Source organism: Microbacterium sp. SCN 69-37, assembly GCF_001724435.1.
Lineage (GTDB): Bacteria > Actinomycetota > Actinomycetes > Actinomycetales > Microbacteriaceae > Microbacterium > Microbacterium laevaniformans.
In genome coordinates, this window is the sequence record NZ_MEEL01000001.1 from 57,672 (window position 1) to 100,823 (window position 43,152).

Sequence of the window (43,152 nt, forward strand, 5' to 3'; positions counted from 1 at the left end):
ACCTGTGGATGAACTCGATGGCGCCGCAGTCCGGCCCGCGTTTCCGCGTGCTCGGTTCGGTCGGCGGCTACACGACGTGGGGCCTGGACGGACAGGAGGCCGCGCTCGCCGCCGGCGTGTCGCCGCGCGACCCCGCCTACGGCGTCACCGCACCGGATCGTTGGGGGATGGTCGGCGCGGAGCCCGACCTGACGCCCGTTCCGACCGAGCGCGGCGACTACGGCGGGTTCTATCGGGGACTCGCGACCGCCATCCGGCACGGCGGGCCGGTTCCCGTCGACTCGGCCGACGCCGTCGAGGCGCTCGAGCTGATCGAGCGCGTGCACCGAGACGTACAGCCACGATGACGCTCCACCGAGCGAAGAGGGAAGACCGATGATCGAGCACCAGCCAGACCATGTCGTGATCCTCGGCGGAGGGATCTTCGGGTCTTCGTCCGCGGCACAGCTCGCCCGCCGAGGGGTGCGCGTGACCCTCGTGACGGAAGGAGCTCTCGCCGGCGGTGCGTCCGGTCGGTCCCTGGCATGGCTCAACGCCGCGTGGAAGTGGCCGCGGCCGTACTACGCCATCCGCGTGGCAGGCATCGATCGCTGGCGTACGTGGGGCGCCCGGCATCCCGGCTCCTCTCGCTATCTGCGCTTCACCGGCGGGCTCATGTGGGCCGACGAGGACGACGGCGAATCGCTGCGCGACCTCTTCGCCCTGCAACGCGAGCGCGGCTACGACGCCGAGTGGGTCGCCCGCGACCGCATCTCACGGGTCGCGCCGGGCGTCGACCCCTCAGCCGTCGCCGCCGAGGGTGCGATCTTCAATCCCGGTGAAGGCTGGGTCGACCTTCCCTCGGTGATCCGGCTCCTCGCTGAGGAGATTGTCGAGCTCGGGGGCACGATCGTCGAGGACGCCGGCCCGTCGCAGCCGATCGTCGCGGGCGGGCGTGCGACGGGCGTGCGCACCGCCGCCGGTCATGAGATCTCCGGGGATGCGGTGCTGCTCGCGACCGGACCGTCCGTCCCCCTGCAGCTCGCCGAGCTCGGGGTGCAGATCGGCACATCGAGCCCGCCGGCGTTCGTGGTCTTCACCACGCCGGTGGACCTTCCGCTCGAGGTCACACTCAACACCCCGCACGTCGCCATACGCCGCACGGTGGACGGCGGCCTCGCGATGGACTCGGGCTGGTCCGAGAGGTCGATCGCGGTGTCCGCGGACGGGTCGTTGCAGATCGCCGAGGAGGTCGTCGGGCGACTGCTGGCCGAGGCCGCGCGGGTGCTCCAAGCACACCCGGCACTGGAGGTCGCCCGGATCGGAGCGGGCTACAAGCCGGTCCCCGCGGACGGCGAACCGGTCTACGGCCGCATCGGCGAGGTCCGCGGGCTGTACGTCGCATTCAGCCACAGCGGGGCGACGCAGGGGCTGATCGCGGGCGAGCTGCTCGCCGACGAGATCGCCACCGGATATGTGTCTCCTCTGATGACCCCGTTCCGCCCCGATCGCTTCGCCCGCTGATCGATAGCCTCTCGGCCACGCAGTCGCGGTGCCGGAATCTACTTGGCGCGACTAAGCACCGCTGATCGCGCCGATCTCCTCTCCGGCGCAACCGCGCAGCTCCGCAGGGCCACTCCGGACGTCACGACGCAGGTCGGACAATTCACTGTTTATGGGTCCGAGGGATCAGTCGACAGCGAGAAGCAGTCACTTCTGCCTCGAAGTATGGCAACTGGTTGAACCGCTGTCCGACATCGTCGATATCGACAACTGACCCATCAGCACCGGTAGCGGCGCAAGCCTGCTCCCCTGACGACACATAGGCACCTACGATCGGCGCCGTGATTCAAGTCCGCCCGAAACACTCATGATCGCCGCGTCTGGTCGATGCACCCGAAGATCTCGCATTGGTGGTGGTTAGAATCGCACGAGATGCGGAATTTGTCAAGGCGGATGAGACCGGTGGGTGTTAGGCGGCGAGTTGGTGTTCGTCGGCGGGTGGCTGGTTGATCCAGGCGGCCGGGGTCCGGTCGAGGATCTTCGGTCTGGCTGTCGCGCGGCTGCCGAAGCGTTCGGGGTGGGCTCGGCGGGCGGTCTCGAGTGCGGCGTCTCGATCACGGTCGATCGCGTCTGCGTGGCCGTAGTGGACGTCGGCGGGGGTGTGCATCCCGATCCCGGTATGCCGGTGATGGTGGTTGTACGCGTGGACAAACTCGTCGAGGAACTGTCGGGCGTGGGTGAGGGAGACGAACCGATCGGGGAAGACCGGCAGGTACTTCATCGTCTTGAACAGCGCCTCCGAGTACGGGTTGTCGTTGGACACGTGTGGTCGGGACCGGGAGCGGACGACACCGAGATCGGACAGGAATGTCTTCACGGTCTTCGACGTCATCGATGGGCCGCCGTCGGAGTGCACGACCTGCGGGGTGCCGTGCAGCCCGAACGCGTCAGCCATCATCTCTTTCGCGAGGAGCCCGTCCTCGGTGGTGTGGACGATGGCGCCGACGATGTAGCGGGAGAAGATGTCGATCATCACGTACGCGTCGTAGTAGACGCCCTTAACGGGGCCGGCAAGTTTGGTGATGTCCCAGGAGAACACCTGACCGGGTGCGGTCGCGATCAACTCGGGAACCTTCCGCGGCGGGTGCGTCGCGAGGCGGCGGCGTTCACGGACCTGCGTGTTCTCGCGCAGCACCCGATACATCGTCGCGACCGACCCGACGTATTCGCCGCGTTCGAGGAGGATCGCGTACACCTGCAGAGGCGGCTTGTCGACGAACTCGTCACTGTTCAACGTCGCCAGCACGACGGATCGTTCCTCGTCCGTCAGCCGGTTCGCCGGCGCCGGACGCGGCGGTGTCGGCTCCAGGTCGGGGCTGGCCGCCCGGGCTGCAGCGCGCGCCGCGGTCGCTCGCGGCACCCCGGTCAGCACCGCGGCCTGCCGGGTCGGCACGCCCACGGCGGTCAGCTCGACGTACGTGCCCATCAGCGCTTCTTGCGCGGCTCGTCGGGATCCGCGCTCTCGGAGATCTGCTCCAAGAGCGCGTGTGCTTTTCCCATGATCTGAAGCGCCATCTCGGTCGTGACGAGCTTCTGCTCCGCCTTCGCGAGCTGCTGCCGCAGCCGGGCGATCTCGGCCTGCTCCCGCGACGGCGCACCCACCTTCTCGCCGGGCGTCTTGCCCTCGAGCAGGCCCGCGTCGCGTTGCTTGCGCCACTCCGAGATCAACGACGAGTACAAGCCGGCGCGGCGCAGGAAAGCGGCGCCCTGCCCGGTCTCGCACGCGGTCTCGTACTCCGACAGGTACTTCAATTTCTGACCCGGCGTGAAAGACCGACGCCGGGTCGGGCCATCAGGATTCGAAGGAGCGGACACCACTCCATCATCCGCGCTGCGCAACGCGACAGGGGAACTCAAACTCATGAAACAGGTAATCCTTCAACGCCCTGCGAGGCGGACTTGCTATGACCCGGTGGACTCACCCAACCCTGACACGCAGGGCTCTGCCTCTTCCAAGCGCTCCGCTCGCTCGAGGAACTTCGCGCGGTGTCAGACCGGTCCAATGCCGAGGAGGTCCTCAAGGCTTCGGCGCCTTTCCACGAGTGGGTCGCAGAGTTCACGCATAACCTCCGGTTCTGGCGGACGGGAAGGCTCGAGGAGTCCGTGATGCGAAGTCAGGCGGAGGCGATTGAGTTGAAGCTGCGGAGCAAGGGTGCGTGGCGCGATGACACGATGCCGTGGCGTGACGATTAGGAACCTCAAGAGGCACCGAGGACGGCTTGACTCGAGGGCGGGCAGCCTTGAGTGAGCTGCACCTGGAGTGGCAAAGTCGCGCTGCGAGCCGTTCAGCTCGGCGAGCTGCGTATCGCGGCGAGGTGCACTGCGGACATGCGAAAGCCACATCGCGACATGCCAACGCGTCGCTAACTCTCCGCCGGTCTGTCCCGACTACCTTTTGAAGCGACGACCATCGGCGCTGAGGGAAGGTGAAGAGGTGGGTGCACGGGGCGAGGAGCCTGCGCATGGCTGACCCCTCTTACGACTGGGCGGCTTTGTATCAGAAGCATCGCGACGCGATGTACAGGGTCGCCTATGAAGTGCTGCGCGGAAGCGGACGAGTTGATCTGGCCGATGACGCGGTTCAGGAAGCGATGGTGTCCGTCATGAAGGCGCCGCCGGCGGAGCCGCCTCGCAGCTGGGAGGCACTGTTCGTGGTGACAGCGAAGCGCCGAGCACTCGACATTGTTGGCTCGGCCGCGATGAAGAAGCGGGTCGAGTTTTCCGAGGAGTACGTCCCCGGTGCGAGACCGCCGGACGATGACGACGCGCTGGAGCGTCTCGAGAAGATGGCACGTGCGAGGCCGGTGATCGCGGGCCTCGATGCGCAGGAGCACTTTGTCCTGGCGCAGTACATCGTTCGGGATCGTCCGAGGGACGAGGTTGCCGCCGAGCTCGGCGTCACTCCGGGTCGCGTCAGCCAGATCAGTACGAGAGTCTTGTCAAAGATCAGTGCAGCCGTGGAGGAAGGAGGGTGACCATGCACTCGGATGACCGAGACCAGGAGCTGGCGGACATTCTTGACGCGCGGGCAGGTCGGTCGGCGCTTGCCGCGGGCGCGGGCGTGAATCGCCCCGAACTTCGCAAGCTGCTCGAGGCTGCTGATCTCGCTTGGGTGAGCGAACAGACCGCTCCGCCGCTTGCCGATGATCCGGTCGCTGCAATGCTCGGCCTCGTGCCCGACTCCGAGCTGGAGCTCGACGGGAAGGCACTGTCTAGTGCCCGGAAACGTTCGGGTCTGACCGTGAGCGCATTGGCGAAGCGACTTTCCGATCGAGGGTGGGAAGTGACGGGCAGAGACATCTTCGCCTGGGAGAGCGGCAAGAACCTGCCCCGTGTCCCTGCCCTGATCAACGCGCTTGCAGAGGTGGCCGGAGCGGACGCCGACCGGTTGCGACGTCCGTGTGGAACGGATCCAGAGCGCGCCAGGTTGGCAGCGGTCGTGGGATCCGAGACCTTCAAAGCGCTTGCGCAGCGTTGGGCGCGTCTTCAGGGAACGACCATCGCATTGGCGTCTTCCGCGCTCGAGTCGAGAATGCTGGTCGCCGTGCATCGCGGTGGCGCACCCGAGGCAGATGTTCTGCTTGCCTCACTTGAAGCGTTGGTGGACTCCGTCGAAGGCACCAAGGGTTCATGAAGCTTGGACCGTGGATCGAGCGCGCCGTCAAGATTATCGATCCCGAGGTTCAAGAGCTGTTCGTCCTTGACCCGCTCGACGCGCTCACCAGCCGTATGCGGCTGACTGTGCGCGCGGTGGACTCGCTTGCCACCAGTCGTGGCGATGGCGGCTTCTGCGATGGGATGTCGTTTCTCGAAGACGGCGTCATCCTGTACGCACCGACGCCGAACAGCCGGCGTCAGAACTTCACCCTCGCGCATGAGCTCGGTCACTGGGTGGTCGAGCAAGATCAGGGCCTGTTCGACTGGATCGCCGATCAGTCGGATCCGCCTGCGCTGCTCGAGACGGTGTGCGACCAGATCGCACAGCGGCTCCTGCTGCCCGACGCGCTCGTCGCCGAAGTGGTTGGCGCGGATCTGGTGCGTGCCCACCACGTCCAGGACCTCTTCGACAACAGTCAGGCCAGCTATCAGGCATGCGCGATCGCGATCGCGCGGCGCATCAGGGGACTGGGCGCAGTCGTGCTTATCGATCGCTTCGACAGTCAAGTCGCGCACGCGAGCATCCAGCCTGAGCCTGACGATGGGTGGCCCGTCGTTTACCCGTGGCGCGGGCAGATCCTTCCGAACGCCCATGCCCTCCTGCAGATCGCTCCGGGAGCGACGTTCACGCGTCGGGTCACCTGGCGTAACTCGTGGGGGAGGACCGCCGACTTCTACGCCGACGCCACCGCCGATGACCGGCGAATCATCACGGTGTTGGCCGGGCACGACATCTGGAAGGTCGAACCCGGCTACATGATCCAGCCGCGCGACTTCGACACGCGCCACCTCCTGACCATCTACTGCTGCGGACAGAGCCGCACGTTCCGCGGCTACCCTTGCCCCACCTGCGGCACGGGGTTCTGTCCCGTCTGCAAGAACTGCCAGTGCGACCGAACCGCCAAGACCGAGGAAGCCTGCACCGGCTGCTTCCTGCTCTTCCAACGCCATTTGCTCGTCGATGGGCTCTGCGAAGGCTGCCGCTAACTCGATCGCCTTCTGCTCCGACTACTTGGTGAGGGGCTGACCGTCAGCCCCGGAGATGGAGCCGGAAATGGCGAAGAACACGGGACGCGGTCACCGCGTCGGAGCGGTCAAGGGGCGCAGCGAGTTCCAGGTCGGCAAGACCTGGTTCAAGCGCGACACCTCGACGGGCCGCATCATGAATGGCAGCCCCAACCAGCACAAGGGTGTCCGCAACGAGAAGTGATCGAAGCGGAGCCGGCCCGCTGTCGGCTCCGCTCGTCACCGCCTCACCTCGCCCCTCATCAAGAGAACAAGGAATCATGGCAGATCGACGAGTAACCCACTCCCGCAAGAACCGCGACGGTGACATCACCGCCATCGGCACGCCCGGCCAGTTCTGGTCGCCGCGTGCCAAGGCAGACGCCATCAGCGACATCGAGCTCCGCATCCACACGTACTACGTGCAGTGGCCCGAGAAGCGCACGGAAATCCGCGTCGTCGACGGCGCGACCGGCAAGTACCTCCGCACCGATCGGGACAACACCACCCGCAACAACCTGGACGACCTGCCCGACCTGTGACAAGGACGCCGGACAAGTGAAGGATCGCCCCGCCTGTGCAGGTGCCGTCCTTCACTTGTCCAAGGGTCGGTCCGCAGCGTTACGCGGTCTTCGCCTTCGTTGGCTCGCGCAGGACGGCACCGGCCTTCAAGATGGCCATTCGCATCGTCTCCTGGTTCACTTCGAGCCGCTTGGCGACTTGGGAGAGCGACGGGCCCGCCTCATAAAGTTGGGCTGCTTCGCTCACCTGCTCGGGCGTGATGGGCTGACGGCGCACGACCATCGGGCCTCGCGCAGAACTCGCACGATGGTGGACTTCGCGACGCTGTACTCCTCAGCGAGTGCGGTTGAAGTCTGGCCGTTGCTGTACCGGGTGACGACTGCAGCCTGTTGCTCGACGTTCAGACGGTTCCGGCCGCGCCTATCGCGAGGTTGGGACATCCGCTCAGATCCACCCCGTCCGCGCTTGAATTGTCCCCGTGACTGAATCTGCGCCCTCACCCCGGCCCGATGGCCTCGACGTCTACGTCATCACCTACGACGAGGAGGGTCACGAGGAGCGGCTCCTCCCATCGGAAGTGACGGACGCTGTCGTGGAACGGGCGAGGGATCTCGGTATCAATACGGGGTCCTGGACGATCGACCGCATCAAGCATGGGCCGTTGATCGCCGCAGAGTCGCAGCTCCGGCTCGTGAACGTCGGTAGCCTCGGGCGAGCTGTCGCAGGCAACTACTACGGCACCGTACTCATCGTCGACCGGACGCCTCCTCCAATCGACGAAGACGTCTACGACATCGACCGTCGCTACGACGTGGACATCGTCGACGATGTAGTGGTAGCCATCGTCACGCAGCGATATCCAGCTCAACCCGCCGAGACGGAAGCGGAGATAGCGGCCAGGCTGGGACGCATCGCCGCCGCATATGGGTGCCGGGTTGCCGGAGTCAGCTTCGCCCTTCCTGGCGGCGGAACTCCGGAGGAGTTGCTGTCCCATTGGCCCGAAGGCGAAGAGTGGTCCGAACGCTTCCGCGCAGAGACAATCGAAACTCTGGCAGGCATGGCGCACGACGTTAGGGTCTCTATCGCTACCGACGACCACGTCACCATGGCGACGTTGATGGACGGCGCCGCAGCCATGGCGGACTATCTCAGCGCAACGCGGACAGGCCCTCTCGACGCCGCCGGAGTGCTCAACCTGCTGCGAGGTGGCCACTTCAACCTGCTCATCGGCGAAGCGGAGTCCGACTACCTCGAGGTCAAGACCCAGATGCACCCCATCTCGGCGCCTGGTGACACGGGCAAGAAGGCGAAGGTCGAGCTTGCGCAGGACGTTGCTCGATTCGCCAACGGAGATGTCGATGCCGTCCTCGTCATTGGATACAAGGAGGCACCTGGCGGAGCCAACACGATCGGTAGTCTCACCCCGGTCGCGGACTCCATTCTAAATGCCGCGCAGATTCACGAGCTGCTTGATGCCCGCATCGTGCCGCCGGTCGATGGGCTCCTCATCGAGAAGTTCGCGGTGACCGCGACCGATAGCGTGCTCGCGATCTATGTTCCGAAACAGCCGAGCGAGATGCAGCCCTACCTGGTTCATGGCGCGATCGCGGAGGGCAAAGTGGAGGGTGCGTTCTTCAGCATCGTGCGGCGCCGTGGCGAAGGATCGATCACGACCTCTGCCCAGCAGATCCACGCGTACATCATTGCGGGCAAACGGTACCTCCGCGGGAATGACTAATCGGCGCGTAGGCCGACGAGCTCAGGAGCCGACGCTGGCGTTCCCGAAGTCCTGTAGTGGGGGACGAACGTGGCGCGAATGGAAGTGCGGGAGGGCCCCAACCGTAGGCGGCCTGGATGCGGATCACGCTAACGCCTGACCTGTCGGAGGGCGCTGTCGTAATCGGGCTCTGTCCAGCGGTTCCTCTGTCGCTCGCTGTTCGTAACTAAGCCTCGATGCACCGATCCGCTTGAGCGTGGTGGGGCCGGCCTGATCGTGGCGGGCTGACGACTCGTGGGCAGGGGTGAGTTCCGGGCGTCTCATCCCGGTCGTCCACTTCGTTCTCGGTCGTGCCGCAGTCGCGGCGATGGTCAGCTGGCCGTTGCCGGTGGTGGTGTGTGCGTGGTCGTGAACAGGCGATCGAACGCGGTCTGCCAGGGCCAGGCCTCGGGCAGGTGAAGAGTGATGCGACGCGCGGACCGGGCGAGGCGTGCCGGCACCTGGATGAGGGTGCGGCGGATCGTCGCGGTCGTCGCCCTGGCGAGCCGACCCGCTCGGTCGGCGATCAGCCCGGCAGCGCGGGTGAGGTTGAACGCGATCACCGCGAGAACGAGCCAGGCGCTGTTCGCGGTGAACACCCCGGAGGGCAAGTGCGCGAGCGGCCCGCCCTTCAGATCGGCGTGGACCTGTTCGATGATCGCGTGCCCCCGATGGGTCTTGTCCGCCGCGACGGTGCCCATCGACTGCTTGTCGGTGGTGGTGAAGAACGCGTGGTGCCGGTAGACGTCGAACAGTGTCGGCTGCTCCACCTTGTTCGGGTTCAGGTCCGGGATCCGTCGCACCACCAGTCGCCCGTCGACCCGCTCGGCGATCTTCCGGGACCGGAACGCGGTGAAGGGCACTTCGGCGACCTCTGCCTTCGAGATCCACCGCCCGGTGGTCTCGTCGCGGATCGCGTTCGGGTACTCGATCATCTCCCACGCATCATCCGGAATGGTCGCGATCGCGGCTTTCACCGCAGGGTCCATCCGCACGGTCACCGACACGTCCGCGCCGGCCCCCAGCGCGGTGCCGATGGTGCCGTGCCCGTAGAACGCGGAGTCCGCCCGCAGCAACGGCCGAACACTGCTTCCGGGGTGCATGCGGCGGAGGGTGGCGAGAGCGTCGCCGACGATCCTGGCGGCGCCTTTCGGGGACCCGGTCTTCCCCTGCCGCAACCGCTGGCCGACGATCACCGGCGCCGAGGTGGAGGTGCTGGCGGTGGCGATGAGGGCGTTCAGACCGCGGACCCCGGAGTACCCGAACGACGCACCCTGCTTCTTGTATCCGTGGACCTCGATGATCGTGTCGTCCAGATCCACCATCACCCGCTCACCGCCCCGCGTCTGCAGTAGCGGCGCCCGGGCGGCCAGGCTCACATTCACTCGGGAGGCGACGGCGTCGAGCTGGCGGACGTGCCCGAACCGGAACTCCCGCAGGAACGAGCCGAGCGTCGACGGGGCGAACGTCCGGTCGAACAACCGGCCCATCCCGCCATGGCGCAGCACGTTCATGTCGCTGATCGAATCGGCGCCGGCCAGCATCCCCGCAACCAGCGCCATCACCTTGCTGCCGGCGTTCGAGCCCTTGTCGGTCGGGACGGTCAACCGACCCTGCGCCAGCTCGTCAAGCCCCGCATGCTGGGCGAGACGGAGCATCGGCACCAGGCCCGCGACCGACACGAGATTCGGATCATCGAACACCGCAGACACAGCGGCAGGAGCGTGCTTGAATTGCATCTACGAGATGCCTCTCGGATCGGAACAGTAGAACCCTTAGCAAGCTCTATTCTTCCTGGTCAGAGAGGCATTTCTGCGTCACGACGCCCGACCAAACCCCACCCCATCGGTGCATCGAGGCTAAGGGACTAGTTCCAGTCGCTATCCGGGGATTGGATGGACCAGACGAACGCAAACCGAGCTCAGGTGGTGGTGTTGATGATCAGGTCGGCGCGGTGGCGGGTGGATTCGATCAGGGTAGCGTTTGCGCCGTCGACTTGACGTGCCCACTGTTCGGCGGCGTCCGCGGTGCGCTCGAAGTGGGTGTGTCGGGCGATCAGCCGGGAGAGCCGTTCCGGCTCCGGCACGGAGCAGAACCAAGTCTCGTCAAAAGGCTCCCTCAACTGTGCCCAGGGCCCTTGGTCGACGACGTCACCGAGCTCGTGCTCCGCGCGGTGACCCTGTCGCTGCCGGCGCGGTGCGCCGTGCCGGGCGCATCATCGGGGAAGCGACCGCCGAGCTAGTCAGCATCCTCAATCCGCACGCGATCATCCTCTCCGGACGGCTCAGCGACTGCGGTGACGTCCTGCTGTCCGGGCTCCGCGAACGCGTCTACCAGCGCACCCACCCCGGCGTGACCGGGCAGCTGCAGATCGCCCGCTCCGAGCTCGGCGAATACGCCGGGGTGATCGGCCTCGCCCTCAGTGTCGCCGACCACGTCTTCAGCCCCGCGGGCCTGGAACACAGCGCCGCCCTGTCCTTCCCCACCCCGGAACGCGTCGAACAGGCATCCTGACGCCGCACCCAGCCGGACCGAAACACCCCTCACAGCACTCATAGCACTCAAGGAGCACACATCATGGCCAACCGTGCCGCCGTCATGACCGGGATCGAATCCCTCACCGTCGAGGACCGCCCCCTCCGCGACCCCGCCCCGTACGAAGCGGTCGTCCGCGTCGAATCCGTCGGGGTCTGCGGATCCGACACCGCCTACTACACCGTCGGTCGCATCGGCGACTACGTCGTGGACGGGCCGATCATCCTCGGCCACGAAGCCGCCGGCCAGGTCGTCTCCGTCGGCGCCGACGTGACCAATGTCTCCGTCGGCGACCGGGTTGCGATCGAGCCGGGCACCCCGTGCCGGCACTGCCACGAATGCATGGCCGGTCGCTACCACCTCTGCCCCAACCTGGTCTTCCTCGCCACCCCGCCCTACGACGGCGCGCTCGTGGAGAACATCGTGCTGGACGCCGCCACCCTGTTCCCCATCCCCGACACGATGAGCTACGACGAAGGCGCACTCCTCGAACCGCTCTCGGTCGGCATCTGGGCATGCAAACGCGCCGCCCTCGTGCCCGGCGACGACGTGCTCGTCACCGGCTCCGGCCCCGTCGGGCTGCTCGCCGCTGCCGCTGCCCGCGCCTTCGGCGCCGGTACGGTCACGCTCACCGACCTGGCCCCGTTCCGGCTCGACACCGCCCGCGCGATGGGCTTCGACGCCGAGCGCAGCGACGAACCCAGCGACCGAACCTTCGACGTGCTCATCGAGTGCTCCGGCGCGCCCGGTGTCCTCGCCGCCGGTCTCGAACGGCTCCACGAAGCCGGTCGCGCCGCGGTCGTGGGGATCGCCAAGCAGCCCGTCACCCTCCCGCTGTCCACCCTGAACCCGAAAGAGCTCACCATCGCCCTGGTCAACAGGTACGCGCACACCTGGCCGATCGCGATCGACCTCGTCGGTTCCGGACGCATCGACGTCGCCCCCTGGTCACCCACCACTTCCCCCTCGACCAGACCGAGAAAGCCCTGCTCCTGGCCCGCACCGTCCCCGACTCCATCAAGGCCGTCATCCATCCGCAGCAGTAGTAGTACAGGCCGGGATGGGCGTCCGCGCGCTCCGGGAGGGTCTTGCGTGAGGGCTGCACCTTACCGGGGTGCGCCCTCCGGATGGGTGAGATAGCCCGGGCAGCCGCACTTCATCCATCCGCGGGCGATGAAGATGTCCGTCTCGCAGGGGCCACGGTGCTCATCCGCGTCGTGCCCGCAGCGTCTACATGGGGTGTCAGCTTCAGAGCTCATAACCGGGGGTGAGGGGTTGGTTCGGCGCCGTTATCGGACGGGGCTGGTGGATTCTCGGATGACCAGTTCTGCTGCGAACGGGGCGATCTCCGGCGGTGCGGCGTCGGCGTTCTCCAGCTGGTGCAGTAGCAGCGTCCCGGCGGCGCGGCCGATCTCGTATCCGGGCTGGCGGATGGTGGTCAGCGGGACCACGGCCTGATGGGCGAGGGCGATGTCGTCGAAGCCGACGATCGAGATCTCCTCGGGCACGCGCACGCCGTGGCGCAGGAAGCAGGTCAACGCGCCGATCGCGACCACATCGTTGGCAGTGAATATCGCATCCGGGCGATCCTCCGGCGGCAGATCAAGGATCGTCCCGGCGGCACGGATCCCGTCTTCGACACTGAGGTCGAAGATCGGAACGACCACCACGCTCGCCCCCGCCCCGGCGTCCTGCACAGCGGCCACAAGACCGTTCAGCCGATCCGCGGACTGGCTCACATCCTCCGGGTTCCCCAGGAACGCGATCCGGCGCCGGCCCATCGCGATCAGGTGCTCCCCCGCCAGTCGGCCACCGCCGAAATCGTCGAACGGGACGGACGCGATCTTTGCCGACTTGTGGGACGGCCCGACGATCACCGAGCGGATGCCTTTGTCCGCGAGCCGCTCCAGCCGGGGGATGACATCGGACTGCGGGTAGATGATCATCCCCTGCACACGGTGGGACTCGAACATGTCGATGTTGTTCCGCTCCTGGGCGGCGTCGCGGTTGCTATTGCTGAAGAACAGCGCCCAGTTCCCCGCCCGGGTGACGTCCTCCACCCCGCGGGAGAGCTCGTTGAAGTACGGCTGCCAGGCATCCAGCAGAATCAGTGCCAGTGCCTTGCTGGTGCCAGCGCGCAGCTGTCGGGCGGACTCATTCGGGACGAACCCGAGATGCTCGATCGCCGCACGTACCCGCTCCCGACTGGCTGCACCCAGCAGATGAGGATGGTTCAGATAGTTCGACACCGTCGACGAAGACACCTTCGCCAGGGCGGCGACGTCCTTCACGCTTGCGGGCATCACTGCTCCCTGCGTCCGGGTCTCGGGTTATCCCAGGAGAGTAGCCGTTCGACTGGCACGTTGCAAGGACCACTTGACACGTTGCAAGTCTAGGTTCTATAGTCTCCTCAGGCCAGTTGCAACGTGCCAACTCGGATCAGCGGCGCAGACGCCGCGCACTCAGCATCGTCGCGAGGAGACGTCCATGAACATTGGTTGCCACGGTCTGGTCTGGACCGGTCACTTCGACGCCGAGGGGATCCGCCTCTCCGCAGAGAAGACGAAGGCCGCCGGGTTTGACCTGATCGAGTACCCGCTGATGGACCCGTTCACCTTCGACACCGTCGCCGCGAAGTCCGCCCTCGCCGAGCACGACCTCGCAGTCAGCGCTTCCCTCGGCCTCTCCGACACCACCGACGTCACCAGCACGGACGCGTCCGTCGTCGCCGCCGGCGAAGCGCTCCTGATCCAGGCCGTCGACGTGCTGGCCGACCTGGGTGGCACGCACCTGTGCGGTGTCATCTACAGCGCGATGAAGAAGTACATGGAGCCCGTCACCGCGGAGGGCCTGGAAAACAGCAAGCGCACCATTCGTCGAGTTGCCGACCACGCCGCCGACCGCGGTGTCAACGTCGCCCTCGAGGTCGTCAACCGGTACGAGACGAACGTGCTCAACACCGCCCGACAGGCGATCAGCTACCTCGCCGATATCGACCGCCCCAACCTCGGCATCCACCTCGACACCTATCACATGAACATCGAGGAATCCGACATGTTCGCCCCCGTCTTGGACGCTGCCCCGTCGCTGCACTACGTGCACATCGGAGAAAGCCACCGCGGCTACCTCGGCACCGGCTCGGTCGATTTCGACAACTTCTTCAAAGCCCTCGGCCGCATCGGCTACGACGGCCCAATCACGTTCGAATCGTTCTCCTCCGCCGTGGTCGCCCCCGACCTGAGCCGCATGCTCGGCATCTGGCGCAACCTCTGGACCGACAACGACGAGCTCGGCGCACACGCCAACGCGTTTATCCGAGACAAGCTCACCGCCATCGACACCATCCGCCTCCACTAACCCACCCACCAAGACCGGCGCATCTGCGCCCCTCAGCAGCAGTATCAAAGGAGATATCCGTGTTCAAGAAACCCCTCTTGGCTCTCGCGGCCCTGGTCACCGTCGGCGCGTTGGCGCTGACCGGTTGCACCAATAAGAACGCCGAACCATCCGCGAGCGGCGGGTCCTCAGATGGGCCGACCATCGCGTTCGTCCCGAAGTTGCAGGGCATCCCCTACTTCGAGGCGATGAACGCGGGTGGGGAGGCCGCCGCAGCAGACCTCGGGTTTACCTGGCTGTACCAGGGTCCGACCACCGCCGACGCGGCCGCGCAAGCCGACATCGTCCGGTCGTTCATCCAGCAGAAGGTCGACGCGCTTATCGTCGCCCCCAACGATCCCGACTCGATGGCGCCGCTGCTCAAGCAGGCGCAAGACGCCGGAATCACCGTGCTCACTTCCGACACCGACGCCCCCAACTCGGTGCGCGAGGTCTTCGTCAACCAGACCACCGAGGAAAACCACGGCAAAGCCATCGCGACCAGCCTGATGGACGCGATGGGTGGCTCCGGTGAGTACGCGATCGTCTCCTGCGTGGAGACCGCCGCGAACCTGAACGCCTACATCGACGTCATCAAGAAGGAAATCGGCGACAACTACCCAGACGCCAAGCTCGTGGACCTGGTCTACGCCGGCGAGGACCAGGCAAAGGCCGCGTCGATGGCCACCGACCTGATGAACGCACACCCGAACCTCAAGGGCATCATCGGGCTGTGCTCTGCCGCCGCCCCCGGGGTGGCGCAGGCTGTGAAGGATGCCGGCAAGATCGGGCAGGTCTTCACCGTCGGCGGAGGCACCCCGATGTCGATGGCCCCCTACTTGAAGGACGGCTCCTCCAGCGCCTCGGTGCTGTGGGACGTGCAGAACCTCGGCTACCTCACCGCCTGGACCGGCCTACAGCTGGTCGACGGAAAGACCCTCGAGCCCAGCTTCGACGTGAACGACACCATCACCGGCGTGACTTTCGATGCCGACACCAAGATCGAGCTGCTCGGACCGCCGCTGATCTTCACGAAGGACAACGTCGACCAGTTCAACTACTGACCGACCTCCGGGGTGCCCCCCACAGGGGCACCCCGGCACCCTCTCCTGCTCCCCACCACCTGATAAGGACGTCTCCTCGTGGAACAGACCCTGGCTCCCCGCATCGCGATGCGCGGCGTCTCCAAAAGCTACGGCGGTGTCCGTGCCATCCGGCACGCCGACCTCACCGTGCAGCCCGGCAGCGTGCACGCCCTGGTCGGGGAGAACGGTGCCGGAAAATCGACGCTGATCAAGATCCTCGCCGGCGCCGAACAAGCCGACACCGGCACCATCGCCTTCGACGGGACCGAAGTCACCGTCTCCTCCACCGCCGACGCCATCGCACTCGGCGTGCAGACCGTATACCAGGAACCGCAGCTGTTCCCCGAGCTGAGCATCACCGAGAACGTGTTCGTCGGACGCGAGATCAGCCGCGGCGGCCGAGTCGACTGGACCGCGCAAGCCGAACAGATCGGCGACCTGCTCACCATGATCGGCCTCTCCCCCGGCCTGGCCATGGTGCCCGTCGGTGAACTGTCCATCGCCCAGCAGCAGCAGATCTCCATCGCGAAAGCCGTCGCCGGGGACGCCAGCATCCTCATCCTGGACGAGCCATCCGCGATCCTCACCGACCAGGAAATCGAGGTGCTGTTCAGCATCGTCCGGCGCCTCACCGCCAGCGGCGTCGCCGTCATCTACATCTCCCACCGCCTCGACGAACTGTTCCAGATCGCCGACACCGTCACCGTGATGCGCGACGGACGCACCCTGGACACCTATCCGATCGGGGATCTCACCACCAAGATGATCGCCGAACTGATGGTCGGTGGAATCGTCACCGAGGAGCGCACCGCCAAGGTCCTCCCCGACGGACCCGCCGCCCTGCAGCTGCAGGATGTCGGGCTGGAAGGCTCCCTCACCGGCATCGACCTGACCGTGCGTCGCGGTGAAATCGTCGGCATCTACGGGCTCCTCGGCTCCGGCGCCGCAGAGATCGCGGACATCGTCTACGGCATGAAGCAGCCCAGCACCGGCACGATGCTCTACCAGGGGAAAAAGACCGTCAACCGCCGGCCCGCCGACGCGCGCCGCCGCGGGATCACCATGGTCCCCGCCAACCGGAAAGCAGAAGGCGTCTTCTCCTTCCAGAGCATCGGGTTCAACATCTCCATCGGAGATCTCGCCAAACTCAGCCGCGTCAAAGGCTGGATCAACAAACGCAAAGAGCGCACCATCGTCCGGGACCTGATCGCTCAGCTCGGCGTCAAAACCCCCAGCGAAAACCAGCCGGTCAGCGCGATGTCCGGCGGCAACGCTCAAAAGGTAGTCATCGCCCGGCAGCTGCTGTCCGCCCCCCGTCTGCTGGTACTGGCCGAACCGACGCAGGGCGTCGACGTCGGAGCGAAAGAAGAGATCCACCGTCTGATTAGCAAGCTCGCCGACGGCGGCACCGCCGTCCTGGTCGTGACCACCGACCTCAGCGAAGTGCTGCGCATCTCGGACCGGGTGCTGGTCGTACGTGAAGGACGCATCGGAGCCGAGTTCGGCAACGACGCCACCCAGGTCGACATCCTCGCCGCGGCCTCCGGCGCCGGAACCACGAAGGACCCAAAATGAGCCGCTGGCTAACCACCACCACCATCCCCAGCACCCAGGCAGTCAAACACCGAGTGCTGCCCCGGCTGATCACCGGCCAGGAAATCGTCCTGATCGGCATCATCGCCGTGCTGTGGATCCTGCTGGGCATCTACACCCCGTCGTTCCTCACCCCCGGCTCGATCCTTCCCCTCTTCGTCGCGGTCGCCCCGATCGCGCTGATCGGGGTCGGGATGACCTTCGTGATCATCACCGCCGGCATCGACGTCTCCGTCGGCGCGATCCTCACCGTCGCCGCCGTGATCACCACCAAGACCATGGTCGAGACCGGCATCCCGCTGCTACCCGCTGTTGGCCTCGCCATGCTGGTGGGCCTCGCACTCGGGCTGATCAACGGATTCCTGGTCGCCTACGGCCGCATCCAAGCGATCATCATCACCTTCGGCACGGCAAACCTTTTCACCTTCCTCGCCCTTCGGATCTTCGGCTCCTCCACCGTGAACGGCATCCCCTCCACCTTCGAGGTCTTCGGCCGCGGAGAAGCCGGCCGTACCCTCGGCATTCCGCACAGCTTCGCCATTACCCTGCTCATCGCCGCAGCCGCCTGGTGGTTCCTGCGTCACACCGTGATCGGCCGGCACTTCTTCGCTATCGGTGGCGACGAGAACGCCGCCCGCCTCGCCGGCATCAAAGTCCGTCCCCTGGTTCTGTCCGCCTATGCCCTCACCGGGCTCCTCGCCGGCCTTGCCGCCTGCTTCATCGTCGCCCAAGGAACATCCACCCTGGACCAGTCCGTCGGTGCCGGTCGTGAGCTCAGCGTCATCGCCGCCGTTGTGATCGGCGGGACCTCCACCCTCGGCGGTCGCGGCTCCATCCTCGGCACCATCCTCGGCGCCCTGCTGGTGCAGACCGTCCTGTCCGGTGTCACCCAGCTCGGCTGGCCCTCGCAGCTCGGCGACCTCTTCGTCGGCGCGGCGATCATCCTCGCCGTCGGCACCGACATCATCCGCGAACGAGCCCGGAAGAAGAAGACCCACTCATGACCACGCAGACTCTTCAAACGAGCCCCACCCAGCGCCCCAGCGCCGGTAACCGGGTCAGCAACCTGGCGATCACCCTGATCGCCAACCGAACCGCGCTCCTGGGCCTGCTTATCGTGATCGTCCTGGTCGTGATGACGATCCTCGACCAGACCGGGTGGCTCAGCGGCTCCTACGACGCCGACTACCTCAGCGCCGCCCTCATCACCGCCGTCCCACTCGCCATGCTCGGCCTGGCCGAGCTGCTCGTGATCCTCTCCGGACGCGGCGGCATCGACCTCTCCGTCGGTGCCATCGTCAGCCTCTGCGGCATCGTCTTCGGTTACGCCTACGGCATCTGGGAACTCAGCCTCCCCGTCGCGCTGCTGATCACCGTCCTCGCCGGCGCGATCTGTGGTGCGATCAACGGCGTCCTGATCGCCTACATCGGCTTCCCGCCGCTGATCGCCACCCTCGCCACCCTGTACGCGTTCAAATCCCTCGCCCTGGTCATCAGCGGCCAACGGCCGATCAGCGCGATCCGGATCCAGGACTTCTTCTCCGCTGCCGATTCCGTCGAGATCCCGGTGATCGGTGCCGGCATCCCGGACGTCCCACTCGGCATCTTCACCTTCCTGATCCCCACGGCCTTCATCGTCTGGCTGCTGCTGAACCGCACCACCTACGGGCGCCGCCTGTTTGCCGTCGGCACCAACGACGTCGCCGCAAAATGGGCCGGCGTAGACGTCGCATCCAACCGAATGACCGCCTACCTGTTCTCCGGAATCATCTCGGCCCTCGTCGCCGTCGTCACCGTCGCCCAATTCGCCTCCGCCCGCCCCGACGCAGGCGTCTCAGGCAGCGGCATGGCCCTGCCCGCCATCACCATTGCCGTGCTCGGCGGGGTCGCGATCACCGGCGGCATCGGCAAAGTCTCCGGCGTGATTCTCGCTACCCTCCTCATCGTCTGGCTCAACGCCGGCATCCTCCTCGCCTTCGCCGGCAACGAAGGAACCCAGTACCAGCTGCTCGCTCTCGGCGTGCTCCTCATCGGCGCCGCCCTGCTGAACAACTTCACCCGCAAGCGATTCGGTCGGGTCGCCTGACCATGGTCACCGTCATCGGCGAAGCCCTCGTGGACATCGTCCACGACCAGCCCTACGTCGGCGGCAGCCCCCTCAACGTCGCCATCGGCCTCTCCCGTCTCGGCCAACCCACCCGGTTCCTCACCCAACACGGAGACGACGTCTACGGGCACCTGATCGCCGCGCACCTCGAAGCCAACAACGTCACCACCCTCACCACGCCCGACACCGCCCCAACCAGCGTCGCCCGCGTCACCCTCGATGCCGCGGGAGTTCCGTCCTACGACTTCGACATCCACTGGAACCTCTCCAACCCGGACGCACTCAAAGAATCAGACGCATCGCCCTCCCTGGTCCACACCGGCTCGATCGCCACCATGATCCAACCTGGCGCCGACGCCGTGCTCGAGCTGATCAGTAACGCGAGAACTCACGCGCTCATCAGCTACGACCCCAACTGTCGCCCCACCCTGATCCCCGACCGGGACTACGCCATCCACCAAGTCGAAGCGTTCGTGCGCGTCAGCGACATCGTCAAAGCCTCCGACGAGGATCTCCGCTGGCTCTACCCTCACCGAAGCATCGAGCAATCCCTCCGAGCATTCATCGACCTCGGCGCATCACTGGCCATCGTCACCATGGGCGCCGACGGCGCATACGCCACCACCGCGCACATCGACGCAACGACCCCAGGCGTGCCCACCGTCGTCGCCGACACCGTCGGAGCCGGGGACTCTTTCATGGCCGCGCTCATCGACGGACTCCTCCGCCTGAACACCACCCCCAACGCGTCGGCTCTAGTCCCAGTCCTCAGCCGAGAGCAACTCGAGCGCCTCCTGAGATACGCGACCGCCGCTGCCGCGATCACCGTATCCCGCCCCGGCGCCAACCCTCCTGTTCGCGACGAACTGGCCATCCACGCCGACCCGGCCGGATAACCAAGAGCAACCCCAGCCTTCCCAGCACCAGTCCGCCACATCTGATGTCAAGAGATCACCGTCAATGAAGACCACGACCGCCGCCCACGTCGCACCGACGCACATCGATCGCCTGCATCACCCCCTCACGGACGAGCCTTCCGGCACCCCTTCCGCATATGTCTCCTTGGCCCTCGCAGCCCTCAGATCAGAAACTGCCACGATCACTCGGGAAACCCGCGCCCGTCTCATCGCCAACCACAACAGACCAGCCGTCAACCGGCCCTTCCTCGGCGAATGCGACACCTACACCTAAACCTCGATCCACCGATGAGCCCTTGGCTGGTGGCGTCGGCGTGATCAGTGTGGGGTGAGCTGCCGCGGGCAGGGGTGAGTCCCGGGCGTTTCATCCCGGTCGTCCACTTGATCCTCGGTCGTGCCGTCGTTGCGGCGGTGGTCAGCTGGCCGCGGCCGGTGGAGGCGGGTGGGTTGCCGTGAATAGGCGCTCGAACGCGGCCTGCCAAGGCCAAGCCTCGGGCAGGTGCAGCGTGATTCGCCGCGCCGACCGCGCCAGCCGTGCCGGCACCGAGATGAGAGTGCGGCGGATCGTCGCGGTCGTCGCCCTGGCAAGCCGACCCGCCCGGTCGGCGATCAGCCCGGCGGCGCGGGTGAGGTTGAACGCGATCACCGCGAGCACGAGCCAGGCGCTGTTCGCAGTGAACACCCCGGACGGCAGGTGAGCGAGCGGCCCTGCTTTGAGGTCGGAGTGGATCTGTTCGATGATCGCGTGGCCGCGGTGGGTCTTGTCCGCGACGACGGTGCCCATCGTCGTCTTGTCGGTCGTGGTGAAGAACGCGTGATGCCGATAGACGTCGAACAGCGTCGGCTGTTCCACCTTGTTCGGGTTCAGGTCCGGGATCCGCCGCACCACCAGTCGTCCTTCGACGCGTTCGGCGATCTTCCTCGACCGGAACGCAATGAAGGGCACTTCGGCGACTTCTGCTTTGGAGACCAGCTGACCGGTAGCCTCGTCACGGATCGAGTCGGTGTACTCGATCATCTCCCACTCATCCTCAGGGATCGACGCGATCGCGGCCTTCACGGCGGGGTCCATCCGGACGGTGACCGATACGTCCGCGCTGGCCTTGATGGCGGTGCCGATGGTGGCGTGGCCGTAGAACGCGGAGTCGGCGCGCAGCAATGGCCGCGGACTGGTCCCGGGGTGCATGCGGCGGAGGGTGGCAAGTGCGTCGCCGACGATCCTCGCGGCGCCTTTCGGAGAACCGGTCTTCCCCCGCCGCAAGCGCTGACCCAGGATCACCGGTGCTGAGGTCTGGGTGCTGGCAGTGGCGATGAGGGCGTTCAGTCCACGGACCCCGGAGTACCCGAACGAGGCGCCCTGCTTCTGGTATCCGTGGACCTCGATGATCGTGTCGTCCAGGTCCACCATCACCCGCTCGTCGTTCGCCACCTGCAGCAGCGGCGCGGACCGGGCGAGGTTCACCAGGGTTCGGGAGGCGACGGCGTCGAGTTGGCGGACGTGCCCGAACCGGAACTCGCGCAGGAACGAGCCCAGCGTCGACGGTGCATACGTTCGGTCGAACAGCCGGCCCATCCCGCCGTGACGGAGCACGTTCATGTCGTCGATCGAGTCCGCCCCGGCGAGCATCCCCGCAACCAGCGCCATCACCTTGCCGCCCGCGTTCGCGCCCCTGTCCGTCGGGACACTCAACCGCGACTGCGCGAGCTCATCGAGGCCCGCGGACCGGGCAAGACGGAGCATCGGGACCAGTCCGGCCGTCGACACGAGATTCGGATCATCGAACATCGCTGACACGGCAGCGGAAGCGTGCTTGAATTGCATCTACGAGATGCCTCTCGGGCTCGGGGAATAGGACCTTAGACAAGCTCTATTCTTCCCGGTCAGAGGGGCATTTCTGCGTCACGACGCCAACTCAGCGAGCCTCCCGATCGGTGGATCGAGGGTAAGAGGGTCGATCACCGCGCACTCCCGAAGCGCCCTGACACCGGCGGGAACCGCAACCGCCCCTGGTAACGCAAGACCAGGCCAGATGAGTTCTCGCTCATCGCGCCCGAGCCGGGCGCCCACCCGACGGCGCGGTACGACCCTGCCGGGCCGGCCCAACCAAACAGGGGCCACCCAAGAACTGCGATGCACGCAGGCACTTTCTGTGTAAGCACTCGTAAGTTAGACAGATCCGGCGTACTCTGGGCCCATGCGCGGGGGCCTCGAACGCTGGAAGAGGGGCGTCGAATCGGCGGGGGTTCGACAGGCGATGGCGTATGCGTTCAAGGGAAGCTGCGACTCGCACCTCCGGAGCGTCACCGGCGTCGAAGCCCTCGCCGCCTACGCCGACAGCAGCTCTGCGCGCGTCACGCGATTCACAGTCGAGCAGGGACGCATCGCGACGGATGCGCTCGATCCAGAGGAGCTACGTCGTTGGGTAGACGGTCACGACCCACACACCGACGCCCCGCGCGGCCGCGAGCTGAGGTCGCCGCAGGCGGACCTGATTCTGGACGGCACCATCAATGCACCCAAGTCGTACAGCGTCGCCGCGCTGATCAACGATGACCTCGCAGCCGAGTTCGAGGCACTTCAGGATCGGCTGCGAACTCGGATCATCACGACCTGGCGTCACGAGCTGAACGCGCGCCGGGGCGCGGGTGGCAGCATCCGGGAGAGCCTTCACCGCATCGAAGTCGTCGAGCTGCAGCACCGCCGCTCGCGGGCGCTCGACCCGCACATCCACCGGCACCTGTGGCTGAACGTGAAGGTGCTCGGGGAAGACGGGAAGTGGTCGAATGTCGACTCCCGGGTTGCGATGAAGCTGCACACGTTGATCAACGCGGAGGGCGAGCTGGCCGCGCGTACGGACCCGCAGTGGCTCGAAGCGCTTGCCCGCAATGGCTACACGCTCGACAGCGACGGTGAGATCGCCGAGCTCGCATCCGCCGTACGTCCGCTCTCGCGCCGCTCCAACCAGATCGAAGCGAACCGCGCGAAGCTGCTGCTCGGCTGGCGATCGGAGCACCCAGGTCAGGAGCCCGACCACGACGTCCTCCAGCACATCGATCGACTGGCGTGGGCGAAGAACCGCCCGAACAAGCCGGGCGTTGTGGACGAGGAGCAGTGGGAGCAGCTCGTTCGTGATGAGCTGCGAGCGATCGATCCCGCCCTCTTGATCGCGCGCCAGCCGACGAGAACGAGCGCGACGACGATCGGGGCGCTGGACCGTGACCTGCTCGCCGCCCGCGCGACGGTGGATGCCGACTCACGATCCACGGCGTGCGGGGGAAGGTTCAGCAGCTACGACCTGCGAGCCGGTGCGACCAGGGCTGTCGCGGCATCCGGAATCGTCGCGCCCCGCGAGAGCATGCAGGAACTCATCGATGACGTCGTCGCGCGGGGCCTCGTTCACACCGTCGACCTACTTGATCAGGAAGGCGACCGGCCAGGTCACATCAAGGGATACATGGCCGCCTCGACGGCGCGGCTGAAAGTCGAGCTCGCAGCGCGCTTCGACACGCTCACGCACGCCGGGGAGCCGGTCGACCACGAGGACATCCTCGACATCTCGCGAGAGAGCCTGCCTCACGACGTCACGCTCGACGCAGGCCAGTCGGACGCCGCGGCGGCAATCGCCGGCACAGATCGCCTCGTGTCGGTGACGGGGCCGGCGGGCGCCGGCAAGACGACGATGCTCCGCGTCGCACGCACCGCACTCGAACGGCAGGGGCGCCACCTCGTGGTGGTCGCACCGACCAAGAAGGCGGCCTCCGTGGCGGCCCGCGAGATCGGCGCGACCTCACTCAGCCTGCATGCGCTGCTCGCCGACCACGGCTGGCGATGGGGTCGCGATGAAGCGGGCGGCGAGACCTGGACGCGGCTCGACGTCGGTGAGATCGACCCCCGCACCGGCGCGGTCTTCATGGGGCCGCGCCGGTTCATCCTGCGACCGAGCGACCGGGTCGTCGTCGACGAAGCCGGCATGGTCGACCTACACACAGCGAATGCGCTTGCGGTCGTCGCAGCCGAGACCGGTGCGGGGATCGCGATGGTGGGCGACCACCTGCAGGCGATGCCGGTCGGGCATGCCGGTGCAATGGCGTGCATGACGCGGCGCGCGACAGCCGTCGTCGAGCTGACCGCGGTGCATCGCTTCCGCGACCCCGAATACGCCGCACTGACGCTCCGCATGCGCGAGCCCCGCAGCCACGACCAAGCACTCGCAGTGGCCGGCCAACTCGACGAGCGGGGATCGATCCACCGAGTCGCGGATGCCGCGCAAGCGCGCGACGTCATGGTCGAGGCGTACTTCCGCTGGGCGGCGACCCGCGCACGAGTCGCCCTGGTCACGAGCACGAACGAGGAAGCCGACGCCATCAACGAGGCGATCCAGGAGCGCCGGGTCGAGTTGGGACAGCTGCATGAGGAGCGCCTCGCCATCGGGCAGGGGGAGCAACGGCTGCTCGAGGGGGACGTGGTGCAGACCCGCCGCAATGACCGCGACGCGGATGTCGAGAACCGCGCACTGTGGACCATCCGGAGCATCGGCGGATCGGACATCGAACTGGTCGCGCTGGAAGACAGTGGGGACCGACGTCGGGTGTCGCCGGAGTATGCCGCCGAGCACATGCATCTCGCCTACGCGTCGACCGTGCACGGGATCCAAGGCGAGACGACGGACGCTTCCGTTGTCGGGCCTGGCGTGGACGCGTCGGGGCTGTACGTCGGGATGACGCGGGGGCGCACGCACAACGAGGCGATTGCGATCGCGAGGACACCGGCCGCCGCACGCGACCAAGTCGCGGCGAGCATGATGCGCGGATCCCAGGAAGTAAGCATCGACGACTCCGAGCGTGCGGCGCGAGTCGAGCTCGGTCGAGCTGCCCGCGATCCCGGTACTCAGCCAGCGCCCCCGCTCGAGGCACAGCGCGACTGGCTCTCTCAGGCTGCGCGGACGCTGCTCGACATTGACCGGCGGAAGGCGGATGCCGCTTCGAGAACGCACGGGCGCGGAAGCGCAGAAGACACGTCGATCGATCTCGACGGCGCCAAGGAGCGACTGCTCGCTCGCTACCTGCTGGTCATGCATGAGTACGAGGAGGGCCTCCGACGGGCCAGAGATGCCGCGGAGCGCGCACGCCTCGACCGTTCCCGTCAGGTTCGCGATGTGGGCGGAGTGAACGGCTTGGCGTCTGGAACTGGGCTCGGGCGCTAGCCGTCGGCAGGACAGGGGAGAGGATGGGTGAGTGCGTGCCGTCTCCGCCTCCGATCCCAGTTGCGTGAGGTCAGGGTGTGACTCGAAGCCCGGGTGGATCCGTGGGTGAGCGTGGGCCCTGTTCGACTTCCTTGTCGGTGGCGGACTCGGTTCTCTCCTCCTGCTACCGGCGTGCGGGAGGAGAGAAGTACGCCGAGTGAATCCAGTCACCAGGCACGCATCGACTCGCCCGCGAGTTAGTCCTTGTCGTTCTCCAGAACGTTGTTGATGTAGGTGTCCACATCGATGCCGTACATCTCGGCGCGCTCGCGATCGCGCCAGTCCAGTTCGCTGTGGCCTTCATACCACTCGTGTTGCAGCTGGCGGAGAGACTTTGTGGACTCGTCGTACGAGGAAGTGGTCGGGCTCGTTCGAGTCGGACGTGACTCGTAGCCGATGCGCTTCAGGAACTCCGCGCGATATCGCGCGAGCGCTGAGTTGCCGACGCGAACCGCGATCATGATCACGACCGGAATGCCCCCAAGCATGACGACGAGGGCGAGGACCAGGAGCATCGCAGCGTCTGGGTTATCTCGGGCGCTGTAGCTGCCGGCGGCTGTCCTGCCGGCGCTGGCGAACCCCACAAACAGCCCGATCACGAGCACCATCCACACCGCGAGCGCAATGAACGTCGGACCGTGAGCTCGCAGTTGTTCGCTCGTCGGGAGGTTGTTCATGTGCGTGTAGCGCGCATACTGTTCGCGCTCGTCCTTTGTCAGGCGGCGCAGGTCAACATCTTCCACTGAACGGCCAACTTCCATGTCGTAGCTCTCGCGCCGAACGCCTCGCCCGCACCCGAGGTTATCTCCCCCAATACGCCGTCCGGCCGGACGCTCGCGAATATCCCCGGCGATCGTTCAGTCGACGATACCTGGCTCGCGACCCTCGGGCAGGCGGCAGCATCGACGTAGGAGAGCGGCGCAGGAGTACAGTGACTCCCACGCCGCTCTCCTGTTGCGATGGGTCAGCGACTGATCCCGATGCCGGTGGACGAGACCGGCTCGGCTGTCGGCCCCGACGGCGCTCTGCGCGCGGCGGGGCCGCTAGCTTTTGGGGCGCGCTCGACCGCGACCGGTGCGTACTTCAGGGATGCCCCGACGTTGTCCGCGACGATGTCGCGCGTCTCGCGGGTCTGGCCGGACTCCTTGTCGGTGTATGTGCCGAAGCGGAGGTCGCCGCTGACGATGACGGTGTCGCCCTTGCGGAGCGACGTTGCCACGTTGCGGGCCTGCTGGTTGAACACGACGACGCGGTGGAAGACCGTTCCCGCGTCCTCCCAGCGTCCGGTGGTCTCGTTGAGACGGCGGTCGTTGACGGCCACGCTGAACCGGGCGTACTCGTTGCCCGACTCGCTCGCGCCGTACTCGGGGTCGCCGGTGAGGTTGCCCTCGATGGTGACCGGGATTCTGGTTGTCATCCTTCTTCCTTCCATTCGGGAGGCACCTCGTGCCTCAGTTGGCGTGGTTCTGGTCGATCCACGCGTCCCACTCCGCCTCGTCGGTCTCTCCGACCCACGACCGCGGCTTCAGTTCGTAGTGCCCGCTGGTGCAGCCCGACCCGGCACGCTGCAATCGGGGTTGCGCTTGCGCGAGCCGCTCGTGCCACTCGAGCGGGCCGTATCCCGAGTCGTTCTTGTCGAACGACGCCTGATGGAAGTTGTGGAGCGCCGAGAGCTCCTCGACGAGCGCGCCGTGCTTCCACCAGCACGCCGGCACGACGCTGATCGGCACGCTGTAGCGCACCGTGAACCACTCCACCCACGTGCGCAGCGCGGTCCACGCGGCACGTGACTCGTCGGACGACAGGTGGCGCCAATCGACCGGCGGCACGCCCGCCGGCTCGGTCGGATGCGTGAGGATTGGCGGGCCCGACAGCTGCTGCGCGATCGAGTCCTGAATCTCCTCAGGTGTTCGCTCTCGCTCGTTCATGACGTCTCCCTGAGTTCGCGCATCCGCCTCTGAAGAATCGCCAGCGCCATCGCCGACGCGACCCGTCGACCACGATGGTGCGACAGCACCCGGTCGCGATCGATCAACTGGTGGAGCAGACCGTGACAATACGGATGCATCGGCACGAGATCGTCGTGACGTTCGAACGCCCGCCAGGAGCCGTCGACGAACCGCACGCCGCGGTAGTCGAGGTGGTGCAGCTCGAGCTGCTCGGGCGTGGCGGGCCACCTGCATCCGGCGCACGCGAGCGCGCGGCCGAGACGCTCCTGCTTGCGGAACCACCGCGCACGCCGGGCGAACCACGCGGGGGAGGAAAGGAACTCCGAGCGGTATGCGTTCGAGGCTCGGGGCTTGCGGCGATTGCTCATTCCTCGTTCACCGCCTCGGGCGCGGCCTCCGGCTCGGGCTCGGGGTCAACGACCGGCCGCGGAGCGGGCCGGCGGGTCTCGGTGAACACTGTCTGCTGGTCCTGCTCGGTCGCGCGCTTGGCGCTCTGGATCTCGCGAGCGTCGCGCCGCGCGTCCCAGCCGGCGAGGTCCAGCAACACCCCTCGACGGTTGCGATAGGCGAGCAGACCGACGTTCTGCGGCATTCGCCTGATCTCGTCGACCGACATTAGGGGGAGCCGCTCGTGCTGCTCGCTCGTGGAGTGGCCGGACTCGCGCGTGGACCAGGAGCGCTGGGTGCGCTTGGTCTGACGGGTTCCGAGCAGCGCCTCGACGTCGCGCAGGTGGCCTACGTGCGACGCTCCGCCCAGCAGGACCTTCGCGGTCGCCGCCGCCCAGATGGTGTCGGCTTCGGCGCGCGACCACGACGTCTCGGCCTGCGACAGGGCCTGCAGGACGACGAAGGTGCAGATGCCGCGGCCTCCGCCGTCGGCCATGATCTGCGGCAGGTTGCCCCAGCGGAACATGTTCGCGATCTCGTCGAGGATTAGGCCGAGCGGATGCTGAAGCCGTGAGCCCGGCGACGCGAGTGCATGCAGACGGGCCACCTCGACGATGTCGTCGAGCAGGGCGCCGAGGAATCCGCCCATCGCCGAGGCGCCCGACCGAGAACCGACGAGGTAGAGCGTGTTTGCGCCCGCGAGGAACTCCTCGGGATCGAACACCGGGTCGCCCGGCTGCGGCGTGAGGGCGTCGCGAATCTTCGGCACCGCGAGAGGCGCGACCGCGCCCTGTACCCCGAACCAGATCGAAGACACGAGTTTGTCGTCGCCGGCCAGCGTCGCTTCGAGATTGTCTCCCCAGCCCGATGCGCCGTCGGTGCGCAGGATCGACACAGCCGACTTGCGCGCGAGGACAGGGCTCGTGCCCCAGTTGTAGAGCTCTTCGATCGGACGGTTCCCAACTGCGGCGGCGTGGAGGAGCCGGCCCAGCACCACGCCGGATGCCTGTGCCCACTCGCCGTTGGTCGACGACGCTCCGAGCGCCGTACCGGTGACGATGGCGCTGCCGCGCTGCATGGCAACCAAGGGGTCCTCGCACCCCGCGATCGGCGAGACGCGAAGCGGATGCCGCACACCCGAAAGCCCCTGTGGGTCGAAGACATGCACCTGCCCGCGGCGCTCGCGCATCCGCAGGGTGGCGGTGAGATTGTCGTTGGTCGTCGAAGTGGTGATCAACGGCCCGGACCAGTCGAGGATCGCGGAGATCAGCACGCGATACCCCTTGCCCGAGCGGGGCGGTCCCTCGAGCGCGACCGAGTCCTCTATGGAGACGTAGACGTCGGTGCCGCGGGAACGGCCGACACGCCACCCCACGTCCGTCGGCTTGGGGCGTGCGATGTCGGGCCGCAGCTGCCGCGCTCGCCGCAGGACGGCCTTGCCCGAGAGGTACTGGCGGATCTCGGATGCTTCTGCGAAGCCCATGCGCGATCGCAGGTCGGCGACGAACGCCTGGTCCGACTCCTTGTAGCGCCGGTAGGCGATGAGCCCCAGGATCGCGAGGGCGATGACGAGGAGCACGGCGACGAGGTCGACGATCCGGATGCCGATCACCGGCAACGCGCATCCCGCCGGCGCCGCATACACCGCGGTGTCACCCGTGATCGCGAGCCAGAGCCCCGAGAACATGTTGTCGGCCTCGGGCCGAGCGCCGCAGACGATGTTGGTCACGAGTTCGGCGAGGAAGCCGAACACGAGACTGAGAACGAACGAGATCGCGATGAGAACCGCGATCCCCCTGCCGAGCATCGATTCCATGGCCGACTCCTCTCACAGGCCCCGGGCTGCGGCCGCGGCGACGCGGATCCACGCATCGCGCGTGGGGGTGCGCAGGTTGTCGAGACGCAGAGCCCCCGACTTCAGGGCGGGGTCGAACGGGATGTGTTCGACTGCACGGACGTGGCCCGAGAAGCCCTCCGCGATGCGGTTCGCCCCACGCGGGTTCGGCTCGGCTTCCGTGACGACCACGACCGCGTTGTCCGCGAGTTCGCGCGATCGCTCGTCGCGCTCGCGGAGCGCATCGAGCAGGAGTGCGGCGGACTCGGCCGACTCGGGTGTCGCGAGTGTGGGCAGCACGAGCTGGTTCGATGAGTCGACCATGCGCAGCCAGCGCTCCGCCGATTCGTCGTTGCCGGAGTCGAAGATGACAACCCGGTAGTACCGGGCGGCGACCTGCATCAGCAGGTCGAACTCGGCGGTGAGGATGCGCTGGTGCACGGCGAGGAGTTCGGGGTTCGAGCGCAGCACGTCGTACCGATCGACCGGCTGGTGGTGCACGTACCGTGCGATGTCGGAGACGCCGGCGCCCGTCGCCAGCAGATCGGATGCCGCCGGCAGCAGATCCTTGATCGTCGTGTCGTATCGTCCTGCCTCGGTACGCCAGCCGAGCGTGCCTCGGGTGTCGTTGTTGTCCCACGCGAGGACGTTGCCGCCGCCGTAGCGGCCGAACACCGCGGCCAGCATCGCGGTGGTCATCGTCTTGCCGACGCCGCCCTTGCCATTTGCGATCGCGATGGTCCGGCATCCGGCCCACTGCTGCGACACCTCGCGCTCGTCGGCTCGTCGCCTCAGCTCGGCGGGAGACGGACCGAAGCCCAGCCGAGCGAAGAACGCACGCCAGCCGCCGCTATTCGGCTCGCCGGCGGAGGACGTGTCGATGAAGCTCGGGCGCGAGGGAGGCTCCGGGGCACGGTGGTTGCGAAGCGGTTCGTGCCCCGGAGCTTCGGTGTTCACCTCCCTTCCCTGTTGCGATGGGCTTTCGATGTGGGCGGCGACCGTCGCAGGTTCGGGCGCGCTCGCCGCTGCCGTCACGAGCGTCCCGTCGGCGTCGATCCACAGGTGATGCTCTCCGCGATCGCCCGTGGTGACGAGCTCGACGGGCTGACGGGCGCGCCGGGCTTCATCGACTGCGCGGCGGACGATCATCTGCCGGATGTCGTCGGTGGGAGTCGCCGCGAGCGGCTCGATGAGCCCCTCCGGCGTAGTGAACGTGGCCGTCGGTCCGGTGACCGTGGCGTACGCGCGAAGCGTGGTGTCGAGACTCATTGCTGTGTCTCCTTCCAGGTCGGTGACAGCCACCCGTCAAGGCTGGTGTCGGTGGGGGATTCGTCTGGCCAGAAGCGGTCGAGTTCATCCGGGTCGAACAGGTACGGCATCGCGTCGCCTTCGACGTTCTGCTCGAGCGCGCTGTCTGTCGCGAACAGCTCGTACTCCCAGTTCGTCGACGTCGCGAAGCAGTCGACGACGTAGGCGTACTGACCGACGTAGGCGAGAAAGACGCCCATCCGCAGCCGACGCGCGTCCTCGACGTGAGTCGCGGGGATGTTCAGGCGATCACGGAGGGCAGCGGCCTCCTGATGGTTCGCGCGGAAGATGAACTTGTTCTCGATGTCGCCGACGATCGAGTAGGCGAGATTGCGCTCCCGCGAGTCCGCGTCGCCCACGGCATCCAGGTCGCCCATCTTGTGCAGGATCACGATGTTGCTGATGCCGTAGTGGCGCGACAGCTTCAGCCACTGCTGGAACATCTGCAGCGCGGCGAGCGAGGTCATATCGCGCCAGCCCTCCTCGCGGATGAGGTAGCGGGTGCGCTTGGCCGACCGGTCCGACACGACCGCCTGAATCCACGCCGTCGTGCACACCTGGGTAAGCTGCGCGACGAGCTCGCTGCGTGAGAAGAGCTCGCTCGTGTCGACGACGACGATTGGCGCATCCGCGTCGAACGCCACCGTCGATTCGTCCTCGAACAGCCCAGACAGGTCGCCGTCGACGAACCGGCGCAGGACGAACCGCGGTTGAACGGCGCCGTCCGACAGGCGGAAGTCGGTGCCGGCATCCTCGACGATCGCCCCGAGGTGCTCGTAGACGTTGCGCAGCGTCGGGCGGTCGCCGGTCGACCGGATGCTGCGCTCGAGGGCCTCATGCAGTGCTGCGTGTTCGACGGCGGTGAGCTTCGTTGAGCCCAGCGCCATCTCGACGAGCGACACCAGGGTGGTGATGCGGCGCTGACGGACCATCTTCTCGTCCTGTTCGTCGTCAGCATCCGCCCGCCGCGGGCCCCGGTCGAGCGGGTTGAGGCGAGCGGTGCTTCCGCCACCGATACGGATGACGACGCCATTGGGGATCGCCTCGGCGACCGTCACCCACTCGCCCTTCGGGTCGGAGGGGACGACTGTCTGGTGCCCGAACGCGAGGGAGCGTGTCACCAGAGTCTTGATCGTCGCGGACTTGCCTGCGCGATACGCCCCGAGCACCAGCACGTTCGTCGAGAGCGTCTGCCGGTCGGTGTTGTTGGCGTACGCCTCCCACGGCGAGAAGTGGAAGAGCGCATCGGCGTTGAGGTCGACGCCCAGGATCGGCCCGTGGTGCCCGAGTCCGGCATCCGCCACGAAGGGGTAGATGCCCGCGATCTGTCGCGACGTCGCCTGATGGGCCGGGATGCTGGGACGCGCAAGGTTCCAGTACCCGCCCTCGGTGAGCCCGGGGCCGAACGGGCCGGGCACCGCAGCCTCGGGCAGCGCACGCTCGCGGCGGCGCTTCCTCGGCGGGCGCTCCTCGTGGGCATCGCGCGCGATCTGCCGGCGCATCGCGCCGCGGTCGCGCTTGGACAGGTCGCCCGGTTCGAAGAAGACGACGCGGCGGGCCATCACTTCATCCCCAGCCCGATGGGGAGCACATTGACCATCAAGGCCTCGGCCTGCTGGCAGTAGAGGATCTGCGGCTCCATGCCGGATCGCGCGAGCGCGTTGCGCATGCCCGCGATGGCTTGATCCAGCAACTCCTCGTTGCGGGCGCTCACCGTGAGGTAGGCGCCGTACCGGAACTCGCCGTGGCCGGCGACGATCTCCTCTTCCTGGCGCTCGAGCGCGTCCCAGTCCGCGGCATCCGCCGCCGAACCGTCGACACCTCGCTTCGCGCGAAGCCGTTCGTTGCCGCGCCAGACCTTCTTGTCGTCCTCGATGCGGCGCATCGCCTTCTTGACCGAGACCGGCGTCAGGACGATCGACATGATGTGTGTGATCGCCTCGCCGGTGGCCGGCATCCGTGCGAACACGATCGGTTCGACGAATCCGACCGCGGTGTCGGATCGGGGCCACTCCTGAATCCAGAGCGTCGTGTGGACCCCCGAGTCCGTGTAGACGACGCCGTTCTTGCCGCGCGGCTCCTCGAGGTACATCGGCCCGATCGCTACCGGATCGACACCGATGTGGTCGTCGTCGCGGTTCTGCACGTTGGCGGCGAACTCGGGGTCGAAGCCCACCCGGGCGAGCGCGGCGACGTCGCGAGTCGTCAGCCACCGTCGCACGCTGATCCGTGCTGCGCTCAGGGCGTCCGCGAGGTTGCGGGCCTCGAGGGCAGCGAGAGCCTTGACCGCGTCTTCACCACCGCCGAGCGACTTCAACTGGGGCCCGAGCGCGATCAGATCGAGGGTGAACGTCAGGTAGTTGCGGTGCGAGACCGCGTACCGCTCGGACTTGTCCATCACGGCGTCGTAGTTGTGAGCGACGGGGGAGTCGCCGTTGAGCTTCCGCTTCAGCGTGACCGACTGATAGTGGTCGCGAGCGGGCCGGATCGTCGTCGGAATCGTGCGCTCCTGCAGCACCGCGCGCTTGATGCCCGGACGCTGCGTGAACGACGCGAGCACCGGAGCCCACTGCTGCGTGAGGTCGAAGCGTTCCGGGTCGTCCTTCATGAGGAAGCCCTGCACCTCGACCTCGGCGGTCACCGACACCGCGCGGTCGTGCGGGTTGTAGACGCACGCGACGTCGTCCACATCCCAGAGCTGGATGGATGCGCGGATGCCGGGCAGGTTGAGTGTGCCGGCGAGGTGCGTGCGCTCGGGGCGGTACACCTGCCGCGTCGCGCCGGTCGCGTGGCGTACTTGCTTCATGAACCAGAGTCCGACCTGCCGCGGTGCGGAGTCACCGTGCACCGTCACGAACGCGAAGATGCCGATCGGCAGGTAGAGGGGCGCGGCATAGAGGAGTCCCGGCGGGCCGAAACGGTTGACACCGATCAGCACGATGATGGCGGCCGCGGTCAGGCAGGTGAGCTGCCAGCCGTCCATGCCCATCACCACGCCCTGCCTCGATCGGCGCGGCAGACGGACGGGTCGGGCGAGGTCCTGAGTCGACATCATGCGGTCCTCTCAGTTCGAGGGCGAGGGGGTGACGAGGGAGACGGGGACGGCGATGGAGCGGATGAAGGTGCTGGCCGCGACGAGGGCCGGGGCGCCGGAGGGGAGCTGGCGGACGACGGTGCCGGAGCGCCCGCGCTGGACGGGCTCGCTCCGGGTGAGGTGCCGGAACCAACCGTCGAGCTAGGAGTGCCGGAGTGGCCGGCTGGTCCCCGTGGTGGCCGACCCGGCGTGGAGCCGCCTCCACTCGCGCCCGAGGGGCCGGCGGCTCCCGGGGCGCCCGGTCGTGCTGAACGCGGCGCCACACCGGCGGGCGATGAGCCGGCGCGACTGGGGATGCGCGATACCGATCGGGCGGCGCCTGTCGCTGCGTGGCCAGCTCGTGACCCGACCGCCGAGCCGACCGAGTCGGCGGCGACGGCGCCGACGAAGCTGAAGAGCCCGAACACCGCGAATGGCGCGAACGCGACGAGCACCAGTCCGATGAGCAGCGGCCACGACTGCGGATCCCAGATGGTCTTCACACCGGCGAGGCCGTTGATGATGAGGGTGACGAAGCCGATCGTCAGGGGTCCGGTGAGAAGCAGCACCAAGACCGCCGACACGTATCGGACGACCCACTGCGGTCCGACGGCACGGGCGGGATACAGCATCCACGCGATCGGGCCCACCGCGATCAGCGCCGCCAGCACGATGTTGCGGAACGCGAACACGAGCATGAGCAGCAGCATCCCGAGCATCAACAGCGTGTGGATGACGAAGGCGAAGAAGTAGTTCGCCTGCCCGCCGGCCCACATGACCGACTGCAGGGTCGCGAACAGTCCGTCGGCGCCATCGCGGTTCATGACGTACCAAGTGAGGTCATCCACGGCGTTGAGCAGGTGTCCGGTTGCCCACAGCGTGATCGCCGTGGCGGGCACCGCGATGAAGCTGCGCACGAGAGCGCCGACGAGCTCCGCGCGGTCGCCCGAGACGATCGCAGCGGCGACCGCCCACACCATCGCGCCGAACAGCACGGCGAGGATCGCCCACTGCCAGAACGACCACTCGTTCGTCGCTGCCGTCCATAGGAGTGACGAGGTGTCGAAGCGCATGTTCTGCGCGACGGCGAACATCATCGAGGTCGCCGACAGCGCCATGCCGCGGCCAGCGTTCTCGAACGTGACACACACGACGTCACCCAGCGAGCATCCGTACTCGACGAGTAGCGGCTTGCCGCCGCTCGTCTTGATGGCCGAGACGTGCGACTCATCGGTCGTGCACACTGTCGCCTTGGCGCCGTCGACGAACACGTTGATGAAGCACTGCTGCGGCTTGATGTCCGCCGTGTTCTGCGGCGTGCAGGTGATCTGCGCGTCGACGCGGAAGCAGTCGACGGGGTAGGCGGGGGATGACCAGGGCTCATCTGTCACCGGTGATGCGTTCGCCGCAGCTGGTACGACATCGATGGATGCTGGCGCAGCGCTCGCCGGAGTCAGTGCGGTCAGGGTCAGGCCGAGCCCGACCACCGCGCCGACGAGCAGCGACCGCAGGATGCGCATCAGAAGCCGAAGTCGAAGTTGACGAACCACTGGAACAGTCCGCTCGCGGCTCCGAGCACGGCGGCGGCGATGAAGATCCAGAGGATGTTCTCGCCGGCCCACGTGCGCATGCGATCCGACGCCAGGCCGCGGAAGGCCAGCGATGCGCCGGCGATGATCAGCATGATCAGCACCACGATCATCGCGCCCGCGAGGATGTACGAGGCGACGACTTGGAAGCCGGCGAAGAAGGGTGCCGAGAAGTCCGGTTCGATGTCGGGGATATCGACCTCGGCCGGTGCTGTCAGTAGGTATCGCATGGTGTTCTCCTTCGGTGCATCACTTGAGTGGAAGGCCGAGAGCGGCCATGAACGGTTGAGGGTCGATGGCGGCGCCGTCCTGCTGCACCTCGTAGTGCAGGTGGCAGCCGAACGAGCGGCCCGTATTGCCTTCGGCGCCGAGCGCCGTTCCGGCTTTGACGGCATCACCGACCGATACGCGGATCGAGCCCCATTGCATATGCCCGTAGAGCGTGACGAGGCCGCCGCCGTGGTCGATGCGGACCGTGTTCCCCCAGCCGTAGAACGAACCCGCGGTGATGATCCGGCCGGGGCCCGCGGCGTAGATCGTCGCGCCGCAGCCCTGAGCCATGTCGTAGCCCTGGTGGTTGGTCGAGCAGTAGCTGCATCCGATCACGGGGTTGTACCCGAACCCGCGGCCCTTTGAGTAGTCGCCCGCGAGCGGGTATCCCCAGTCGCCGTTCGCGACCGGCCCCGCCTTCGTCTCGACCTCCTGCGTGACCTGCTCGCCAGCCACCGCGAACGGAATCGTGATGAGCGGCGTCATCAGCATCCCGCCGACGAGCGCGACGAAGAGGAGAGCCCCGATCGCGATCCTCCGCCCGATCCTCGTGTTCGCGAGGGCTGCTGCGGCGGCGACCGGGGCTCCCATGTCAGGGCTCCAATGACCCCGAGAAGTAGCGGACGACCTTGCAGTCACCTTCCTGTTGCGTTGTGTCCGGCGTCGGGACCGATCCCTCGCCGCACAGGACCTGGACGCTCACGCGGACCGTGTCGTCGTACGAGGTCTCTCCGCCGTTGCCGTCCGAGCGCGTGTACGTCAGCACGACGTCGGCCGTTCCGATGCTCATGTCGCCCGACGCGTCATCGGGCACCTCGGCGAACTCGACGTCGCCGGTGACCGCCGCGGTGACGCGGCCGTCCTCGTTTGCGAGGGAGTCCCACTCCGCTTCGGGGAGCACGACGCTCTGACGAAGCTCGAGCTGCGACGCCTGCATGTCGGAGGCGCGGTCCTCTTCCGAGGTGTAGCGGATGTCGGGCGTGAACCACGTGTCGAGATACGTGAGCCACTCTGCGCGTGTGCTCAACTGGGTGTCGAACGTGGATGCCGCAGCCAGCGCCGCCTGGACGTAGGCCTCGGCATCCGTCGTGATCGGCTCCGGCACCCAGCCCTTTTCGGCGACGGATGCATCGACGAACTCGTCCGTCGTCGGCTCGGTGGGCTCGGTCGTCGGCGTCGAGTCCGGGGGAGTGGTCTCGGAAGGGGGCGGCGTCTCGCCGCCCGAGAAGAGCGACGCGACGATGATCGCCAGGATGCCGATGAGCAGCACCACTCCACCGACAATCGCCCACACGATGCCTCGCGTGCGCCGGGTGTTCCGTGGAGTAGTCATCGCCCGCCGTCACCTGCCCGAGCGGTGAGCGTCCAGCGCGACAGCCCTGACGCGGCGCCCGATCGGGCCGCGTTGAGAGGGGTCGCTTCGCTTGACATGAGGGAAGCATATAGCCGTACACTCCATTTGTGAAGCATTTTTTGAATCCCTCTTGTGGACGACGGTGGAGCGGTGCGCCAAACTGGGCTCGTGCCTCGCTACGCCCGCCCCGCGAACAGTGACTACGCGGAGGATCCCATCAACGCGCTCGGGAACGTCATGCAGGCGACCATCATCGGTCTTCTGCGGAAGAACCCTGGACTGACGCGCTCGGAGATCGCCGAGGCGATCGCGCTCCCGAAGATGACGATCGCCAACGGGCTCGAGAAGCTGCTCGACGCGGGGCTGATCCTCGCGGACCCGCCGCGCGACGTCGCCATCCGCGGGCAGCGAGTCCGCTACACCGTAGACGACGCGCAGGTGACCGAGATGGTGATGCGGCTCGAGCAGGTGCTGGGGGAGTTCTAGTCGACTGGCCGCCGGCTGCACTCTCGGTCGAGTCGCGCGGATCGCTTGTCTCGACATGTCGAACCTCCCTTGGGTCGGCGCCGCATCGCGGGATGCCGTTTGAGCATGCCCAACAGCGTGAGGCGTTCATGCTTGCACCTGTTGTCGCGCGAGCGCAACGGTTGATTTGGGCATGCCCAACGAGTAATTTGAGCATCCTCAACTGGGTCGTTGGGCATGCCCAACGGAGTCCCTTCCCTGCCCGAGGCGAAGGATGGTCGTGAAGACATGACGGAAGACGAGAGCAAGATGGCAGCAGAAGAACTGGCGAAGCGCCTTCGTCTGCTGCTTGACGTATCGATCGCCGAGTCCGGCGAGGAGCCGACATATTCGCAGATCGCCGCGTTCCTTCAGACGCGGGGCGTCAGCCTGTCCCGGTCACGGTGGACGTACATGGTCAACGGTCATCGTTTCGTGCAGGATCGCGCGCTGTCTGAAGCGCTCTCGGATTTCTTCGAGGTGGATCCGGCCTTCCTCGCCGGCGGTGCCGATGCGCCAATGCCGGCGAAGGTTGCCGCGCAGCTCGATCTCGTCAGAGCCATGCGAGCTGCGAAGGTCAAGTCCTACGCGGCCCGCACGCTGGGCGACATCTCTCCCGAAGCGCTCCAGGCAATCACCCGATTCCTCGACAACGAATCGAATGGGGAGTCGGCCGCACGCGGTCCGCGGACGGTGATCACGGCCGACGGCTCTGGAGGGAAGTGACGGACACAGTGAAGGTCGCAACGCGCGCGCCGGAGGCGCTAGAGGAACTCGAACTCGGAGATTCCTTCACATTCGACGAGCTCGTGAGTGCGGTGGAGCGCCGGCGCGGCCGCCCACTGCGGATTGTCGAACTGGCGGACCTGAGCGACCGTGACGGGATCTGCGCCCTTCTGTTCATCAGGGACACCGAAGACTTGGTCATTCACGCCCGAAGCGAGTCGCGGCTTCACCGGCAGCAGTTCGTGCTGCACGAGTTGGCGCACATCATTCTCGACCACGGCCACGACGATGACGCGGATGGTGCGGACCCTCTGCTTCCCGACATCGCGCCGTTGACGCGACGGCGTCTGCTTCGACGCCAAGACCTTGTCACGGCGGACGAGATCGCCGCCGAGTCGCTCGCTGACCACCTTGCCGGCGCCATCCGGGGGTCGGTGATGCACGAGTCGAAGTTCTTGGAGATCTTTGGGTGACCCAGATCCTCGTCTCCGCGCTGCTGTGGCTGCTCGTCCTGAGCTTGCTCATCCTGCGACGCGGTCGCGCTGACCGCAGCATCCTGTGGTCGGCGCTGACCATTGCTGTGGCGATGACGCTCAACATCGATGGCCTGTACCGCTGGGTCGATCACCTGCTTGGCGGCACCAACCTGGTCACACTGGTCGCTGATCTCGCACTGATGCTCGGCATCTTCTTCCTTGGGCGTGCAGTTGCCAAGGCGACGGAGTATAGGCCGCGGATCGTGCGGTTCGCGCTCGGGCGGGTTGTCCTCGCGGTGGCACTCGTTTGCACCATTGTCGCGTTCGCGTTCATCGACCGAGGGGTCACGACAACGACCTTCATGCTGGACTTCGGGGCACAGCCCGCAGCTGCCGCCTATTCGATGACACAGTTCGTGTACGACGCGATCGTGTTGACGGCGATGGCTGCGGTCACGACCCGGCAGATCCGCCTCGGGAGGGGGGTGGACCGCTTGCCAGCGGTCTCGCTCCTCATCGGAAGTGCGCTCGGACTCGTGCTGGCCGCCGTCGTGATCGCGATGGACATCGCTCACCTCGCAGGCGACATCTCGCTGATGCTCGGTCTTGGTGGTGCGTACAGTCCGCTGTTCCTGTCGACGTTCCTCTTCCTCTGTCTGGGGCTGGCCAGCCAGCCTGCGATCCGCTGGATGCGTGCTCGCTCACGGGCCAGTGCGACCCGCCGGCTCGTCTCGCAGACGACGCCGATCTGGCAGCGGGCGAATCTCGTTCGGCCGGGCATGAGCCAGCAGGATGCTGGGTTCAGCGCTGCCGATGCGGAGACACGGCTCCACCGCCAACTCGTGGAGATCCGGGACGCCGCTGTCGACCCACGCGTTTCGTTCGAGTTGAGTGATGCTGAAGGCGTGATCGTCGAGGCAGCGGAGGAGCACCTGCTCGGGCACGCGCCTGGCGCGGGTAGGTCGAGTGGCGGCCTCGCGACGGGGGCGGCTCGTTGAAGGCGGGCGCAGGAGTCGCGGCCGTCGCCGCACTCGGTCTGGCCCTGTTCGCCGGGGCGGCCGGGCTCGGGTTCGCGATCGCGCGAAGGCTTACGGCACCGCCGTCCGGAAGGGTCTACAGCCTCACCGTCCGCGGCATTATGCGCCATGAGGGCCACGACGCGGTCGTCCTTGACCGCAACCCATCGACGGTGGCGACGGGCGTCTACAACCTGTGGCTCGAGGGCGGCGGGTGGGTTCGGCTCGGGCCGGTCGTCGGCGAGGACGCTGGAACGGTGACGCGGCTGGTCGAGTCGACCGAGCCGGCGGACGGGCTGGCAGTTGGCCAGCGCGCGTCGTGGAGCGGCATTTACTATCGCGATCCAGCCGACGCTGGTCTCCACGCCGAGAACGTGGTTGTGGAGACCCTGGTCGGCCCCGCGCCAGCATGGCTGATCCGCCCAACCGCGAACGCGACGAACGTCTGGGCAATCCACATCCACGGGTTGGCGAGCCCTCGCGCTGGCACGCTCCGTGGGGTGAAAGTCGCGGCTGACGCAGGTTTTGTCTCGCTCGTGGTCACGTATCGCAACGATGGCGAAGGGCCCATGGCGGGGTCGGGCCGCTCGACACTCGGTGTAACCGAGACCGACGATGTCCGTGCCGCAGTGCGGTTCGCGATCGCGCACGGCGCCCGGCGCATCGTGCTGTTCGGATGGTCGATGGGCGGAGCGATCGCGCTGCAAGTCGCCGCCGACGAGGAGTTCAAGGGCGTCATCGATCGACTTATCCTCGACTCGCCCGTCCTTGATTGGAGCGCGACCATCGCCGCGAATTGTGCACGCGTCGGCTTGGCCCCACAGGTTGGCGTGCTCGCTCGTCCGTGGCTGCAATGCGGTCCACTGGCACGACTTGTCGGATCGCGCTCGGCAGTGCCGCTACGCCGCTTCAATTGGATTGCCCGCGCGACGATGCTGTCGGTTCCGACACTGATCTTTCAGGGGGTGGACGACACCTCATCGCCGCCCGCTGTGGCTTATCGACTCGCGCGGCTTCGTTCGGAGTCGGTCCAACTCGAGACGTTCCGTGCTAATCACACTCTGGGATGGAACTCAGACTCGGGCCGGTGGCAGCGCCAAGCTCTGGAGTGGCTCGGCGAGCGCACCCTCCAACCATGACCCCTGCGGGGAGAGCCGTGACGGGGCATGGATAGCCGGCCCGAAGTTGGCTCAGCGCGTGCGGTAGGCAGTGGATGACTCGATGTTGCTGGAACAGGTGTTGCGGGAGCGCTACATCGGCACTGAGTTCGGCCGTCGCGCTACGAGGGTGGATAGCAGTTCGGGCTTTAGGCCGAGTTCCCACGCAATGCTTGCGAAAGGCGCGCCGTGTTCGGCTCGAAGTTCGTCAACTGCATCGGCAAGTATCGTCGGTTCTTCTGCGGGGCGGGCGGAACCAACCGGCTCACTCTTTGGTGCGATGTCCTCGCGTTCCTTCTGACGGCGAATGACTGCGTCGCGTAGCGATCCCCGCGCGCCCCTGGAGAGTCGGTACAACAATGCGTCGACACTGATGTCCCATTCTTCCTGGAAGGCAACCAGGCTGCTGAACGGCGCGGACGAGCTCACCACCGCCTTCAACCGAGCCATGGCTCGGTTGTATGGGGGGAACAGCAGCGCCTCGGCAAAGGCTTCAGCTTGCGCCTCGGCGGTCCGGTTGCTTGGCGGTCGGGATTGGCGGTGCAGCACAAGATGCCCGAGTTCGTGCGCCATGTCCCAGCGCTGACGGTAGTGATCGCCCTTAGCGGGGTTGAGCACGATGATGGGATTGGCGCCGACCCATCCCGAGCACGCATCGATGTTCGCGGTCTGCCGCGGTCCATACGCGACAAGAACCCCGAGCTTCTCAGCTACGCGCACAAGATTCGGTGCCGGCGATGACCCCATGCCGAGGCTGGAGCGGAACTTGGCGGCGGCGACGACCGACGCCCCCTGCTCGACGCCGTGAGAGTCCAGCGGCATGGTGCCAATCGGTGCCGCGCGCGTCCCGAGAAGACCTTGCGCTGTTAGCGCTGCAACGGTTAGGTATGCGCGCATTTGAGCACGGTCGTTTTCCTCTGTTGATTGGAGGTTCCTGAAGTTGACGTTCCGGAGGGGAGGTAGGGGTGTGTGGTCCGTCAGGAAGTCAAAGGTCACTGGCAACGCGCCTTCGACAGCCGACTGCGAGCTAGGTGACGGGCGCTCCACTCGTTGCTTGTGCCATCCGCGCAGCGTGTCGCTGCTCACCCCTGACTCCTGCTGGAGCGCCGCGTAACTCGGATAGCCGCCGAGTGTCATCGCGAACTTCAGACGCGCCGGGTCGACGTCGTGGTCAGCGGAACTCCTTTCACCGCTCACATCCCGCTCCCGGTTCGCTCGGAGTCTCCGCTGCTACCTTCACCTTGTATGCGGACCATCTCTTCCCCATCCAGAGCTGGCCTGATGACACGTCGACATCGTGACACGCCGACGCTTGAATCGGCTAGATCCGTGAATCGCTGCACACTAAACACACAGAAGCGTGACGAGAGCGGTGGGTCGGGGATGACTGGGATTGGGCGATCGGGCAAGTGCTCCGGTAGCTTGTTCAGACGTTCCTCCCCACAGGGGAGCGCCTGCCCCGATGGTAAACCGGGGACGAAGTCGGCCGGTGCCGACAGGTCCGGAGGCACATTGCGCTCGTTGCATGCCGTTGCTCGGCAACCAGTGGTGCGCGCCTGGCGGCAGCCTGGACGTAATGCGTCAAGGGTCGAGCGAGTCTGTGCTTGTCGGAGCCAGGCGGGGTGCCTGTGGTCCAGCGCGTGCTCAGCTGATGGGGGGAACTGAGGTGGCCAAGAAGGTTGCTCGAGTCAAAGTCGGCCCTGTCGCTCCATCGAACGCGCCAAAGGTGACTGCGATTCAGAATGATGGCGGAAAGGTTGTCGTCCACATCAAGGTCGGCGGCAACAGCAAGATCGTCAGCGAGTCGACGTCGAGTGAGCGAGACAAGCTCAACAAGATCTTTTCCGATGACCTGGTCAATGTGATCCTTTCTGAAGCTTCGATACCAAAGCAGAAGCGATCGCAGACACTTGACCGCATTGCGATGCAGTACAAGAGCCGTATGGTCGCTCAGCGTGTGAAGAAGGCCAAGCCTGGCGTCACCGTGCGGGTCAAGGACGCGGTCACAGCGGTGGACGAGTCGCTCTAGCCTGCAGGGAGGGTCGCTGAATGACCACAATGCGCGAGAGTGATCGGGACTGCTGCACGAATAGGTGACATCTGATCTGGCTTGCCCGCGGGGGTGGGCCTGGAAGGATGTTGCTGTGCCCAAGCCCTACCCGTCCGAGTTCC

The 43,152-nt window shown here is 66.6% G+C and carries 42 protein-coding genes and 1 pseudogene (1 of these 43 cut by a window edge); 23 read left to right on the top strand and 20 right to left on the bottom strand.

Annotated features, from left to right (window positions below; all coding sequences use genetic code 11):
* Both ABS64_RS00270 and ABS64_RS00275 read left to right on the top strand, forming a co-directional pair.
* Positions 1-347, top strand: the 3' end of a protein-coding gene (locus tag ABS64_RS00270) for a Gfo/Idh/MocA family oxidoreductase (protein ID WP_292679958.1). Its footprint begins 691 nt before the window's first position; only the last 347 of its 1,038 coding nucleotides appear in the window; its start codon lies off the left edge, out of view; it ends in the stop codon at positions 345-347.
* Positions 348-375: 28 nt separating this feature from the next.
* A complete protein-coding gene (locus ABS64_RS00275) occupies positions 376-1,503 on the top strand; it encodes an FAD-binding oxidoreductase (protein WP_292679960.1) in 1,128 nt (375 codons plus the stop codon).
* Positions 1,504-1,951: 448 nt separating this feature from the next.
* On the opposite strand, the gene ABS64_RS00280 is transcribed toward ABS64_RS00275, so the two are convergent.
* Positions 1,952-3,405 (bottom strand): IS3 family transposase gene (locus ABS64_RS00280; RefSeq protein WP_292679962.1). Its coding sequence is split into 2 segments (ribosomal slippage): positions 1,952-3,033 and positions 3,033-3,405, totalling 1,455 coding nucleotides; the frame shifts between segments, so codons are not numbered across the junction.
* Positions 3,406-4,004: 599 nt separating this feature from the next.
* On the opposite strand from ABS64_RS00280, the gene ABS64_RS00285 reads away from it, so the two are divergent.
* The 5 genes from ABS64_RS00285 (at position 4,005) to ABS64_RS00305 (ending at position 6,746) form a co-directional block, all read left to right on the top strand.
* Positions 4,005-4,517: a sigma-70 family RNA polymerase sigma factor gene (locus tag ABS64_RS00285; RefSeq protein ID WP_292679964.1), complete on the top strand. Its 513-nt coding sequence runs from the start codon at positions 4,005-4,007 to the stop codon at positions 4,515-4,517.
* On the top strand, positions 4,514-5,176 hold the full coding sequence (locus tag ABS64_RS00290; RefSeq protein ID WP_292679965.1) for a hypothetical protein: 663 nt from the start codon (positions 4,514-4,516) through the stop codon (positions 5,174-5,176). Before ABS64_RS00285 ends, ABS64_RS00290 begins: the two co-directional genes overlap by 4 nt.
* Positions 5,173-6,186 (top strand): ImmA/IrrE family metallo-endopeptidase, encoded by a 1,014-nt coding sequence (locus tag ABS64_RS00295; RefSeq protein WP_292679967.1) that lies wholly within the window; start codon positions 5,173-5,175, stop codon positions 6,184-6,186. The genes ABS64_RS00290 and ABS64_RS00295 overlap by 4 nt, the downstream gene beginning before the upstream one ends.
* A gap of 67 nt (positions 6,187-6,253) precedes the next feature.
* The gene (locus ABS64_RS00300; RefSeq protein ID WP_022894611.1) at positions 6,254-6,409 is read left to right on the top strand and encodes a hypothetical protein; all 156 of its coding nucleotides are present in this window, start codon (positions 6,254-6,256) and stop codon (positions 6,407-6,409) included.
* Between the two features lie 76 nt (positions 6,410-6,485).
* A complete protein-coding gene (locus tag ABS64_RS00305; protein ID WP_292679971.1) occupies positions 6,486-6,746 on the top strand; it encodes a DUF3892 domain-containing protein in 261 nt (86 codons plus the stop codon).
* Between the two features lie 79 nt (positions 6,747-6,825).
* Here ABS64_RS00305 and ABS64_RS00310 read toward each other — a convergent pair whose 3' ends face one another.
* Both ABS64_RS00310 and ABS64_RS14640 read right to left on the bottom strand, forming a co-directional pair.
* Complete coding sequence (locus tag ABS64_RS00310; protein WP_292679972.1) at positions 6,826-7,008, bottom strand: hypothetical protein; 183 nt, start codon at positions 7,006-7,008, stop codon at positions 6,826-6,828.
* Positions 6,969-7,166, bottom strand: a complete 198-nt coding sequence (locus ABS64_RS14640; RefSeq protein ID WP_363331255.1) for a helix-turn-helix domain-containing protein — start codon at positions 7,164-7,166, stop codon at positions 6,969-6,971. The genes ABS64_RS00310 and ABS64_RS14640 overlap by 40 nt, the downstream gene beginning before the upstream one ends.
* 38 nt (positions 7,167-7,204) lie before the next feature.
* Here ABS64_RS14640 and ABS64_RS00315 point away from each other — a divergent pair, with 38 nt between their 5' ends.
* The gene (locus ABS64_RS00315; RefSeq protein ID WP_292679973.1) at positions 7,205-8,464 is read left to right on the top strand and encodes a hypothetical protein; all 1,260 of its coding nucleotides are present in this window, start codon (positions 7,205-7,207) and stop codon (positions 8,462-8,464) included.
* A gap of 350 nt (positions 8,465-8,814) precedes the next feature.
* Here the strand turns inward: ABS64_RS00315 and ABS64_RS00320 are convergent, their stop codons facing one another.
* Positions 8,815-10,221 carry an IS1380 family transposase gene (locus tag ABS64_RS00320; protein ID WP_082908796.1) on the bottom strand — a complete coding sequence of 469 codons (1,407 nt, stop codon included), beginning with the start codon at positions 10,219-10,221 and terminating at the stop codon, positions 8,815-8,817.
* A 182-nt stretch (positions 10,222-10,403) separates the two neighbouring features.
* The gene (locus ABS64_RS00325) at positions 10,404-10,568 is read right to left on the bottom strand and encodes a hypothetical protein (protein WP_292680022.1); all 165 of its coding nucleotides are present in this window, start codon (positions 10,566-10,568) and stop codon (positions 10,404-10,406) included.
* On the opposite strand from ABS64_RS00325, the pseudogene ABS64_RS00330 reads away from it, so the two are divergent.
* A pseudogene (locus tag ABS64_RS00330) lies at positions 10,568-10,996 on the top strand (ROK family protein); the annotation flags it as partial. The gene ABS64_RS00325 and the pseudogene ABS64_RS00330 overlap by 1 nt on opposite strands.
* Positions 10,997-11,059: 63 nt before the next feature.
* Positions 11,060-12,157 (top strand): alcohol dehydrogenase catalytic domain-containing protein, encoded by a 1,098-nt coding sequence (locus ABS64_RS00335; RefSeq protein ID WP_292679975.1) that lies wholly within the window; start codon positions 11,060-11,062, stop codon positions 12,155-12,157.
* Positions 12,158-12,306: 149 nt separating this feature from the next.
* On the opposite strand, the gene ABS64_RS00340 is transcribed toward ABS64_RS00335, so the two are convergent.
* On the bottom strand, positions 12,307-13,320 hold the full coding sequence (locus ABS64_RS00340; protein WP_292679977.1) for a LacI family DNA-binding transcriptional regulator: 1,014 nt from the start codon (positions 13,318-13,320) through the stop codon (positions 12,307-12,309).
* A 184-nt stretch (positions 13,321-13,504) separates the two neighbouring features.
* On the opposite strand from ABS64_RS00340, the gene ABS64_RS00345 reads away from it, so the two are divergent.
* The 6 genes from ABS64_RS00345 to ABS64_RS00370 all read left to right on the top strand — a co-directional run bounded on the left by ABS64_RS00345 (position 13,505) and on the right by ABS64_RS00370 (position 20,073).
* Positions 13,505-14,374, top strand: a complete 870-nt coding sequence (locus ABS64_RS00345) for a sugar phosphate isomerase/epimerase family protein (protein ID WP_292679978.1) — start codon at positions 13,505-13,507, stop codon at positions 14,372-14,374.
* Positions 14,375-14,433: 59 nt separating this feature from the next.
* Positions 14,434-15,456, top strand: coding sequence for an autoinducer 2 ABC transporter substrate-binding protein (locus tag ABS64_RS00350; protein ID WP_292679979.1), 1,023 nt, complete (start codon positions 14,434-14,436; stop codon positions 15,454-15,456).
* Between the two features lie 78 nt (positions 15,457-15,534).
* Entirely contained in the window at positions 15,535-17,052 is a 1,518-nt protein-coding gene (locus ABS64_RS00355) for a sugar ABC transporter ATP-binding protein (protein ID WP_292679981.1), read from the top strand.
* On the top strand, positions 17,049-18,074 hold the full coding sequence (locus ABS64_RS00360) for an ABC transporter permease (RefSeq protein WP_292679983.1): 1,026 nt from the start codon (positions 17,049-17,051) through the stop codon (positions 18,072-18,074). The genes ABS64_RS00355 and ABS64_RS00360 overlap by 4 nt, the downstream gene beginning before the upstream one ends.
* The gene (locus ABS64_RS00365; RefSeq protein WP_292679985.1) at positions 18,071-19,156 is read left to right on the top strand and encodes an ABC transporter permease; all 1,086 of its coding nucleotides are present in this window, start codon (positions 18,071-18,073) and stop codon (positions 19,154-19,156) included. Before ABS64_RS00360 ends, ABS64_RS00365 begins: the two co-directional genes overlap by 4 nt.
* 2 nt (positions 19,157-19,158) lie before the next feature.
* On the top strand, positions 19,159-20,073 hold the full coding sequence (locus tag ABS64_RS00370) for a carbohydrate kinase (protein ID WP_292679987.1): 915 nt from the start codon (positions 19,159-19,161) through the stop codon (positions 20,071-20,073).
* Positions 20,074-20,509: 436 nt separating this feature from the next.
* On the opposite strand, the gene ABS64_RS00375 is transcribed toward ABS64_RS00370, so the two are convergent.
* On the bottom strand, positions 20,510-21,916 hold the full coding sequence (locus tag ABS64_RS00375; RefSeq protein WP_292679989.1) for an IS1380 family transposase: 1,407 nt from the start codon (positions 21,914-21,916) through the stop codon (positions 20,510-20,512).
* A gap of 373 nt (positions 21,917-22,289) precedes the next feature.
* On the opposite strand from ABS64_RS00375, the gene ABS64_RS00380 reads away from it, so the two are divergent.
* A complete protein-coding gene (locus ABS64_RS00380; protein WP_292679990.1) occupies positions 22,290-25,298 on the top strand; it encodes an AAA family ATPase in 3,009 nt (1,002 codons plus the stop codon).
* Positions 25,299-25,534: 236 nt separating this feature from the next.
* Here ABS64_RS00380 and ABS64_RS00385 read toward each other — a convergent pair whose 3' ends face one another.
* From ABS64_RS00385 to ABS64_RS00440, 12 genes are all read right to left on the bottom strand, one after another.
* Entirely contained in the window at positions 25,535-26,098 is a 564-nt protein-coding gene (locus tag ABS64_RS00385; RefSeq protein ID WP_292679992.1) for a hypothetical protein, read from the bottom strand.
* A gap of 203 nt (positions 26,099-26,301) precedes the next feature.
* Entirely contained in the window at positions 26,302-26,754 is a 453-nt protein-coding gene (locus ABS64_RS00390) for a single-stranded DNA-binding protein (RefSeq protein ID WP_292679994.1), read from the bottom strand.
* Positions 26,755-26,788: 34 nt separating this feature from the next.
* Positions 26,789-27,265 carry a hypothetical protein gene (locus ABS64_RS00395; RefSeq protein WP_292679996.1) on the bottom strand — a complete coding sequence of 159 codons (477 nt, stop codon included), beginning with the start codon at positions 27,263-27,265 and terminating at the stop codon, positions 26,789-26,791.
* Complete coding sequence (locus ABS64_RS00400; protein WP_292679997.1) at positions 27,262-27,654, bottom strand: hypothetical protein; 393 nt, start codon at positions 27,652-27,654, stop codon at positions 27,262-27,264. Before ABS64_RS00400 ends, ABS64_RS00395 begins: the two co-directional genes overlap by 4 nt.
* Entirely contained in the window at positions 27,651-29,489 is a 1,839-nt protein-coding gene (locus ABS64_RS00405) for a TraM recognition domain-containing protein (RefSeq protein WP_292679999.1), read from the bottom strand. Before ABS64_RS00405 ends, ABS64_RS00400 begins: the two co-directional genes overlap by 4 nt.
* Positions 29,490-29,501: 12 nt before the next feature.
* Positions 29,502-30,776, bottom strand: coding sequence for a ParA family protein (locus tag ABS64_RS00410; protein WP_292680000.1), 1,275 nt, complete (start codon positions 30,774-30,776; stop codon positions 29,502-29,504).
* Entirely contained in the window at positions 30,773-32,377 is a 1,605-nt protein-coding gene (locus tag ABS64_RS00415) for a hypothetical protein (RefSeq protein WP_292680001.1), read from the bottom strand. The genes ABS64_RS00410 and ABS64_RS00415 overlap by 4 nt, the downstream gene beginning before the upstream one ends.
* On the bottom strand, positions 32,377-33,870 hold the full coding sequence (locus tag ABS64_RS00420; RefSeq protein ID WP_292680002.1) for an SCO6880 family protein: 1,494 nt from the start codon (positions 33,868-33,870) through the stop codon (positions 32,377-32,379). The genes ABS64_RS00415 and ABS64_RS00420 overlap by 1 nt, the downstream gene beginning before the upstream one ends.
* Positions 33,867-35,408, bottom strand: a complete 1,542-nt coding sequence (locus ABS64_RS00425; protein WP_292680004.1) for a hypothetical protein — start codon at positions 35,406-35,408, stop codon at positions 33,867-33,869. Before ABS64_RS00425 ends, ABS64_RS00420 begins: the two co-directional genes overlap by 4 nt.
* Complete coding sequence (locus ABS64_RS00430) at positions 35,408-35,707, bottom strand: hypothetical protein (protein WP_071044042.1); 300 nt, start codon at positions 35,705-35,707, stop codon at positions 35,408-35,410. Before ABS64_RS00430 ends, ABS64_RS00425 begins: the two co-directional genes overlap by 1 nt.
* 19 nt (positions 35,708-35,726) lie before the next feature.
* Positions 35,727-36,338, bottom strand: a complete 612-nt coding sequence (locus ABS64_RS00435; RefSeq protein WP_292680007.1) for a M23 family metallopeptidase — start codon at positions 36,336-36,338, stop codon at positions 35,727-35,729.
* 1 nt (position 36,339) lies between these two features.
* Positions 36,340-37,041, bottom strand: coding sequence for a hypothetical protein (locus ABS64_RS00440; RefSeq protein WP_292680009.1), 702 nt, complete (start codon positions 37,039-37,041; stop codon positions 36,340-36,342).
* Positions 37,042-37,269: 228 nt separating this feature from the next.
* On the opposite strand from ABS64_RS00440, the gene ABS64_RS00445 reads away from it, so the two are divergent.
* From ABS64_RS00445 to ABS64_RS00465, 5 genes are all read left to right on the top strand, one after another.
* Positions 37,270-37,587, top strand: coding sequence for a winged helix-turn-helix transcriptional regulator (locus ABS64_RS00445; RefSeq protein ID WP_292680011.1), 318 nt, complete (start codon positions 37,270-37,272; stop codon positions 37,585-37,587).
* A 216-nt stretch (positions 37,588-37,803) separates the two neighbouring features.
* Complete coding sequence (locus tag ABS64_RS00450; RefSeq protein ID WP_363331256.1) at positions 37,804-38,331, top strand: hypothetical protein; 528 nt, start codon at positions 37,804-37,806, stop codon at positions 38,329-38,331.
* A complete protein-coding gene (locus ABS64_RS00455) occupies positions 38,328-38,804 on the top strand; it encodes an ImmA/IrrE family metallo-endopeptidase (protein WP_292680013.1) in 477 nt (158 codons plus the stop codon). Before ABS64_RS00450 ends, ABS64_RS00455 begins: the two co-directional genes overlap by 4 nt.
* Positions 38,801-39,805, top strand: coding sequence for a hypothetical protein (locus tag ABS64_RS00460; RefSeq protein WP_292680015.1), 1,005 nt, complete (start codon positions 38,801-38,803; stop codon positions 39,803-39,805). The genes ABS64_RS00455 and ABS64_RS00460 overlap by 4 nt, the downstream gene beginning before the upstream one ends.
* A complete protein-coding gene (locus tag ABS64_RS00465) occupies positions 39,802-40,962 on the top strand; it encodes an alpha/beta fold hydrolase (RefSeq protein ID WP_292680017.1) in 1,161 nt (386 codons plus the stop codon). Before ABS64_RS00460 ends, ABS64_RS00465 begins: the two co-directional genes overlap by 4 nt.
* A gap of 111 nt (positions 40,963-41,073) precedes the next feature.
* Here the strand turns inward: ABS64_RS00465 and ABS64_RS00470 are convergent, their stop codons facing one another.
* Positions 41,074-42,066 carry an ImmA/IrrE family metallo-endopeptidase gene (locus tag ABS64_RS00470; RefSeq protein WP_292680018.1) on the bottom strand — a complete coding sequence of 331 codons (993 nt, stop codon included), beginning with the start codon at positions 42,064-42,066 and terminating at the stop codon, positions 41,074-41,076.
* A gap of 580 nt (positions 42,067-42,646) precedes the next feature.
* Between ABS64_RS00470 and ABS64_RS00475 the strand changes: the two genes are divergently transcribed.
* Positions 42,647-43,009, top strand: coding sequence for a hypothetical protein (locus ABS64_RS00475; RefSeq protein ID WP_292680020.1), 363 nt, complete (start codon positions 42,647-42,649; stop codon positions 43,007-43,009).
* Positions 43,010-43,152 lie beyond the last annotated feature (143 nt).

Excerpts from the sequence above, each read along its gene's own strand:
- ABS64_RS00275 (WP_292679960.1), top strand. The coding sequence starts at position 376 with ATGATCGAGCACCAGCCAGACCATGTCGTGATCCTCGGCGGAGGGATC.
- ABS64_RS00285 (WP_292679964.1), top strand. The coding sequence starts at position 4,005 with ATGGCTGACCCCTCTTACGACTGGGCGGCTTTGTATCAGAAGCATCGC.
- ABS64_RS00295 (WP_292679967.1), top strand. The coding sequence starts at position 5,173 with ATGAAGCTTGGACCGTGGATCGAGCGCGCCGTCAAGATTATCGATCCC.
- ABS64_RS00300 (WP_022894611.1), top strand. The coding sequence starts at position 6,254 with ATGGCGAAGAACACGGGACGCGGTCACCGCGTCGGAGCGGTCAAGGGG.
- ABS64_RS00305 (WP_292679971.1), top strand. The coding sequence starts at position 6,486 with ATGGCAGATCGACGAGTAACCCACTCCCGCAAGAACCGCGACGGTGAC.
- ABS64_RS00310 (WP_292679972.1), bottom strand. The coding sequence starts at position 7,008 with ATGGTCGTGCGCCGTCAGCCCATCACGCCCGAGCAGGTGAGCGAAGCA.
- ABS64_RS14640 (WP_363331255.1), bottom strand. The coding sequence starts at position 7,166 with ATGTCCCAACCTCGCGATAGGCGCGGCCGGAACCGTCTGAACGTCGAG.
- ABS64_RS00320 (WP_082908796.1), bottom strand. The coding sequence starts at position 10,221 with ATGCAATTCAAGCACGCTCCTGCCGCTGTGTCTGCGGTGTTCGATGAT.
- ABS64_RS00335 (WP_292679975.1), top strand. The coding sequence starts at position 11,060 with ATGGCCAACCGTGCCGCCGTCATGACCGGGATCGAATCCCTCACCGTC.
- ABS64_RS00340 (WP_292679977.1), bottom strand. The coding sequence starts at position 13,320 with ATGCCCGCAAGCGTGAAGGACGTCGCCGCCCTGGCGAAGGTGTCTTCG.
- ABS64_RS00345 (WP_292679978.1), top strand. The coding sequence starts at position 13,505 with ATGAACATTGGTTGCCACGGTCTGGTCTGGACCGGTCACTTCGACGCC.
- ABS64_RS00360 (WP_292679983.1), top strand. The coding sequence starts at position 17,049 with ATGAGCCGCTGGCTAACCACCACCACCATCCCCAGCACCCAGGCAGTC.
- ABS64_RS00365 (WP_292679985.1), top strand. The coding sequence starts at position 18,071 with ATGACCACGCAGACTCTTCAAACGAGCCCCACCCAGCGCCCCAGCGCC.
- ABS64_RS00370 (WP_292679987.1), top strand. The coding sequence starts at position 19,159 with ATGGTCACCGTCATCGGCGAAGCCCTCGTGGACATCGTCCACGACCAG.
- ABS64_RS00375 (WP_292679989.1), bottom strand. The coding sequence starts at position 21,916 with ATGCAATTCAAGCACGCTTCCGCTGCCGTGTCAGCGATGTTCGATGAT.
- ABS64_RS00380 (WP_292679990.1), top strand. The coding sequence starts at position 22,290 with ATGCGCGGGGGCCTCGAACGCTGGAAGAGGGGCGTCGAATCGGCGGGG.
- ABS64_RS00385 (WP_292679992.1), bottom strand. The coding sequence starts at position 26,098 with ATGGAAGTTGGCCGTTCAGTGGAAGATGTTGACCTGCGCCGCCTGACA.
- ABS64_RS00390 (WP_292679994.1), bottom strand. The coding sequence starts at position 26,754 with ATGACAACCAGAATCCCGGTCACCATCGAGGGCAACCTCACCGGCGAC.
- ABS64_RS00395 (WP_292679996.1), bottom strand. The coding sequence starts at position 27,265 with ATGAACGAGCGAGAGCGAACACCTGAGGAGATTCAGGACTCGATCGCG.
- ABS64_RS00400 (WP_292679997.1), bottom strand. The coding sequence starts at position 27,654 with ATGAGCAATCGCCGCAAGCCCCGAGCCTCGAACGCATACCGCTCGGAG.
- ABS64_RS00405 (WP_292679999.1), bottom strand. The coding sequence starts at position 29,489 with ATGGAATCGATGCTCGGCAGGGGGATCGCGGTTCTCATCGCGATCTCG.
- ABS64_RS00410 (WP_292680000.1), bottom strand. The coding sequence starts at position 30,776 with ATGAGTCTCGACACCACGCTTCGCGCGTACGCCACGGTCACCGGACCG.
- ABS64_RS00415 (WP_292680001.1), bottom strand. The coding sequence starts at position 32,377 with ATGGCCCGCCGCGTCGTCTTCTTCGAACCGGGCGACCTGTCCAAGCGC.
- ABS64_RS00420 (WP_292680002.1), bottom strand. The coding sequence starts at position 33,870 with ATGATGTCGACTCAGGACCTCGCCCGACCCGTCCGTCTGCCGCGCCGA.
- ABS64_RS00425 (WP_292680004.1), bottom strand. The coding sequence starts at position 35,408 with ATGCGCATCCTGCGGTCGCTGCTCGTCGGCGCGGTGGTCGGGCTCGGC.
- ABS64_RS00430 (WP_071044042.1), bottom strand. The coding sequence starts at position 35,707 with ATGCGATACCTACTGACAGCACCGGCCGAGGTCGATATCCCCGACATC.
- ABS64_RS00435 (WP_292680007.1), bottom strand. The coding sequence starts at position 36,338 with ATGGGAGCCCCGGTCGCCGCCGCAGCAGCCCTCGCGAACACGAGGATC.
- ABS64_RS00450 (WP_363331256.1), top strand. The coding sequence starts at position 37,804 with ATGCCCAACGGAGTCCCTTCCCTGCCCGAGGCGAAGGATGGTCGTGAA.